The sequence below is a fragment of the Caldimonas caldifontis genome (genome assembly GCF_002930615.1).
Lineage (GTDB): Bacteria > Pseudomonadota > Gammaproteobacteria > Burkholderiales > Burkholderiaceae_C > Caldimonas > Caldimonas caldifontis.
On record NZ_PSNX01000005.1, the window covers coordinates 53390 to 108798 of the forward strand.

General features: G+C 69.5%; 52 protein-coding genes (2 of these 52 running past the window's edge). 32 read left to right on the forward strand and 20 right to left on the reverse strand.

Going from position 1 to position 55409, the window contains the following annotated elements:
- The 4 genes from C1704_RS07325 to C1704_RS07340 form a co-directional block, all read left to right on the forward strand.
- Positions 1-829: the final stretch of a helix-turn-helix domain-containing protein gene (locus C1704_RS07325; protein ID WP_104302082.1), read on the forward strand. 1175 nt of this gene lie to the left of the window's left edge; the window shows 829 of its 2004 coding nt (coding positions 1176-2004); the start codon falls outside the window, past its left edge; its stop codon occupies positions 827-829.
- Complete coding sequence (locus C1704_RS07330; RefSeq protein ID WP_104302083.1) at positions 826-1521, forward strand: AzlC family ABC transporter permease; 696 nt, start codon at positions 826-828, stop codon at positions 1519-1521. Before C1704_RS07325 ends, C1704_RS07330 begins: the two co-directional genes overlap by 4 nt.
- Positions 1514-1855 carry an AzlD domain-containing protein gene (locus C1704_RS07335; protein WP_104302084.1) on the forward strand — a complete coding sequence of 114 codons (342 nt, stop codon included), beginning with the start codon at positions 1514-1516 and terminating at the stop codon, positions 1853-1855. Before C1704_RS07330 ends, C1704_RS07335 begins: the two co-directional genes overlap by 8 nt.
- Positions 1856-2145: 290 nt before the next feature.
- Positions 2146-2676 (forward strand): hypothetical protein, encoded by a 531-nt coding sequence (locus tag C1704_RS07340; RefSeq protein ID WP_104302085.1) that lies wholly within the window; start codon positions 2146-2148, stop codon positions 2674-2676.
- A 34-nt stretch (positions 2677-2710) separates the two neighbouring features.
- On the opposite strand, the gene C1704_RS07345 is transcribed toward C1704_RS07340, so the two are convergent.
- Both C1704_RS07345 and alr read right to left on the reverse strand, forming a co-directional pair.
- Positions 2711-3145, reverse strand: a complete 435-nt coding sequence (locus C1704_RS07345) for a hypothetical protein (protein WP_146076048.1) — start codon at positions 3143-3145, stop codon at positions 2711-2713.
- Positions 3146-3160: 15 nt separating this feature from the next.
- The gene (gene alr, locus C1704_RS07350; protein WP_104302087.1) at positions 3161-4291 is read right to left on the reverse strand and encodes an alanine racemase; all 1131 of its coding nucleotides are present in this window, start codon (positions 4289-4291) and stop codon (positions 3161-3163) included.
- 246 nt (positions 4292-4537) lie between these two features.
- On the opposite strand from alr, the gene lplT reads away from it, so the two are divergent.
- On the forward strand, positions 4538-5818 hold the full coding sequence (lplT, locus tag C1704_RS07355) for a lysophospholipid transporter LplT (RefSeq protein WP_104302088.1): 1281 nt from the start codon (positions 4538-4540) through the stop codon (positions 5816-5818).
- Here lplT and C1704_RS07360 read toward each other — a convergent pair whose 3' ends face one another.
- The gene (locus tag C1704_RS07360) at positions 5819-6802 is read right to left on the reverse strand and encodes an ATP-binding protein (RefSeq protein WP_104302089.1); all 984 of its coding nucleotides are present in this window, start codon (positions 6800-6802) and stop codon (positions 5819-5821) included. It lies immediately after the preceding gene.
- Positions 6799-8679, reverse strand: a complete 1881-nt coding sequence (locus tag C1704_RS07365; RefSeq protein ID WP_104302090.1) for a cache domain-containing protein — start codon at positions 8677-8679, stop codon at positions 6799-6801. The genes C1704_RS07360 and C1704_RS07365 overlap by 4 nt, the downstream gene beginning before the upstream one ends.
- Before the next feature lie 66 nt (positions 8680-8745).
- On the opposite strand from C1704_RS07365, the gene C1704_RS07370 reads away from it, so the two are divergent.
- Positions 8746-9705: a DMT family transporter gene (locus C1704_RS07370; RefSeq protein WP_104302091.1), complete on the forward strand. Its 960-nt coding sequence runs from the start codon at positions 8746-8748 to the stop codon at positions 9703-9705.
- Here C1704_RS07370 and C1704_RS07375 read toward each other — a convergent pair.
- From C1704_RS07375 to C1704_RS07390, 4 genes are all read right to left on the reverse strand, one after another.
- Positions 9648-12500, reverse strand: coding sequence for a hybrid sensor histidine kinase/response regulator (locus tag C1704_RS07375; RefSeq protein WP_104302092.1), 2853 nt, complete (start codon positions 12498-12500; stop codon positions 9648-9650). The genes C1704_RS07370 and C1704_RS07375 overlap by 58 nt on opposite strands.
- Before the next feature lie 7 nt (positions 12501-12507).
- On the reverse strand, positions 12508-14922 hold the full coding sequence (locus C1704_RS07380; protein WP_104302093.1) for a methyl-accepting chemotaxis protein: 2415 nt from the start codon (positions 14920-14922) through the stop codon (positions 12508-12510).
- 40 nt (positions 14923-14962) lie between these two features.
- Positions 14963-15442, reverse strand: a complete 480-nt coding sequence (locus tag C1704_RS07385; RefSeq protein ID WP_170064646.1) for a chemotaxis protein CheW — start codon at positions 15440-15442, stop codon at positions 14963-14965.
- 92 nt (positions 15443-15534) lie between these two features.
- On the reverse strand, positions 15535-16431 hold the full coding sequence (locus C1704_RS07390; protein WP_104302095.1) for a response regulator: 897 nt from the start codon (positions 16429-16431) through the stop codon (positions 15535-15537).
- A 192-nt stretch (positions 16432-16623) separates the two neighbouring features.
- Here C1704_RS07390 and C1704_RS07395 point away from each other — a divergent pair, with 192 nt between their 5' ends.
- The 9 genes from C1704_RS07395 to C1704_RS07435 all read left to right on the forward strand — a co-directional run bounded on the left by C1704_RS07395 (position 16624) and on the right by C1704_RS07435 (position 26221).
- On the forward strand, positions 16624-17127 hold the full coding sequence (locus C1704_RS07395; protein ID WP_104302096.1) for a glutathione peroxidase: 504 nt from the start codon (positions 16624-16626) through the stop codon (positions 17125-17127).
- 50 nt (positions 17128-17177) lie between these two features.
- The gene (locus C1704_RS07400; protein WP_104302097.1) at positions 17178-18374 is read left to right on the forward strand and encodes an amino acid aminotransferase; all 1197 of its coding nucleotides are present in this window, start codon (positions 17178-17180) and stop codon (positions 18372-18374) included.
- Between the two features lie 10 nt (positions 18375-18384).
- Positions 18385-19347 (forward strand): ABC transporter permease, encoded by a 963-nt coding sequence (locus C1704_RS07405; RefSeq protein WP_104302098.1) that lies wholly within the window; start codon positions 18385-18387, stop codon positions 19345-19347.
- Positions 19344-20168, forward strand: a complete 825-nt coding sequence (locus tag C1704_RS07410) for an ABC transporter permease (protein ID WP_104302099.1) — start codon at positions 19344-19346, stop codon at positions 20166-20168. The genes C1704_RS07405 and C1704_RS07410 overlap by 4 nt, the downstream gene beginning before the upstream one ends.
- Entirely contained in the window at positions 20165-21139 is a 975-nt protein-coding gene (locus tag C1704_RS07415) for an ABC transporter ATP-binding protein (protein WP_104302100.1), read from the forward strand. Before C1704_RS07410 ends, C1704_RS07415 begins: the two co-directional genes overlap by 4 nt.
- 2 nt (positions 21140-21141) lie before the next feature.
- Positions 21142-21930: an ATP-binding cassette domain-containing protein gene (locus tag C1704_RS07420; protein ID WP_104302101.1), complete on the forward strand. Its 789-nt coding sequence runs from the start codon at positions 21142-21144 to the stop codon at positions 21928-21930.
- Positions 21931-22015: 85 nt separating this feature from the next.
- A complete protein-coding gene (locus tag C1704_RS07425) occupies positions 22016-23500 on the forward strand; it encodes an ABC transporter substrate-binding protein (RefSeq protein ID WP_104302102.1) in 1485 nt (494 codons plus the stop codon).
- On the forward strand, positions 23497-24900 hold the full coding sequence (locus tag C1704_RS07430; protein ID WP_104302103.1) for an amidase: 1404 nt from the start codon (positions 23497-23499) through the stop codon (positions 24898-24900). Before C1704_RS07425 ends, C1704_RS07430 begins: the two co-directional genes overlap by 4 nt.
- A 4-nt stretch (positions 24901-24904) precedes the next feature.
- Positions 24905-26221, forward strand: a complete 1317-nt coding sequence (locus C1704_RS07435; protein WP_104302104.1) for a tetratricopeptide repeat protein — start codon at positions 24905-24907, stop codon at positions 26219-26221.
- On the opposite strand, the gene C1704_RS17975 is transcribed toward C1704_RS07435, so the two are convergent.
- Entirely contained in the window at positions 26218-26439 is a 222-nt protein-coding gene (locus tag C1704_RS17975) for a glutathione S-transferase family protein (protein ID WP_419186787.1), read from the reverse strand. The two genes, C1704_RS07435 and C1704_RS17975, sit on opposite strands and share 4 nt — an antisense overlap.
- A gap of 98 nt (positions 26440-26537) precedes the next feature.
- On the opposite strand from C1704_RS17975, the gene C1704_RS07445 reads away from it, so the two are divergent.
- Entirely contained in the window at positions 26538-28100 is a 1563-nt protein-coding gene (locus C1704_RS07445; RefSeq protein WP_104302105.1) for a cryptochrome/deoxyribodipyrimidine photo-lyase family protein, read from the forward strand.
- A complete protein-coding gene (locus C1704_RS07450) occupies positions 28097-29317 on the forward strand; it encodes an FAD-binding domain-containing protein (RefSeq protein ID WP_104302106.1) in 1221 nt (406 codons plus the stop codon). Before C1704_RS07445 ends, C1704_RS07450 begins: the two co-directional genes overlap by 4 nt.
- Here C1704_RS07450 and C1704_RS07455 read toward each other — a convergent pair.
- Complete coding sequence (locus C1704_RS07455; RefSeq protein WP_104302107.1) at positions 29314-30024, reverse strand: helix-turn-helix transcriptional regulator; 711 nt, start codon at positions 30022-30024, stop codon at positions 29314-29316. The genes C1704_RS07450 and C1704_RS07455 overlap by 4 nt on opposite strands.
- A 165-nt stretch (positions 30025-30189) precedes the next feature.
- On the opposite strand from C1704_RS07455, the gene C1704_RS07460 reads away from it, so the two are divergent.
- Together C1704_RS07460 and C1704_RS07465 are read left to right on the forward strand one after the other, a co-directional pair.
- A complete protein-coding gene (locus C1704_RS07460) occupies positions 30190-30669 on the forward strand; it encodes a hypothetical protein (RefSeq protein ID WP_146076049.1) in 480 nt (159 codons plus the stop codon).
- Positions 30670-30796: 127 nt separating this feature from the next.
- Positions 30797-31360 (forward strand): GAF domain-containing protein, encoded by a 564-nt coding sequence (locus tag C1704_RS07465; protein WP_170064647.1) that lies wholly within the window; start codon positions 30797-30799, stop codon positions 31358-31360.
- A gap of 42 nt (positions 31361-31402) precedes the next feature.
- Here the strand turns inward: C1704_RS07465 and C1704_RS07470 are convergent, their stop codons facing one another.
- The 3 genes from C1704_RS07470 to C1704_RS07480 all read right to left on the reverse strand — a co-directional run bounded on the left by C1704_RS07470 (position 31403) and on the right by C1704_RS07480 (position 34392).
- Complete coding sequence (locus C1704_RS07470) at positions 31403-31915, reverse strand: hypothetical protein (RefSeq protein ID WP_146076050.1); 513 nt, start codon at positions 31913-31915, stop codon at positions 31403-31405.
- 111 nt (positions 31916-32026) lie between these two features.
- Positions 32027-33619: a glycerol kinase GlpK gene (gene glpK / locus C1704_RS07475; protein ID WP_104302111.1), complete on the reverse strand. Its 1593-nt coding sequence runs from the start codon at positions 33617-33619 to the stop codon at positions 32027-32029.
- Positions 33616-34392: a DeoR/GlpR family DNA-binding transcription regulator gene (locus tag C1704_RS07480; protein ID WP_104302165.1), complete on the reverse strand. Its 777-nt coding sequence runs from the start codon at positions 34390-34392 to the stop codon at positions 33616-33618. Before C1704_RS07480 ends, glpK begins: the two co-directional genes overlap by 4 nt.
- A gap of 196 nt (positions 34393-34588) precedes the next feature.
- Here C1704_RS07480 and glpD point away from each other — a divergent pair, with 196 nt between their 5' ends.
- The 7 genes from glpD (at position 34589) to C1704_RS07515 (ending at position 42259) form a co-directional block, all read left to right on the forward strand.
- Positions 34589-36193: a glycerol-3-phosphate dehydrogenase gene (gene glpD, locus C1704_RS07485; protein ID WP_419186788.1), complete on the forward strand. Its 1605-nt coding sequence runs from the start codon at positions 34589-34591 to the stop codon at positions 36191-36193.
- 69 nt (positions 36194-36262) lie between these two features.
- Complete coding sequence (locus C1704_RS07490; protein ID WP_104302113.1) at positions 36263-37342, forward strand: ABC transporter ATP-binding protein; 1080 nt, start codon at positions 36263-36265, stop codon at positions 37340-37342.
- Positions 37342-38427 carry an ABC transporter ATP-binding protein gene (locus C1704_RS07495; protein ID WP_104302114.1) on the forward strand — a complete coding sequence of 362 codons (1086 nt, stop codon included), beginning with the start codon at positions 37342-37344 and terminating at the stop codon, positions 38425-38427. Before C1704_RS07490 ends, C1704_RS07495 begins: the two co-directional genes overlap by 1 nt.
- Positions 38424-39314: a carbohydrate ABC transporter permease gene (locus C1704_RS07500; protein ID WP_104302115.1), complete on the forward strand. Its 891-nt coding sequence runs from the start codon at positions 38424-38426 to the stop codon at positions 39312-39314. Before C1704_RS07495 ends, C1704_RS07500 begins: the two co-directional genes overlap by 4 nt.
- Positions 39311-40126, forward strand: a complete 816-nt coding sequence (locus C1704_RS07505) for a carbohydrate ABC transporter permease (protein WP_104302116.1) — start codon at positions 39311-39313, stop codon at positions 40124-40126. The genes C1704_RS07500 and C1704_RS07505 overlap by 4 nt, the downstream gene beginning before the upstream one ends.
- A 1-nt stretch (position 40127) precedes the next feature.
- Positions 40128-40436, forward strand: a complete 309-nt coding sequence (locus C1704_RS07510) for a DUF2160 domain-containing protein (RefSeq protein WP_104302117.1) — start codon at positions 40128-40130, stop codon at positions 40434-40436.
- Positions 40437-40525: 89 nt separating this feature from the next.
- Entirely contained in the window at positions 40526-42259 is a 1734-nt protein-coding gene (locus C1704_RS07515) for an ABC transporter substrate-binding protein (protein ID WP_104302118.1), read from the forward strand.
- 68 nt (positions 42260-42327) lie between these two features.
- On the opposite strand, the gene glcF is transcribed toward C1704_RS07515, so the two are convergent.
- Genes glcF through C1704_RS07530 form a run of 3 tightly spaced genes read right to left on the reverse strand, consistent with a single transcriptional unit; the run spans position 42328 to position 46206 of the window.
- Entirely contained in the window at positions 42328-43575 is a 1248-nt protein-coding gene (glcF, locus tag C1704_RS07520; RefSeq protein WP_104302119.1) for a glycolate oxidase subunit GlcF, read from the reverse strand.
- A gap of 17 nt (positions 43576-43592) precedes the next feature.
- Positions 43593-44681, reverse strand: a complete 1089-nt coding sequence (glcE, locus tag C1704_RS07525; RefSeq protein WP_104302120.1) for a glycolate oxidase subunit GlcE — start codon at positions 44679-44681, stop codon at positions 43593-43595.
- A gap of 10 nt (positions 44682-44691) precedes the next feature.
- Positions 44692-46206: an FAD-linked oxidase C-terminal domain-containing protein gene (locus C1704_RS07530; protein ID WP_104302121.1), complete on the reverse strand. Its 1515-nt coding sequence runs from the start codon at positions 46204-46206 to the stop codon at positions 44692-44694.
- A gap of 138 nt (positions 46207-46344) precedes the next feature.
- On the opposite strand from C1704_RS07530, the gene C1704_RS07535 reads away from it, so the two are divergent.
- Entirely contained in the window at positions 46345-47010 is a 666-nt protein-coding gene (locus tag C1704_RS07535; RefSeq protein WP_146076051.1) for a hypothetical protein, read from the forward strand.
- Position 47011: 1 nt separating this feature from the next.
- On the opposite strand, the gene C1704_RS07540 is transcribed toward C1704_RS07535, so the two are convergent.
- Positions 47012-47770 (reverse strand): PhaM family polyhydroxyalkanoate granule multifunctional regulatory protein, encoded by a 759-nt coding sequence (locus C1704_RS07540; protein ID WP_104302123.1) that lies wholly within the window; start codon positions 47768-47770, stop codon positions 47012-47014.
- A gap of 145 nt (positions 47771-47915) precedes the next feature.
- Between C1704_RS07540 and C1704_RS07545 the strand changes: the two genes are divergently transcribed.
- Positions 47916-48806, forward strand: a complete 891-nt coding sequence (locus tag C1704_RS07545; protein ID WP_104302124.1) for a pirin family protein — start codon at positions 47916-47918, stop codon at positions 48804-48806.
- Here C1704_RS07545 and C1704_RS07550 read toward each other — a convergent pair.
- Positions 48797-49759: a fumarylacetoacetate hydrolase family protein gene (locus C1704_RS07550; RefSeq protein ID WP_104302125.1), complete on the reverse strand. Its 963-nt coding sequence runs from the start codon at positions 49757-49759 to the stop codon at positions 48797-48799. The genes C1704_RS07545 and C1704_RS07550 overlap by 10 nt on opposite strands.
- 98 nt (positions 49760-49857) lie before the next feature.
- Between C1704_RS07550 and C1704_RS07555 the strand changes: the two genes are divergently transcribed.
- From C1704_RS07555 to C1704_RS07565, 3 genes are all read left to right on the forward strand, one after another.
- Positions 49858-50550, forward strand: a complete 693-nt coding sequence (locus C1704_RS07555; protein ID WP_211286894.1) for a DUF3108 domain-containing protein — start codon at positions 49858-49860, stop codon at positions 50548-50550.
- A gap of 138 nt (positions 50551-50688) precedes the next feature.
- Positions 50689-50973, forward strand: a complete 285-nt coding sequence (locus C1704_RS07560; RefSeq protein WP_104302127.1) for a BTH_I0359 family protein — start codon at positions 50689-50691, stop codon at positions 50971-50973.
- Positions 50974-51081: 108 nt separating this feature from the next.
- Positions 51082-53388, forward strand: coding sequence for an ATP-binding protein (locus tag C1704_RS07565; protein ID WP_104302128.1), 2307 nt, complete (start codon positions 51082-51084; stop codon positions 53386-53388).
- A gap of 11 nt (positions 53389-53399) precedes the next feature.
- Here the strand turns inward: C1704_RS07565 and C1704_RS07570 are convergent, their stop codons facing one another.
- The gene (locus C1704_RS07570; protein ID WP_104302129.1) at positions 53400-53792 is read right to left on the reverse strand and encodes a rhodanese-like domain-containing protein; all 393 of its coding nucleotides are present in this window, start codon (positions 53790-53792) and stop codon (positions 53400-53402) included.
- Positions 53793-53867: 75 nt separating this feature from the next.
- On the opposite strand from C1704_RS07570, the gene C1704_RS07575 reads away from it, so the two are divergent.
- The gene (locus C1704_RS07575) at positions 53868-54923 is read left to right on the forward strand and encodes a homocysteine S-methyltransferase family protein (RefSeq protein ID WP_104302130.1); all 1056 of its coding nucleotides are present in this window, start codon (positions 53868-53870) and stop codon (positions 54921-54923) included.
- Between the two features lie 30 nt (positions 54924-54953).
- Here C1704_RS07575 and C1704_RS07580 read toward each other — a convergent pair whose 3' ends face one another.
- On the reverse strand, positions 54954-55409 hold the 3' portion of the coding sequence (locus C1704_RS07580) for an OmpA family protein (RefSeq protein WP_104302131.1). 150 nt of this gene lie beyond the right edge of the window; the window shows 456 of its 606 coding nt (coding positions 151-606); its start codon lies off the right edge, out of view; it ends in the stop codon at positions 54954-54956.

Genomic DNA, 55409 nt, shown 5'->3' on the forward strand with positions numbered 1-55409 from the left:
CATTGCCCGTTTCGCCGGGCCCCAGCCATCCCTGCAGGCCATCGACGTGGGCACGGGGCCGGGCCTGCCACTGCTGATGCTGCACGAACTGCACCCGGGCTGCCGCTTCCTGGCCGTGGAGCCCGACGAGGAGGCCTTTGCCTGCCTGCAGCGCAACGCCCAGGGGGTCGAAGGCATCGAACTGCATCACGGGGGTTTCCTCGAACTCGACCTGCCCAGCGGCGCGACCCCGCTGATCACCTCCTTCGGCGCCTCGCACCACTTCAACACCGCCTTCATGCTGCAAAAGGCGATGCGGCTGCTGCAGCCGGGGGGGCTGCTGGTGGTGGCCGACGAATTCCTGCCCGAGTTCGGCAGCGTGGACGAACGCAACCTGGCGCTGGTGCGGCACCACAGCGCCTACCTGCTGGCCAGCATGGCCTGGGTGGGTGAACCAACGGCATCCGATGGCGGGCTGGACCTGAAGCTCTACCGTGATTTCCGCCGCTCCATCACCATGGCGATGGTGGCCGCCACCGAGGGCAAGTCTACCCAGGCGGTGAGCCTGTGCCGCCACCTGTATGCGCGCCTGTGCGAGTCCGGCGTGCGTGAGCGCCCGGTCCATGAGATCGGGGCCTTCGTGCGCTTTTACTGGCTGGAGCTGCAGGCCATGGTGGCCGGTTTCGACTACGAGGTCGAGCGCAAGACCTTCCCCCGGCGCTTTGCCGGCCTGGCGGCGCTGGCCGGCCTGGAACTGCGCCGCCACCGTCGGGTGTTTGCCACCACGGGCAGCGACGACTGGGGCGGCGGCACCCATGTCTTCACCTTCAGCAAACCGGGCGGCGCATGAACTCTCTCGTGTGGCGTGGTCTGGGCGACAGCCTCGCCATTGCGGCGGGCTACGTGCCGGTGGCCTTCTCCTTCGGCCTGGCGGCCGTGCAGATGGGGCTGAACGCCGAATGGGCGGTGGCCATCTCGGCCATCGTCTTTGCCGGGGCGAGCCAGTTTGTGCTGGTGTCCCTGGTGGCGGCGGGGGGCGGGCCGCTGGCGGTGGTGCCCACCATCTGGCTGCTCAATGCCCGCCACCTGCTCTACGGCCGCGTGGTGGCCGAGCAGCTGGCGCAGGCCCGGCCAGCCCGGGTGCCCTCCACGCTGGCTTTCGGTCTGACCGATGAAGTGTTTGCCTGTGCGGCAGCGCGCCTGCCCAGCCTGGCTCCCGAGCAACGCGCGGGCTGGCTGGCGGGCCTGCAGGCCGGGGCCTATGGGGCCTGGATCGCCGGGACCTGGCTGGGGGCCGAGACGGGCGCGCAGCTGGTCGATCGGGTTCCCTTGCTGCGCGAGGCGCTGCAGTTCGTGCTGCCGGCGCTGTTCCTGTCGCTGCTGCTGCAGATGGGGGTGCGCGGCCGCGCTGCGGCCCTGTGGGGGGCGGCGGGGGTCACGCTGCTGGGGCTGGCGCTGGGGCCGGCCCACGTGGCCATTCCCGCGGGCATGCTGGCCGGCGCGGCCTTCCAGCTGCTGCAGGCGGGGGACGACCATGAGTGAGGCGGGCTGGACGCTGCTGCTGACCGTGCTGGCCTGTGGCCTGGGGACCTTCGCCCTGCGTGCCCTGCCGTTCTGGTGGGGACTGCGGCACAGCGCGCAGCGCTCCCAGTTCATTCGCCGCTGGTCCTCGGCCATCGGCCCGGCCGCCATCGCGGCCTTGCTGGTGGCCTCGCTCTTTCCCCTGCTGTGGCTGTCCACCGGCGCGACCCGGACCCTGCCCACCGCCGTGGCCCTGGCCGCCGTGATCCTTCTCCAGCGCCTGCGCGGCGGGCTGGCAGCGCCTACGCTGCTGGGCACGGCGGTGTATGCGCTGATGTTGTGGGTGAGCTCATGAGTCTGTGTTTCAACGGCTTACTGTCGTCTCAGCCACAACGGACAACGATCGGACAGGTTACCAACGAAGCAATCGATCAAGGAGGAAGCGCATGACATGTCAGACCGTCACAGGGGTCCGTTTCGGGCCCAAAAGCCAGGAAGCTCTCCACTCCATTCGCCAAAAATCGAGCGGGCCGTCATTCTGAGGATTGCACGAATGGCGGCCCTGGACACGCAGGGGCAGGAGTCGGCTTTCTGGCGGGAGTTTGCACGGGGTGTCGTGCAAGGCTGCCCCGTGGAGCCCTAGTCATGGCAGGAGCGACGATCCTTGCACTGGCGCGCCTCATCGTGGCGACGCTTCTGGGCTTGGCGGCGGCGCAGGCGCTCGCGAACTCTGCAGTGGAACTGGCGGCGCAACGTTTCGAGCAATCGTACCGAGCCCTGGAGGCGCGCACCGCACAATGCACCAGCATGCAGCGGCGCTCTGTTTCGGTGGAGGCGCTCCGGCGGTTTGAGTTGACCCCCGAAGAACTGGAAATCGCGTTGTATGTGCTGGCGGAACGGGCGGTGGAAGCATGCGAGGCGCCAGCCAAGGGACAACTCCTGATCGATTTGAACACCTACCGCGCCGTGGCGGCTCGCCAGGGGACCGCACTCCAGGATACGGCGATCAACATCGAAGCCCGGTTGTTCAGTGAGGCTTGGCGACGCATCGAGCGGGAGGCGACGGCGTATCGTCATCTGCCTGAGGGCGTGCGCAGGCGCCTGGAAGCCCTGCCGGAAGTTCAGACACCCTTTGATTTCTTCCAGGCGCTCGAGGAGATTCGGCGATCACGCTGACGAATTGCGGTCACTCTCAGAGAAGGTGTTGCCGTCAGATGGAGGCCAGCTGCATGACGCCGTAGACCGCGGCGCCCATGGCCATCAGGCCCCATCCCATCGCTTGAAGCCAAGCGATGGGCCATGGTCTGCTGCCGGTGAGATCGCCCAGGGTGTCGCGCAGGGCCTCAGGGCAGCACACCCAGACCATGCCCCACACCGGGCCCAGGATCAAGAAGCTTGTTGCCGGCAGGGCGCGCCACGCGGCGGATGAAGTGGCAGTGGCCTGCACGGCTTGAAGTGCCAGCTCGGGCGGCGCACGCCACAGGAGAATGACCCACAGCAGCAGGGCCAGAGCGGTGACCCGAGCCAGGGGACGAGGATGCCAGCGACCAGAGGCGTGGTCACGCCACTGGCGCCAAGGCAGGTAGAGCCAGCCCAGCCACAAAGGGCTCGTGAGCACGCCCAGCACCCATGCCATCGGGGTCATGCCAGAACGTGCCGACTATGGGGTCTGCGGCCACAGATCCCGCACGGCCACCGGCACACGGGGGGCCAGTGCGCACATCAGTTCGTAGGCCACGGTGTTGGCGGCCATCGCCACTTCGTCGATGGGCAGGAGGCTGCCGTGGGGGCCCTGCCCCCAGAGCGTGACGTCGGCGCCGATGCCGGCGTTGCGGCCGGCCTGTTCCACCGGGGTGAGGTCCACGGTGATCATGTCCATGGACACGCGGCCCACCAGCCGGGTGGGCACGCCGTCGACCAGCACGGGGGTGCCGGTGCCGCAGTGCCGGGGGTAGCCGTCAGCGTAGCCGCAGGCCACCACGCCGATGCGCATGGCGTGGGGGGCGGTGAAGGTGCTGCCGTAGCCCACCGTGTCGCCAGCCTCCAGGGACTGGGTGGCGATGATTTCGGAGCGCAGCGTCATGCCGGGCAGCAGGCCCCAGTGGCGCGGGGCGTGGGCCGGAAAGTCGGGCGCGGAGCCGTAGACCATGATGCCGGGGCGCACCCAGTCGGCGCGCACTTCGGGGTGGTCGCCGGCATGACGCAAGGTGGCGGCGCTGTTGCTGAGCGAGCGTTCGCCGGGCAGACCGTCGGTGGCTTCCTCGAAGGCGGCCAGCTGGTGAACGATGCCGCGGTCGCTGTCGGCGTCGGCGAAATGCGTCATCAGTGAGATCTCGTCCACCTGCGTGAGGCCGCTCAGGCGCATCCAGGCGGTGCGGAAGGCGTCGCGCTTGAAGCCCAGGCGGTTCATGCCGGAGTTGAACTTCAGGAAGACGCGGTGCGGCCAGGTGGTCTTGTGCGTGGCGAGCCAATCGATCTGCTGCTCGGTGTGCACCACATGCCACAGGTTCAGGCGCGAGCAGGCTTCCAGGTCGCGGGCTTCGAAGCAGCCCTCCAGCAGCAGGATGGGGCCGCGCCAGCCCAGGGCGCGCACGCGCTCGGCTTCGGCGATGTCCAGCAGCGCAAAGCCGTCGGCGCCTTGCAGCCCGGCATAGGCGCGTTCGATGCCGTGGCCGTAGGCATTGGCCTTCACAATGGCCCAGACCTTGGCGTCTGGGGCGGCTGCGCGGGCGCGTTGCAGGTTGCGGGCCAGGGCGTCGGGGTGGATGAGGGCTTGGATGGGACGGGGCATGGCCGCGGCAAGAGGACGGGAACACGTCGATTCTGCCAGCGCAGCCACCGCATCGGATGCGGGCCGACGGGCCCCCAGGCGAGGGTTGTTCGGTGGAACCCGCCGCAACGGGGTCAGGGCCGCATGCTATAAACCCGAGCGCTTCAGACCCGGGCCGGCCGCGCCGATATCCGGAGTCAGGTGCCTTTGCCTGGAGACAAGGATGTCACGCAGCCCGGAAGCCGGCGTGCAGCGAGCAGTCAGCGAATGAAAAAAGGCTTCTACACCATCATGTCGGCGCAGTTCTTCAGCTCGCTGGCCGACAACGCCTTGTTCGTCGCGGCGGTGGAACTGCTCATCCTGTCCGGCACGGAAGAGTGGCAGCGCGCCGCCCTGGTGCCGATGTTCGCGCTGTTCTACGTGGTGCTGGCACCTTTCGTCGGCGCGTTCGCCGACTTTCTTCCCAAGGGCAAGGTGATGTTCGTCTCGAACAGCATCAAGGTGGCGGGCTGCCTGATGATGCTGTTCGGCACGCACCCGCTGATGTCCTTTGCCATCGTGGGTCTGGGAGCGGCCGCCTATTCGCCGGCCAAGTACGGCATCCTCACCGAGTTGCTGCCGCCTTCGCAGCTGGTCAAGGCGAACGGCTGGATCGAAGGGCTGACGATCGGCTCCATCATCCTGGGCGTGCTGCTGGGCGGCCAGCTGGTCGGGCCGGTGCTGGGCCCGTGGCTGCTCTCCATCGACCTGCTGCCGGGGGTGGACACCGGCATCACCACTGCGCCCCAGGCGGCCATCGGCGCCATCATCTGGCTCTACGCCATCGCTGCGATCTTCAACCTTTTCATTCCGCGCACCAGCGCCACCTTGCAGCCCATGCCGGCTTCTCCGCTGGAGATGGTGCGCGATTTCCGCACTTGCAACCGGCGGCTCTGGCGTGACCGGCTGGGCCAGATCTCGCTGTCCACCACCACCTTGTTCTGGGGCGTCTCGGGCAATCTGCGCTACATCGTGCTGGCCTGGGCGGCGGCGGCCCTGGGCTACACCACCACCCAGGCGTCGTCCCTGGTGGGCGTGGTGGCCGTGGGCACGGCGGTGGGGGCTGTCGTGGCCTCGATCTACATGCGACTGGACCTGGCCACACGTGTCATTCCGCTGGGCATAGCGATGGGCGTGCTGGTGATCGGCATGAACTTCATCGACAACGTCTGGGTGGCTGCGCCCTTCCTCATCCTGCTGGGTGGCTTGGGCGGTTTTCTGGTGGTGCCGATGAACGCCTTGCTGCAGCACCGCGGGCACAACCTGATGGGAGCGGGCCGCTCCATCGCGGTGCAGAACTTCAACGAGCAGGCCTGCATCCTGGGGCTGGGGGGCTTCTACGCGGCCATGACCAAGCTGGGCCTGTCGGCGTTCGGGGCGATCACGGCCTTCGGTCTCGTGGTGGCTGGCACGATGTGGGTGATCGGGCGCTGGCATGCGCACAACCTGCGTCATCACGCCGAGGAGGTCGAGCACCTGCTCGAGATCGCGCGCAGCGACCGGCACTGATCAGCCGTCGAGCACCTCGCGCAGCTTGCGGCCGAGCTCGTCGATGCGGAAGGGCTTGCTCAGCAGGTGCACGCCCCGATCCAGGCGGCCATGGTGGACGATGGCGTTTTCGGTGTAGCCCGACATGAACAGGACCTTCAGGCCGGGCCGCAGCTGGGCGGCCGCAGCAGCCACCTCCTTGCCCGACACACCTCCGGCCAGGACGACGTCCGTGAGCAGCAGGTCGAAGTGGGGGCCGGCCCTGAGCTGCTCCAGGGCTTCCTGTCCGTTGCTGCAGACGGTGGCTCGATAACCGAGCTTTTCCAGGCTGGCCACCGCCACCAGGCGGACGAGGTCGTCGTCTTCGACCAGCAGCACGTGTTCGTGGCCCGGGGACAGCGGCGTGCGCTCCACGCGCCGGTAGTCGGCCTCCGTGGCGGCATCGGCGCGTGGCAGGTAGAGCTTGACCGTGGTGCCGTGGCCAGGCTCGCTGTAGATCTTCACATGGCCGCCCGACTGGCGGGCAAAACCGTAGACCATCGACAGCCCCAGGCCTGACCCCTGCCCGGCGGGCTTGGTCGTGAAGAAGGGGTCGAAAGCCCGCGCCACGACTTCGGGCGGCATGCCCGGTCCGGTGTCGGAGACGGCCACGAGCACGTACTGTCCCGGCTGGACACCGTGGACCTCGGCGTAGTCGCGCGCGATCGACATGTTGGCCGTCTCGATGGTCAGTCGCCCGCCATTCGTCATGGCGTCGCGGGCGTTGATGGCCAGATTCAGGATGGCGTTCTGCAACTCGTTGGGATCGACCAGGGCTTTCCACAGGCCGCTGCCGCGGACGAGCTCGATGTCGATGTGTTCGCCCAGGGTGCGCCGCAGCAGCGGCTCGAAGTCGGCCAGCAGCTCGTTGATCTGGGTCTGGCGCGGGTCGAGCGGTTGCTTGCGCGCAAAGGCCAGCAGCCGGTGTGTCAGCGCGGCGGCCCGCTCGCCCGCCTGGCGGATCATCTCGACCTGGGCGCGCCCCCCCCCGGTTGATCGCTCACCTGCTCGTCCAGGGCATCGGCGGCGCCCAGGATGGCGGTGAGGAGGTTGTTGAAGTCATGGGCCACACCGCCCGTGAGCTGGCCCAGGGCATCCATCTTCTGGGCCTGGCGCAACCGCGCTTCGGTTTCGACGCGCTGGGTGATGTCCTGGAAGTAGACGGTCAGGCCCTCGTCGTGGGGGAAGGCTCGCACGGAGAACCAGGTGTCCAGCGGGGGATAGAAGAACTCGAAGCTGACCACGACCTTGTGGGTGCGGGCACGCTGGTACTCGGCATAAAGAACGGTCTCGCGCGCCTCGGGAAAAGCCTCCCAGACATCCCGGCCGAGCAGTTCCGTGCGGCGGCGCTGCAGCAGGCGCTCGGCCTCGTCGTTCAGGTAGACGAAACGCCAGTCGGCATCGAGGGCATAGACTGCATCGGAGATGGACGACAGGATGGTCTCGATGCGCGCCTGCGTTGCCCGCGCCTGCGCCAGCGCGGCCTCGCGTGCTCGTGCTGAGAGCAGATTCTCCAGGGCGGCTCCGGCCACGCTGGCCAGTTGAAGAAGCTCGTGGCGGTCGTCGTCGGAAAACGGCCCGCTGTCCTTGTCGGCGAGATGGAGCTGGCCCAGGATGCGGCCTGAGCGGCAGATCAGCGGCACGTTCAGGCCATGACCGGACGCGAGGATGTCGGGGCTGGGGCTCTGCCCGGCGGGGCTGGACGCCGTGACCCGGAGGGCGGGATCGTCGTCGTCCTGGACGCTGGCCTGCGCTCGCCGCGCGCCGATGACGGTGCGCGCAGCGTCGGCGACTTGCTGCAGGAGTTGCTCGACCGTGGTGACCCGCACCAGGTGGGCGCAGGCCTCGGCGATCTGCTGCAGGCGGGCCGAGTGCTGCCGGGCCCAGGCGTCTCGCCGGGTGAAGTGGCCGTGCGCGAGGATCGAAGCCCCAAAGAAGAGGGACACGACCAGTGCGCCGATAGCCACCTGGAAGGCCAGCCGTTCCCGCCAGGGCTGCAACACCTCGTCGCGGCCCAGGCCGACGTACACGAGCGCCGTCGAGTCACCGACCCGGCGGAAGGCCGACAGGCGCTCCACGCCGTCGGTGACGTAGGCGCCTGACAGTCGCCCCTGGGCCTGACGCGACAGGTGTTCCCGGTACACGGGCTGATCGCTGAAGTCCCGGCCCAGAAAGCGCTCGACCCAGGGACTGCGCGCGATGAGCACACCCTCGGCGCTGAACAGACCCGCAACCCCCTGTTCGCCCAGCCTCAGCTTGTCGTAGAAGCGGCGAAGATGGTCCAGCGACACGACGGCGGCCACCACGCCGGCGAACTGTCCGTCGGGGGTCTCCATGCGCCGCGAGGCATTGACGATCCAGCGGCCTTGCGCATATCCAATGCGGCCCAGGCGTGGCGCACCGAGGTACAGACCGACGTCCTTGCGTTCGCGATGGACGCGGAACTCGGCCGTGTCCGACAGATCCGCCCGCTCGGGCTGCGGCGTGCGCGAACTCGCGACCAGCCGGCCCTGCGCGTCCAGCACGAAATAGGCATAGGTGCCGGCCGAACTGGACTGGCGGTCGGCCAGCACTTCGTGCAGGCGCGCACCGCTCGTGGCCTGCAGCAGGCCCATGGTCTCGACGGCGGAGGTCAGCCCGAGGTCCAGCGCGGCCAGGGTCTGGCGCGTATGTTCGGCCAGCGCGTCCGCGAGATTCTCGGCGTCGAGATAGGCCCGTTCGACCACCCGGGCCCGGTCAGTGCGGGCCTGCAGGGCAATGACAGCGCTCAGCAGGGCCAGCACGAGCAAATTGGCCAGGATGAGGACACGCCTCAGAGTCACCTCGGATTGGCGGAGGGCCATCGGACAACGCTCCCCGGAAGCTTCTGATGTGCAGCGATCATAGTCTGGCTCAGGGACAATCGTCGGATGTCTGCCTTGCGACTCTCCTTCGGCCCCGCCCTGGCCCTGTTGTTCAACGCTGCTGTGTGGGGGCTGTCCTGGTGGCCGATGCGCACCTTGCTCGACATGGGGCTGCACCCGCTGTGGGCCAACGTGGGACTGTTCCTCATCGGCTGCGCGCTCATCGTCCTGTGGCGGCCGCAGGCCCTGCGGCAGCTGCGGGAGATGCCGGTGCTGTGGACGATGGCGCTGGCCTCGGGTGTGGTGAACGCCTCCTTCAACTGGGGGGTGAGCATCGGCGAGGTGGTGCGCGTGGTGCTGCTGTTCTACCTGATGCCGGTGTGGACGGCGCTGCTGGCGCGGCTGTGGCTGGGTGAACGCCTCGGACCGGGCGTGCTGCTGCGTGTGGCGCTCGCCCTGGCGGGCGCGGCCATCGTGCTGCAGCCCGAGGGATGGGCCTGGCCCCTGCCGCGCAGCCTGGCCGACTGGCTGGGCGTGCTCGGCGGGTTTGCCTTTGCCTGCAACAGCGTGCTGGTGCGCCGGCTGGCCCCGGTCACCCGCGACGAGGGCCGGGCGCTGGCCATGCTGCTGGGCTGTGTGGGCGTGTCAGGCCTGCTGGCCCTGATGCTGGGGCCGCTGGGGGCCGGGGCCATGGTGCCGTGGCCGCCGGCACCGCGGGCCGACTGGCTGGCCGTGCTGGTGCTGGCAGCCAGCCTGTTCCTCGCGGGCAACCTGGCGTATCAGCATGGCGCATCGCGCCTGCCGGCCAATGTGACGGCGGTGATCATGCTCACCGAGGTGGTGTTTGCCGCCCTGTCGTCGGTGCTGATCGCGGGCGAGACGCTGGCGGCGCGCACGCTGCTCGGCGGCGCGCTGATCGTGACGGCGGCGTTGCTGGCGGCGCTGGGGCCCTCGCGCAGTGGCGGCGCTCAGTCTTCCCCGAAGGCCAGCCGGCGCACTTCGGCGAGCAATTCGCCGTCCTCGTAGGGCTTGGTGAGGAAGACGTCCACGCCGGCTTCCTCGGCGCTGCGCAGGTGCTTGTGGGTGGCGCGCGAGGTGAGCATCACCACGGGCAGCGTCTTCCACAGGCGCGACTCACGCAGACGGCGGGTGAGCTCCAGCCCGTTGAGGTTGGGCATCTCCAGGTCGGTGAGCACCACGTCGGCCTGGCGTCGGATCAGTGCGTCGAGCGCGTCGAAGCCGTCGCGGGCGGTGGTGACGTCGTAGCCCGCATCGCCCAGCAACTGGGCCAGCGTCTTGCGCACCGAGATGGCGTCATCCACCACCAGCACGTGCTTGCGCTCGACCTGCATGCGCCGGCGCAGCCGTTCGGCCGCGGCCAGGCGCACCGGCGAGGCATAGGCCTGCTCCAGCGCTTCGAGGTCGAGCAGGAAGAGCAGCTTGCCGTCGGCGCGAAAGGCGCCGCCCGCCACGCCGCGCACGCGGCGCAGGTAGCGGCCGATGTCCTGCAGGATGAGCTCGCGCGAGTCGAGGATGCGGTCCACCTCGAGTGCGATCTCACCGCTGCCCACGCGGGCCAGCACCACGGGTCGGGCTTCGCCGCCCGACTCGCCCGCGGGCAGGCCCAGCCAGGGGCCGAGCTTCTGGTAGCGGTAGCTCTGTCCGGCGTAGCGGAACACCAGGCCCTGCGGTGTCATGGCCAGCTGGCCCTGACCAGCGGCCAGCGCGAGCACGACGCCCTCGCTGGGCAGGGCGTAGGTGTGCCCCGCGACGTCCACCATCAGCGCATGTTGCAGTCCGGTGGTGGCTGGCACGGTCAAGGTGAAACGGCTGCCCTGGCCGGCCCGGCTGTCGATGTCGATGCGGCCCTTCATGGCGCGCAGGCGATCAGCCACCACATCCAGTCCAACCCCGCGGCCCGAGATCTCGGTGACTTCGGTGCGGGTGGAAAAACCGGGCAGCAGGATGAGGCGGGCCAGCTCGGCCTCGGTGATGGGGTCGTCCCGCTGCAGCAGCTCCAGCTCGATGGCGCGGGCATGGATGGTGGGCAGGTCCAGGCCCCGGCCATCGTCGGCACAGACCACGGTGACCGTGCGGCTGTCGCGCTCGAAGCTCAGGCGCACGGTGCCCTGTGGCGGCTTGCCGGCCCGTTGGCGTTCCTCGGGCGGCTCGATGCCGTGGTCCACCGCATTGCGCAGCAGGTGCAGCAGCGGCTCGGTGAGGCGGTCCAGCACATCGGTGTCGAGCAGCATCTGCTCGCCTTCGATGTGCAGGTCCACCTCCTTGTGCGTGGCGCGCGCGGTCTGGGCGACGTTGCGTTTCAGGCGTGAGATCACCTGGCGAGCCGGCACCAGCCGCGCACCGATTAGTTCGCGGTGCTGCTCGACGAGCTCGTGCCCTTGCTTGCGCAAGGCCTGCACGGCCGTCTGCACCTGAGCGCGCGCCGCCTTCGCGTGCTCGGCCTCGTCAGCGATCATCTCGGCGGTGAAGCGCACGAGCGATTGCAGTTCGTTGTAGCGGTCCAGCTCCAGGCTGTCGAAGAGCCCCCCTTCGGCCTGGGCGCGCGACTGCAGGTCGTGGCCCTGGCGGTCCACGGCCAGTTCCAGGTCGCGCAGGCGGTCCTGCAGGGCGCGGTTGGCCAGTTCGATCTGGCCGAGGCGGTCTTCCACCTGGCGCACCATCTCCTCGGCGCGGCCCTGATGGACCAGGGCCTGGCCGGCACGGCGCACCAGCCGGTCCAGCCGATCGACGGCGATGCGCAGCGTGGCGCGTGCGGGCTCTTCGGCCGAGCCCTCGGGCGCTTGCGATGGCGTGGCCGCCCGGGCCTCGGGTCGGGCCTCGGGCAGGGCACGCGGCGCCGGCTCGGCCGCCAGCGCTGCGGGGAGGGTGTCCACGGCCAGGGTCTCGGCGCGGCCCTCCCGGATGGCACGCACCCACTCGCCCAGGCGGGCCAGCCAGCCCGCGGCGTCGCGCGGCGGGTCTTCCTCGCCGCGCAGCGCATAGATCATCTGGTCCAGGCAGGCCACCGCCTGTTCGAGGTCGCGTGCCAGCGCCGCAGGGATGCGCCCCTCGCGCTCGACGGCGTGGTCGAGCACGTCCTCGATGCGGTGGGCCAGGCGGCCGATGCCTCGGATGCCGATGATGTTGCCGCTGCCCTTGAAGGTGTGCGCCACACGGCGCGCCTCGTGCAGGGTGCTGATGTCGATGCGCCCGGCGGCCAGCGCATGCACCGCCTCGGCCAGGGCCGCCACCTGGGCCGGGGCGTCGTCAAGAAAGACGTCGTACAGCGCGGCGTCCACGTCCTCGGGCACGTCCAGCGACACGTCGTCGCCGGGGTCCGTGGCCGGGACATCAATGGCTGCGGCCCGCGTGGTGCTGTCTTCGAGCAGATGCTCGGGCACGGCCGGCGGCTCGCGCAGCAGTTCACGCAGCAGGGCCAGCTGGTCGGGCGCCGGCGCAACCGGTCCGCTGGCCAGGAAGCCGATCAGCGCATCGGTGGCCGCTTCGTGGCTGGGTGCGTCGAAGTAGGCCTGCAGGGGCGGCTGCCACTGCGCCAGCCAGCCCAGCGCGTCCTGGCGGGCGGTGGGTTCGAGCGTGGCGAACACGCTGATGCCGTCGCGCAGCAGATCGAGCACGATCGCGGCCCCCTCCAGGCCCACCACGCGGCTGGCCTGGGCGAGGCGGTCGAAGAGGGTGGCCGCCTCGGCGGCCGGGCCCGGGTCGTCGGGGTTGCTGAGCCATTGCATCAGCGCCGCATCCACCTCGGGCGCGGCCAGCACGAACTCGTCGCGCAGCACCTGGAGCAGGGCGTCGGCGTTCATGGGCGGCTCAGTAGACATCCTCGGGCGGTGGCAGACGGAACTGGCCCACGGCTTCGGACAGGCGGCGGGCGTAATCGACCAGCGTCGCGGTCGATTCGGTCTGTTGCTCGATGGCCAGGATGGTCTGGGCCGAGCCGCGGTTGAGCTGGTCCACCGACAGGCGCAGTTCGTGCGCCAGGGTGCTCTGCGCCTGCGAGAAGGCAGCGATCTGCTGCACCAGGCTCACGAGCTGGGCCGTGGTGTCGCGCGTTTCCGCCATCTGAGCGCCGGCAAGGCGGGCCTGTTCGGACTGCTTGACCACCTGGGCGATGAGGCGGTTCATCGTGAGCAGGGTGTCGCCGGTTTCCACCTGGATGCTCTGCACGAGCTGGGCGATCTGGCCGGTGGCCTGACGGGCCGATTCCGACAGGCGCTGCACCTCCTCGGCCACCACCGCGAAGCTGCGCCCGGCCTCGCCGGCGTTGCTGGCCTGCATCGAGGCGTTGAGCGAGAGCACATGGGTGCGCTCGGCGATCGCGTTGATGAGGTTCACGACGGTGGAAATCTCCTGGCTGCGCTCGCCCAGGCGCTTGAAGCGCTTCTCGGTTTCGGCGATCGCCCCGCGCAGCGACTCCATGCCGCGCACGGTGGTGTCCACCGCCTGCAGGGCCGCGTCCGTGGCGGCACTGGCCAGTTCGGCCGCCTCGCTGGAATTGGTGGACAGCGCGGCCATCTGGGCGAGCTGGTAGGTGGCCTGGTTGAGGCTGGCCGCCATGCCTTCCAGCGCGGCGCGCTCCTCCTGCGCCGTCTCATCGACGCGCACGGCCTGCTCCCCCACGAACTCACAGGCGCTGCGCACCTGCTCGGCGATGTTCTGCACCTCGTGCAAGGTGCGGCTGGTCTCGTCGCCGAGCTGGTTGATCGACGACGACAGCGTGCCGATGATGTCCTCGGTGACCTCGGCGCGGGCGGTGAGGTCCTTGTTCGACATCTGGAAGACGGTCTGCAGCAAGGCCACCACCGAGCGGTTCAGGCTGTCGTTTTCTTGCGCGGCCTGCTGCAGGCGCCGCCCGCGTTCGTCGAGCACGCGGTCCAGGGCGGCACTCAGTTCTCCCCATTCGTCGGGCGTGTCGATGCGGCTGCGGGCCTGGGCATCGCCCTGGGCGGCGCGCACGAGCGTCTCGCGCAGTTGCGCCAGCGGCGCCTGCCAGCGCCGGCCCAGTCCGGCCAGGCCGGCGCCGGCCAGCACCATGGCCACGCCGGTGCCGGCCGCTGCCGGCCACCAGGCCAGGCGAGGCTCCGCGCGGCTGCCGGGGGCCTGAGCCTGGGGCTGCCAGACCAGCTGCCACACGGGGCCCTGGGCACCGAGCCGGACGGGCACGCCCGGCAAGGCGCCGGCGGATGGCGGCGGCAGCACGCCCACCGGGGTGTTGCGGTGCTGTGCCAGGGCGCGTTTGTCCTCGGCCACATCCGAGGCGGCGTCTGCGAAGGCCGCGGGGGCGGCGGACCAGGCCGCCGGGACCGAACGCAGCAGCCCGTCGGGGCCGACGAGCCAGGCCTGATCGGTGAGACCGGCCAGGGCGGCCGTGAGCGCCTGCAGCCGGACCCGCCCGGCCAGCACGCCCACCTGGCGGTCGCCGTCGAACACCGGCACCGCGGCAAAGACCTGCCACTCGGCAGGGGCCGGGAGGTAGCGGGCCGCGTCCGACAGGGCTGCGGCCGAAGCATCTGCCGCGCGACGCACGCGGGCATAGGTCTCGGCCAGGGCCGATGCCGCGCCCAGACCCTCCACCAGCGAGGTGGCGAAATCAGGATCCTTGGCCACGCTGTACACGATGGTGTCGGTGGCCGTGTCGATGAGGAGGAGGTCGTCCCAGCCCAGGATGCGGCGCGCCGTACGCCAGGCGGGATGCACCTGGGCGTGAAGCTCGGCATAGCGGCCGGTCAGATCGGCGCGGTCGAGGCTTTCGCGCTCCCCCCCGCCGTGCGGGTTGCGGACCACATAGGCCTGCTGCAGCGCGGCGCTGGCGCGGTCGCGCGACCGGACGGCCGGGCCCAGGTCGGGCAGGGGCTGCCGCTCGGCGCGGGCCCACTCCGGCGTGAGCCGGGTGGCCAGCCAGGCCAGCATCTCGTCATGGACGGCGGCATCGGCGGGCGCCGGTGCCGGTCCGGCCAGTTCAGCCATCGCCTGGGCCAGGCCCTGCACGTCACGCGCCGTGCCAGGCTGGGCGGCCAGGGCACGCAGGGCGGCCAGCCGCTGGTCGATGTCGGACTGCAGGGCGCGGGCGAGCTGGTCGCGCGAGCGGTCCTCGTGAGCCTGCCCGGCGGCGGCCCAGGTCGTGTCCGCGGGGGCGGGGGTCAGGACCAGCGCGGTCCAGGCCAGTGCGGCCCCCAGCACGGCGGCGCCGGCGCCCGCGAGCAGCAGCTTCTGGCTCAGGTTCATGCAGGGCTCCGGGTCGGGGGCATGGGCTTCGCGGTGGGGTTCAGGCCAGGCTGAGCTCGGCGGCCCAGGCTTCCAGCAAGGCGGGGGCGTCGATGACCGCCCAGGGGCGTCCGGTGGCGTCGATGGCGGCGCCCCGGGCGAATTCGGCCAGGGCGGGCGGCAGACTCGGCGGCACACCGGCCACCGTCTTCACCAGGGTGGGCAGGCCGCGGAAGATCAGGCCGGCCACGCGGTCGCCTTCGCCACCCACCAGGACATGGCTGCCGGGCCCCGCTTCGGTGCCTTGGGCCGGATCGAGCCAGCGCGCCAGATCGAAGACCGGGATGACCGCTCCGTCCACATTGGCGGCCCCCATCAGCCAGGCTGGCGCATGGGGCACGTCGGAGAGCTCGATGTCCTCGATCAGGTTGCGCGCCCAGCTGAAAGGAAAGGCCAGCGCCCAGGGGCCGCACAGCACGCCCTGGGCCTGCTCGGCTGTCGGAGCGGACGGGGGTGGGGCGGAGAAGACGTTGGAACTCACGAAAGCGATGCTGCAGCCAGGGTTGCCTGGCGCAGTGTAGAGGCTCCGGACCGCTCAAGGAAACGCCGGGCGCAGCCTGGCCCTGGGGACGCTCAGTTGGCGGCCGTGTTCTCGAAGCTGCGCTGGAAGGCGGCGTCGTGTTCGCTGATCACCCGCACCAGTTCGTCCTCGGACAGCGGCTTGGTGAGGTAGGCGTCGCAGCCGGCCAGGGTGCCACGGATGCGATCGACGGGGCCGGCGCGGCTGGTGAGCATCACCACCACCGGCACCTGGCGCCCCGGCGGCGGCATGCGGCGCTTGATGACCTTGCAGGTCTGGTAGCCGTCCATGCCTTCCATCATCACGTCGAGAAACACGAACTCGAACTGCTGGCGTTCGATGCGCTCCAGCGCCTCCTCGCCGCTGCGGGCCAGATGCACCTTGAAGCCGAAGCGCTTCAGGCGGGTCTGCATGAAGCGCAGGGCGATGTCGGAGTCGTCCACCACCAGGATGTGGTCGAACTTGTCGTCGCCTGCGACCATCACCGAATTGGAGAACCCGCTGCTGCCGCTGAAATCGGTGGTGCCGGCCGGGCCGGCGGGGCGGCCGGAAGTGGCCGCAGGCATGGCCTCGACGGAGAGGCTGGGGGGCGCCGGGGTGGGGGAGGCGGGCGGGGTCGGGGCGGGCCGCGCCGGCGTGGCGCCCGGCTGCACCATCTCGTCGAGCAGGCGCAGGATGTTCATCAGGTTGATCGGCCGGGGCAGTCGGGCGATGCCGGGGCCGACGTCGTTGGCGCCGATGAACAGGGCGCGCTGCAGCTTGCCCGCGCTGCGCACGGCGCTGATGGCCGCCACCTGATCGGCATCGGCGATGGCCAGGTCGCACAGGCGCAGGTCTTCGACCAGGTCGTACGCCGGCTGCCGGCGCGCCGCCAGGCGGAAGAAGGACTGGAAGGTCGAGCGCTCGAAGGGGCTGAAACCCTGGACGGCCACCCGGTAACGCATGCTCATGAGACAGGGGCTCCTGGCCGCAGCCGCGCGCTGACCGTCGGTGCGCCGGCTCCGGCAAAGCGGATGCTGCAATGTTCAGCCCCGCCGCGTCCGGGCGTCAAGCCCGAAAACGAGGGGCGAAGCCTCGTCCTTTCGGGGGATGCCCGGCTCGGCGTACCATGCCTGCTTCGAGTTGCCAGGCTGGTTCGCGCCATGAAATCCACCGACTCCCGCACCGTCTATGACTTCGACGCCCAGGCCATCGACGGCCGGCCCGTGAAGCTGGCCGACTACCGCGGCAAGGTCCTGCTCATCGTCAACACCGCCAGCCAGTGCGGCTTCACGCCGCAGTTCGCCGGGCTGGAAAAGCTCTGGGCGGCCCATGCGGCCCAGGGCCTGGTGGTGCTGGGCTTCCCCAGCAACGAGTTTGGGGGCCAGGACCCGGGCAGCAACGAGGAAATCGCCAGCTTCTGCCAGGTGAACTATGGCGTGAGCTTCCCGATGATGAGCAAGATCAAGGTCAACGGCCCCGACGCCCATCCGCTCTACCAGTGGCTCACCGCCCAGGCGCCGGGCCTGCTGGGCACCAAGGCCATCAAGTGGAACTTCACCAAGTTCCTCGTCGACCGCCACGGTCAGGTGCTCAAGCGCTACGCCCCCACCGACAAACCCGAGGCCATCGAGCGCGACATCGAGGCGGCGCTCGCGGCCGATTGATGGACAGCCGCCCCCGATAATTGAAGTGCCCCGTTTCTGAAGGAGACCCCATGTTCCAGCATGTCGACCCCTATGCCGGCGACCCCATCCTGACCCTGAACGAGAACTTCCAGAAGGACCCCCGGCCGGGCAAGATCAACCTGAGCATCGGGATCTACTTCGATGACGCCGGCCGCCTGCCGGTGATGAGCGCAGTGCGCGAGGCCGAATCGGCGATGCTGCAATCCATCGGTGCGCGGCCCTACCAGCCGATGGAAGGCGCGGCCAACTACCGCCAGGCCGTGCAGCACCTGATCTTCGGTGCCGAGCATGACGCGGTGAAGAGCGGGCGTATCGCCACCATCCAGACCCTGGGCGGCTCCGGTGGCCTCAAGGTGGGCGGCGACTTCCTCAAGCGCTATTTCCCGCAGTCCGAGGTGTGGGTGAGTGACCCCACCTGGGACAACCACCGGGCGATGTTCGAGGGCGCGGGCTTCACCGTCCACACCTACCCCTACTACGACGCGGCCACCGGCGGCCTGCGCTTCGAGGCCATGCTCGCGGCCTTGCGCGACATGCCCGAGCGCAGCATCGTGCTGCTGCATGCCTGCTGCCACAATCCCACCGGCGTGGACCTCACGCGCGAACAGTGGGCGCAGCTCATCCCGGTGATCCAGTCGCGCCGGCTCATCCCGTATGTGGACATCGCCTACCAGGGCTTCGGTGACGGCATCGAGGAAGATGCCTTTGCGATCCGCGCGCTGGCCGATGCGGGGGTGAGCTTCTTCTGCGCCAGTTCGTTCTCGAAGAGCTTCTCGCTCTATGGCGAGCGCTGCGGCGCACTCAGCGTGGTCTGTCCCACGGCCGACGAGGCCGCACTGGTGCTGGGCCAGCTCAAGGCGACCATCCGGCGCAACTACTCCAGCCCGCCCACGCATGGCGGCCAGATCGTCGCGCGCGTGCTGCAGACCCCGGCCCTGCGACAGGCCTGGGCCGACGAGCTCGACGCCATGCGCGCACGCATCCAGGAGATGCGAAAGCGCCTGCATGCCGTGCTGTCGGCCAAGCTGCCGGGACGCAATGTGGACTACTTCATCACCCAGCGCGGCATGTTCAGCTACACGGGCCTGAGCCCCGAGCAGGTGGACCGGCTCAAGGACGAGCATGGCGTCTACCTCGTGCGCACGGGCCGCATGTGCGTGGCGGGGCTGAACCAGCACAACGTCGAAGCCGTGGCCAACGCGATGGCGGCCGTGCTGGCCCAGTGACGCGGCGGCCTTGAGCCTCTTCCTGCTCAAGCGCTTTGTCAGTTTCGTCGCCACCTTGCTGGCGGCGTCGGTGGTGGTGTTCGCCGTGCTGGAGATCCTCCCCGGCAACGCCGCCGAGGTGCGCCTGGGGCCCACGGCCACGCCCGAACAGGTGGCGGCGCTGTCGGCCCAGCTGGGGCTGGATCGCCCCGCCTTCGCCCGTTATGTCGAGTGGGTGGGCGGCTACCTGCGCGGCGACCTCGGGGTGAGCGTCGCCTACGACACGCCGGTGTGGAGCCTCATTGCCGAGCGCCTGCGTGTGAGCCTGCCGCTGGCGCTGCTGGCCATGGGCCTGACGGTGGCGGTGGCGCTGAGCCTGGGCGTGTATGCCGCGGCGCGCCACAACCGCCTGGGCGATGTGGGCGTGATGACGCTCAGCCAGCTGGGCCTGGCCATCCCGAACTTCTGGCTGGCCATCGTGCTGATCCTGGTCTTTGCGGTGCACCTGCAGTGGTTCCCGGCGGGCGGCTTTCCGGGCTGGACAGACGACGAGGGCGGCAGTCTGTGGGACGGCCTGCAGGCGCTGATGCTGCCGGCCGTGGCGCTGGCGGCCGTGCAGGCGGCCATCCTCGCGCGCTTCACGCGTTCGGCCGTGCTCGACACCCTGCGCGAGGACTACGTGCGAACTGCCCGCGCCAAGGGCCTGAGCCGGCGCGCCACGCTGTGGCGCCATGTGCTGCGCAACGCGATGATCCCGGTCATCACCATCATGGGCCTGCAGTTCGGCAACCTGCTCACCAGCGCCATCGTGGTGGAAAACGTCTTCGTGCTGCCGGGCATCGGCCGCCTGGTGTTCCAGGCCATCGCCAACCGCGACCTTGCCGTGGTGCGTGACGTCATCATGCTGCTGGCCGGCGCGGTCATCCTCATCAACTTCATCGTGGACCTGCTGTATGCCTGGATCGATCCGCGGCTGAAAGGGGGCGATGCATGAGGGCGGCCTTGACGCATCGCAGCTTCATGCTGGGCGCCGTGCTCGCGCTGGCCCTGCTGCTCGCCGCCGGGCTGTCGCTGGTGTGGACGCCCTACCCACCCCACGCCATCGACGTGCCCAACCGCTTCCAGCCGCCCTCGGCCGCGCACTGGCTGGGCACCGACAGCCTGGGCCGCGACATCGCCACGTTGCTGCTGGTGGGCGCGCAGAACTCCATCCTCGTGGGGGTGGTGGCGGTGGGCATGGGCCTGGTGCTCGGCGTGGGCCTGGGGCTGCTGGCCTCGGCGCGTCGCGGGGGGGCGGAAGAGTTCGTGATGCGCCTGTCCGATTTCACCTTCGCCTTCCCCGCGCTGCTCACGGCCATCATGCTCACGGCGGTCTATGGCCCCGGGCTCTTCACCTCCATCATCGCGATCGGCATCTTCAACATCCCGGTCTTTGCGCGGCTCACGCGCGCCTCGGCCAACGCCGTGTGGGCGCGCGACTTCATCCTGGCGGCCCGCGCCTGCGGCAAAGGGGCGGTGCGCATCACGCTGGAGCACGTGCTGCCCAACATCGCCTCGGTGATCATCGTGCAGGCCACCATCCAGTTCGCCACGGCCATCCTGGCCGAGGCCGCGCTGTCCTACCTGGGCCTGGGGACCCAGCCGCCCCAGCCCTCATGGGGGCGCATGCTGAACGAGGCCCAGACGCAGATGTTCCAGGCGCCGCAACTGGCGCTCTATCCGGGCGTCGCCATCGCGCTGTCGGTGCTGGGGCTGAACCTGCTGGGCGATGGGCTGCGCGACCTGCTCGACCCCCGTCTTGCGAGGCAGCGATGAGCACCCGGCTGCTGGAGGTGCGCGATCTGCGCGTGACGCTCAACACCTCACGCGGGCCGGCCGATGCCTTGCGGGGCCTGAACTTTGCGCTCGACCGCGGCGAAACGCTGGGGGTGGTCGGTGAGTCGGGCTGCGGCAAGAGCATGCTGGCGCTCACGCTGATGGGTCTCCTGCCCGAGGGGGCGCGGGTGTCGGGCTCGCTGCGCTTCGAAGGCCGCGAGCTGCTGGCGCAGGACGAAGCCGCCTGGTGCCGCCTGCGCGGCGACCGCATCGCGATGGTCTTCCAGGAGCCCATGACGGCGCTCAACCCCCTGCACACGATCGGCCGCCAGGTGGCCGAGCCGCTGCGCCTGCACCGCGGCCTGGACGCCGCCGCGGCCCGTACCGAGGCGCTGCACCTGCTGGAGCAGGTGCGATTGCCCCAGGCGGCGCACCGGCTCGACGCCTACCCCCACCAGCTTTCGGGGGGTCAACGCCAGCGCGTGGTGATCGCGATGGCCCTGGCCTGCCAGCCCGACCTGCTGATCGCCGACGAACCCACCACCGCACTGGACGTGACGCTGCAGCGCGAGATCCTGCAACTCATCGCCGACCTCGTGGCCGAGCGCCACATGGCCCTGATGCTGATCTCGCACGACCTGGCCGTGATCGCCCGCAACGTGCGCCGCGTGATGGTGATGTACGGCGGCCTGGGCGTGGAGCTGGGCCCGGTGGGCGAGGTGCTGCACCGGCCCATGCACCCCTACACCCGCGGCCTGCTCGCCGCCCGCCCCCGGCTGGGCGCGGCGCGCGGCGAACGCCTGCAAACCATCCCCGGCCGCGTGCCGGAGCTGGTGGACCTGCCGCGCGGCTGCCCGTTTGCGGACCGGTGTACGCATCGGGCCCCGGTCTGCGAGGCATCCCCTGTGTCCCACACCGTGGCGCAGGGCCACGAGGTGGCCTGCGTGCGTTGGACCGACCTGAGCCCGTGAGGATGCCCATGCCCCTGCTCGATGTGGCCCACCTCAGCCAACGCTACCGCCTGCCGCGCCAGTCGCTGTGGCGGCCGGCCGAGGAGGTGCGGGCGCTGGATGACGTGAGCCTGCGCATCGAGGCCGGTCGCAGCCTGGGCGTGGTGGGCGAGTCGGGCTCGGGCAAGTCCACGCTGGCGCGGCTGGTGATGGCGCTGGAGCGGCCCACGGCGGGCACGGTGACCCTGCTGGGCCGGGACCTGCACCGCCTGGCCCCTGCCGAGTTGCGCCGGGCGCGGCGCGACATCCAGATGGTGTTTCAGGACCCTTACGGCTCGCTCGACCCGCGCCAGACGGTGGGCCGCATCGTGGCCGAGCCGCTGTCGGTGATGGACGAGGTGGGCGCCGACGAGCGCCGCGCACGGGTGGCGCAGTCGTTGGAGGCCGTGGGCCTGCGCGCAGGCGACATGGCCAAGTACCCGCACGAGTTCTCGGGCGGCCAGCGCCAGCGCATCGCCATTGCCCGCGCCCTGGTGACGCGGCCCCAGCTCATCGTGGCCGACGAGCCGGTCAGCGCGCTGGACGTGTCGGTGCAGGCCCAGGTGCTCAACCTGATGCGCGACCTGCAGCGCGACTTCGGCGTGACCTACCTCTTCATCAGCCACGACCTGGCGGTCGTGGAGTACCTCTGCGACGAGGTGGTGGTGATGCAGCACGGCCGCATCGTGGAGCGGGGCGACACGGCCGCCGTCTTCCATGCGCCGCAGGCGGCCTACACCCGCACGCTGCTGGCGGCGGTGCCGACGCTGTGAGGTGCGCTGGCGATTGCCCGGCCGCACCATTCATGGTGGAATGGCAGCGCTGGCTTTCCTTCCCGTTCGTTCGAGGAGTGTCTCCATGAAGTGGCATCTTCGCCTCGTGGCCGCCCTGGCCCTGAGTGCCCTGGCGCTGGGCGCCTCCGCGCAGTCGCGCAAGGACAGCGTCGTGATCGGCATGACGCTGGAACCGCCGGGGCTGGACCCCACGACCGCGCCGGCGGCGGCCATCGGCGAGATCGTCCACTACAACATCCTCGAAGGCCTCACCAAGGTGCGCATGGACGGCAGCGTGGGCCCGCTGCTGGCCGAGAGCTGGACGATCTCGCCCGACGGGCGCAGCTATGTCTTCAAGCTGCGGCGCGGCGTGAAGTTCCACGATGGCGAGGACTTCGACGCCTCGGACGTGAAATTCAGCTTCGAGCGCGCCAAGGCCGAGGGCAGCACCAACAAGGCCAAGAAGGCGGTGTTCGACAACATCACGCGCATCGACACCCCCGATGCCCACACCGTCATCCTCACGCTGGACAAGGCCGATGGCACGATGCTTTTCCGTCTGGGCGAGAACACCGCGGTGATCCTCGACCCCAAGAGCGCAGCCACCACCAGCACCCGCCCCATCGGCACCGGCCCCTTCAAGTTCGACACCTGGGCCAAGGGCTCGGCCGTCACGATGAGCAGGTGGCCGGGCTACCGCGATGCGGCCACTGTTCGCCTGAACCGCGTGACCTTCCGTTTCATCAACGACCCCGCTGCCCAGGTGGCCGCGCTGCTGGCCGGCGATGTGGATGCCATCCCGCGCTTCCAGGCCACGCAGAGTGTCGGCCAGTTCCGCAACGACAAGCGCTTCAATGTGGAGGTGGGCGGCACCGAGGGCAAGACCATCCTGAGCATCAACAACCGCCGCAAGCCCTTCGACGACGTGCGTGTGCGCCGCGCCGTGGCCCATGCCATCGACCGCAAGGCGCTGATCACCGGCGCGATGGACGGTTTCGGCACGCCGATCGGCAGCCACATGGTGCCCAGCGATGCCGGCTATGTGGACCTCACCGGCATGTACCCCTACAACCCCGAGCGCGCGCGTGCGCTGCTCAAGGAAGCCGGCGTGACAGGGCCGATCAACGTCACGCTCACGCTGCCTCCGCCGGCCTATGCGCGGCGCGGCGGCGAGATCATCGCGGCCCAGCTCGCCCAGGTGGGCATCAACGCCAAGATCGAGAACGTCGAGTGGGCGCAGTGGCTCTCGGGCGCCTTCAAGGGCAACTTCGACCTCACCATCATCAGCCACGTCGAGCCGCTGGACATCGCCATCTACGCCAACCCCGAGTACTACTTCGGCTACGACTCCAAGGCCTTCCGCAGCCTGCTCGCCAAGTTCAACGAAACCGTCAGCGAGGCCGGCCGCCTGGCCGTGCTGGGCGAGATGCAGCGCCTGCTGGCCACTGATGCGGTGAACGCCTTCCTCTTCCAGTTGCCCCACATCGCGGTGAGCCGCCGCGGCCTGCAGGGCATCTGGAGCAGTTCGCCCATCTTCGCCAACGACATGGGAGCGGTGCGCTGGCAATGAAGTCCGACACCCCTACGGTCCTGCACGAGCTTTCGGCCACCGAGCTGCTGGCCCAGTATGCCCGCGGCACGCTCTCGCCCGTCGAAGTGACCCGCGCCGTCATCGCCCACATCGAGCGCTGGGAGCCGCACCTGAAGGCCACCTACGCCTTCGATCCCGAAGGGGCGCTCGCAATGGCGCGCGCCTCGGAGGCGCGCTGGCGCCGGGGCGAGGCCCTGGCGCTCGACGGTGTGCCGGTGATGATCAAGGAGAACATCGCCACGCGCGGCGTGCCCACGCCCCTGGGCACGGCGGCCACCGAGCTGGTGCCGGCCGAAGAGGACAGCCCACCCGCCGCGCGGCTGCGCGAGGCCGGGGCCGTCTTCCTGGGCAAGACCACCATGCCCGACTACGGCATGCTGTCCTCGGGGCTGTCGAGCTTCCACCCGCTCACCCGCAACCCCTGGGACCTGCGCAAGAACCCTGGCGGCTCCAGTGCCGGCGCGGGGGCTGGTGTGGCCGCCGGGTACGGCCCGCTGCACCTGGGCACCGACATCGGCGGCTCGGTGCGCCTGCCCGCGAGCTGGTGCGGCATCGTCACGCTCAAGCCCAGCCTGGGGCGCATCCCCATCGATCCACCCTATCCCGCACGTGTGGCCGGGCCCATGACCCGCACCGTGGCCGATGCAGCGCTGATGATGGGCCCGCTGAGCCGCCCCGATGCGCGCGACCACATGAGCCTGCCCTGGCAGGACATCGCCTGGCACGACCTGGACTGTGACGTGAAGGGCCTGCGCATCGGTCTGCACCTCGACGCTGGCTGGGGCACGCCGGTGGCCTGCGAGGTGCGCGAAGCCGTCTTGGCGGCGGCCCGGGCCTTCGAGGCCGCCGGGGCCGTCGTCGAGCCGCTGGCTCCCTGGTGCGACCGCAGCATGATCGAAGGGGTGGACCGCTTCTGGCGCACGCGCTTCTGGATCGAGCTGCGCAAGATCAGTGTCGAACGCCGCGAACGCATCCTGCCTTTCATCCGCGCCTGGGCCGAGGGCGGGGCCGGCTGGAGCGGCGAAGACCTCTTCGAGGCCTACAGCCAGACCCTGGCCATCCGCAAGGCCACGGTGGACGCCACCCAGCCCTACGACTACGTGCTCTCGCCCACGGCGCCCATGGTGGCCTTCGACGCCGAGCTGCCCTGTCCGACGAACGACGTCACGCGGCCCTTCGACCACATTGCCTTCACGCTGGCCTACAACATGAGCGAACAGCCGGCCGCCTCGATCAATGCCGGCTACACCGCCGAAGGCCTGCCCATCGGCCTGCAGATCGCCGGACGGCGCTTCGACGATCTGGGCGTGCTCCAGATGGCGCGGGCCTGGGAACGCCTGCGCCCGGCCCAGCGGCCCTGGCCCATGCCGCCGGCTTGACGCCATGCAAGACCGCCGCGGCTGCCCGGTGAGCACCGCCAGCAAGGCGGCGCTGGATCACGTCGAGCAGGCCCTGTGGCGCCTGTCGTCCTTCTACGGCGACCCGCTGGGCGACCTGGACGCCGCCAGCGCCGCCGACCCCGGCTGGATGCTGCCGCATGTGATGCGTGCGGGCTTCCTGCTTTCGCTCACCGAACGCCATCTGCTGGCGCCAGCACGCGAGGCCCTCGACGAGGCGGCACGCTGCCACGGCAACGAACGCGAGCAGGCCCACCTGGGTGCCGCGCAGCGGGCCCTGGCCGGCGACTGGCAGGGCGCCTGCGAGCTGTGGGAGCGTGTGCTGCTGGACCACCCCTGCGATCCCCTCGCCCTGCAGCTGGCCCATCTCTTCGACTTCTATCGCGGTGATGCCCGTGAACTGCGGCTGCGTGTGGCCCGCGTGTTGCCGCAGTGGTCGCGCGACGATGCGCTCTATCCCTATGTGCTGGGGATGTACGCCTTCGGCCTGGAGGAGAACCATCTCTACCCGCAGGCCGAGGCCGTGGGCCGCGAGGCCCTGGACGGTGGGGCCCGCGTGCCCTGGGCCGTGCATGCCGTGACCCACGTGATGGAGATGCAGGGACGCCATGACGACGGCCGCGCCTGGCTGCAGTCGCAGCGCCGCAACTGGTCGGAAGACGACAACGGCCTGCGTGGCCACAACGCCTGGCACCTTGCACTGTTCCACCTGGAAGCGATGGACCTGGACGGCGCCCAGCGGGTCTACGACGGCGAAGTGGCCCCGCTGATCGAGGGCGGCCTCACGCTGCAACGCCTGGACGCGGCGGCCCTGTTGTGGCGTCTGCACCTCCTGGGTGCTGACGTGGGCTCACGATGGCAAGCGCTTGCGGCACGATGGGCGCGGGACACCGATGCCATCGGACACTATGCCTTCAACGACGCGCATGCCCTCATGGCCCGCCTGGGCGCCGGGGACGTGAGCGGTGCCGAAGCCCTGCTGGCGCAAGTGATCGACCAGGCCCAGACCCAGCCCGGGCTCAACCGCGCCATGGCCCAGGAGGTGGGCCTGCCGCTGATGCGCGGGCTCATCGCCTTCGCCCGACAGGACTGGGACACGGCCGTGACACATCTCGCCCCGCTGCGCGCCGTGGCGCATCGCTTTGGCGGCAGCCATGCGCAGCGCGATCTCATCGACCTCACGCTGATGAGCGCTTGCGCACGCGGCGCCCACCGCTCGCTCGGCCGTGCGCTGCTCAACGAACGGGTGCTGGCCAAGGGCCCCACGCCGCAGGTGGTGCACTGGCGGTCCCGTCTGGGCTAGACCACCGCACCCGGTGTGCTGGCCCAGCGTTTGGGGTAGAAGTGAATGATGAGCGTGACCTGCAGCGTGTTGGTGAGCCACATCAGCCACTTGTCGAAGTGCGCCCGCTCGGGGGCACCATCGCGGCGGTGCTGGGGTAGTAATGCAGTTGCAGCATGGGCTGGCCCCTCTCGAAAGCGTCGTGCGCATTGTGAGGCGAACGCGCCGCAAGCGTTCATCGAGAACCCTGCTGTCGTACGACGCTTGCCCCCGCAAGGCCTGGGTGCATCGCCCGCCGCAGAGCCGGCTCCACAGGCAGGTTTCCCACAATGCGCGCATGACCACCCTCGTCTGGTTCAAGCGCGACCTGCGCATGCACGACCACGCGCCGCTAGCCGCCGCGGCGCAGGCCGGGCCGGCCGTGGGGCTCTACGTCATCGAGCCCGCGTGGTTGGCCAGCCCGGAATGCGATGCCCGCCATGTGGCCTTCGTGCTGGGTGGGCTGGCGCTGCTGCGTGCGCGGTTGGCCGCCAAGGGCTTGCCGCTGCTGGTGGAGCACGGCCCGATGACCGAAGTGCTGGAGCGCCTGCGGCAGCGTCTGGGTGTGGTGCGGCTGTTCAGCCACGAGGAAACCGGCCCGGGGTGGACCTACGACCGGGACCGTGCCGTGGCCACCTGGTGCCGTGCGCAGGGCGTGATGTGGCAGGAGTGGCCGCAGACCGGCGTGGTGCGGCGCCTGCGCTCGCGCACCGGCTGGGCGGCGCGCTGGGCCGCACGCATGAACGCGGCGGAGTGCGCCGAGCCGCGAGGCTTCACCGCCCCCCGGCTGGACCTGCCCGAGCTGCCCATGCTGGCGCACCTGGGGCTTGCGCCCACCCGCGTGCCGCTGCCCGAGTCCGGTGAGGATGCGGCACTCGCCACGCTCGACGACTTCCTGCAGCGCCGAGGCGGGCGCTACCGGCGTGAGCTCTCCAGCCCACTGGGTGCGGCCACCGGGTGCAGCCGTCTGAGCGCCCATCTCGCCTTTGGCATGGTGTCGATGCGCCGGGTGCACCAGGCCACCGAGGCGCGCATCGCGGCCCTGCAGGCCGAGGGCGACGACGCCTCGCGGCGCTTTGCGCATGCGCTGCGCGGCTTCGCCGGCCGCCTGCGCTGGCACTGCCACTTCATGCAGAAGCTCGAAGACGAGCCCGAGATCGAGTGGCGCAACTTCTCGCGCGCCTGCGACGGTCTGCGCGAACCGGTCTTTGACCGCATGCGCTTCGACGCCTGGTGCCAAGGCCAGACGGGCTACCCCATGGTGGATGCCTGCATGCGCTCGCTCGTGGCCACCGGCTGGCTGAACTTCCGCATGCGCGCCATGCTGGTGAGCTTTGCGGCCTACCACCTGTGGCTGCACTGGCGCCAGCCGGGCCTGCATCTGGCGCGCCAGTTCCTCGACTTCGAGGCCGGCATCCACTGGAGCCAGATGCAGATGCAGTCGGGCACCACCGGCATCAACACCCTGCGCATCTACTCACCCACCAAGCAGGCGCGCGACCACGACCCGCAAGGGGTGTTCATTCGCCGCTGGGTGCCCGAACTCGCCCGCCTGCCGCTGCCCTTTCTGGCCGAGCCCTGGACGGCACCCCCCGAGGTGCAGCGCGCGGCGGCTTGCGTGATCGGCCGCGACTACCCGGCGCCCATCGTGGATGCCACGCAAGCCGTGGCCCAGGCGAAAGACCGCCTCTACGGACTGCGCCGCCAGCCCGAGGCCCGTGCCGAGGCCGATGCCATCCAGTCGCGCCATGGCTCGCGCAAGAGCGGCCTGCCTCCCACGACGAAGCGCGCCCGCACGCGCCGGGCCCGCTCACCAGGCGATCTGCAGCGCGACCTGTTTGCCGACGAAGCCCTCTCATGAGCGCTGACCTGCCCGACACGTGCGATACGTGGCCATCCACGCTGCAGGCCGCCCGCATGCGCCTGGCGGCCGTGCGCCCGGCCGAGTACGCCCGCAGCCGCAACCACCTCGACGGTGCGGTGACCCGGCTGTCGCCCTATGTCACGCACGGCTTCCTGCACCTGCCCGAGGTGCTCGCGGCCGTCGTCGCACGCCATCGGCTCGACCTGAACCACAAGTTCGTCCAGGAACTCGGCTGGCGAGCCTACTTTCACCACGTGTGGCACCACGAAGGCGAACGCATCTTCGTCAGCCTGCATGACGGGGTGCTGCCCGATGACGCCTATGCGCGCGCGTTGCCGCGCGACCTCCGCGAGGGCGCCACCGGCGTGCCTGTCATCGACACGGCGGTGCGCACGCTCTATGCCACCGGCTGGCTGCACAACCACGTGCGGATGTGGCTGGCGTCCTATGTGGTGCACCTGCGCAAGGTGCACTGGCGCGCCGGGGCCGACTGGCTGTTCGCCCACCTGATCGACGGCGACCTCGCCAGCAACCACCTGAGCTGGCAATGGGTGGCTGGCACCGGCAGCCACAAGCCCTACCTCTTCAACGCCGACAACGTGGCCCGCTACGCACCGCCGGGCTCGCCCTGGCTCAGCCCCGGCAGCGTCATCGACACGAGCTACGAGACGCTGGACCAGCTGGCCCGTCAGGGGGCGCCGGTGCCCGGGCCCGGTGGCGAAGGCATCGCGGAGCCGAGCTGGCGGAAGCGCCCACCGGACGATCTGTTCGACCCCCTCGACCCAGCGTGCGTGGAGGGGCGAACCGTGTGGCTGATGCACCCCTGGGCTCTGGGGCCGGTGCCGGACGACCTGCCGCCGGACACGCTCTGTCTGGGCTGGTGGCCCGCTCCGTTCCACAGTCGCTGGCCCTGGAGCGAGCGGCGCTGGCGCTTCGTCGGCGACCGCCTGCGCGCGGTCTGCGAGGCCGTGTGGTGGGTGGATGCCCAGGGCCTGGCCGTGGCGCTGGCCCGCGCGCGCCGCGTGGACGGCTGGGCCGACCCCCATCTGGGCCCCGTGCCCTGGCCGTTGCGGGCGCCGCCCTCGCTCTTCGGCGAGCCGGGGCGGCGTTGCCGCTCCTTCTCGCAGTTCTGGCAGCAGGTCACGCGCGGGCTGGACGGCCTCGACGAGTTGCCCGGACTCATCGACGCGCGGCGCCAGGCCGAGCTGTTCTAGGCGTCCACTGCGGCGCTGCGCTCCGTCATCTCGGTCTCGATGCGTCGCAACAGGTCGGCCAGGGTCTTGCCGGGCTCGTCGCGGAAGCGCTCGTTCAAGGGCTCCAGGTGCTCGATGCGGTCCACGCGGAAGGTGCGGAAGTCGTCGCGCGACTCGCACCAGGCCGTGAGCGTCCACAGCCGGCCCCAATAGGTGCAGGCCAGCGGACGGACCACACGCTCGCTCGTCTGGTCCTTCAGGTCGCGATAACGGATGTGCAGCTTGTGGCGCTGCTCGGCGGCATGCTGGGCCGATTCGAGGTGCGCGCGCGTGGTGGCGTCGATGGCCACCTCGGGGGCATACAGCGGCACGCTTTCCGCGGCGGCCCGTTCCAGCCCAGGCAGCACCGCCAGGATCTTGCTCAGGGCCCCCTCGGCGCCGCGCGCCAGCTGCGGCCCCATCCAGCCCTGGGCCATGCGCACGGACGCCACCAGGGCCTGAGCCTCGGTGGCGGTGAACATCAGCGGGGGCAGGTCGAAGCCCGCGCCCAGGCGGTAGCCCACGCCAGCCTCGCCCTCGATGGGCACACCCTGGGCCTGCAGGTCGGCCACGTCGCGGTAGATGGTGCGCTCGGACACCTCCAGCCGCTGCGCCAGCCACGCCGCCGTGGACAGGCGGCGCCCGCGGATCAATTGCACCAGTTCAAACAGACGGTCAGCGCGTCGCATCGAGTCATCCTACGCCGGCGAGGCCCGGCCTGTGTGAGGCGAGCATGCTGCGCCCAGGCTCCTGACAACGTGGTGGCAGCAGGGGCGAGGGCCGCACAAGTCCCCGCTCGAAAGATTCGCTTACGAATCCACACGTCTCAGCGTCTAGAGTGAAGGGCTATGCCGATGTTTCCTCTCTCTTCGCTTTCGCACCGCTGGCTGGCGCCGCTGGCCCTGGCCACCGTGCTGGCCGGCTGCGCCACGCCCGACATCCGCGGCGTCTCCAGCTTCCGTGTCCCGCCCGGCAACGTGCCGCCGGTGGGGCAGTGCGCCATCTGGTACCCGGGCCTGCCGGCCAGCCACCAGCCGCCGGCCATGTCATGCAACAAGGCCCATGCCGATGCCGAGACCTGGGGCGGTGTGGTGATCTGGGCCGAATCGGCCGCGGCGCGCCGCAGCGGCGAGGTGGCCTATGTGCGCTACGGCCCCCATGGCCTCAACGGCATCCCGCCCGGTCAGTTGCCCCCGCCGGGTCGGTGCCGCCTGTGGCTGCCCGACCGACCTGATGGGCAGCAACCGCCACCGGCGGATTGCCGCCGTGTCGAGGCCCAGCAGCGCACCAGCGGTGGGCGGGTGCTCTACATGCCGGGCAGCGATCTGCGCTGAGCGAGCGCCCACATCAACTTCTTCTGTCGTGCTGATGCTGCACTGCGGGTTGCCCCCGACTTGAGCCGCGCGCACCCTGTGCCGAAATAGCACAGGTGTGTTCAGGCAGAACGGGAGGAGCAGCATCGTGCAGACCGCCGCCGCCGACAGCCTTTTGCGGGGCTGGCGCGACGACCTATTGAGCGGCCGCCTCAGCCTGGCCGGTTTCCGCCAGGTGGTCACCGCCCACGTGCTCAGCCAGATCCGCTGCAGCGAGGTCAGCATCTGGCACTTCACCGGCCCCGTGGGCCAGCGCCGTCTCGTCTGTGTGGCCGCCAACGATCAGGTCGGCGGCTGGCACGAGCGGCCCTACGACGACCTGCTCGAGTCCCAGTTCGGCGAATACTTCGACGAACTGTCCCGCACCCGCATCGTGCGCTCCGACGATGCCTGGGCCGATCCGCGCCTGGCCGGTTTCCGTGACACCCTCGTCGAGCGCGATGTGCGCGCCCTGCTCGACGTGAGCTTTGCCGTCAACGGCCACATCTACGGCGTGATCTGCTGCGAACAGACCGGCCACACCCGCAACTGGACCCCCGCCGAAACCCAATGGCTGCGCCGCTTCGCCACGGCGCTCAGCACCCAGATCGCCCGCGCCCGCGGGGCCGACCAGTGGGAGAAGCCGTTGCCGGCGGCGGTGATGGTGCGGTGAGAGCGGCGCGCACGCAGGGCTGAAGCCGCCGGCCCTCCATGCTCACGGTTTGGGGGCGCTTTGCCGGGACATCCTCTGGCTCCGGCGATTGACAGATCGGCTCTCGCGCTCCAGCCAGGCGAACCAGAGCAGCCCCAGGCTGACAGTGGCGACGATCAGAAGCTGGAGGATGCGCTCCGTGCGCACCTTGGACAGGCGCTGCGCTGCATCAGCGGCATCCACCAAGACCCTGTTCGGGTTTCGCGCCGACACCGCGAAGTGATCGCCAAAGACCGAGAGGCGAACGACCTCCAACTGAAGGTCGCTCGACCCGGAGCGCACGCTCTCGCAGAGTGGCCCCGACACGTTGCACGGCAGGGACAGGCGTTGCCCCTCTGGTGTTCTCACCGTGACGGAACGCTCTCCCTTCCCAAAGGCCACCGCTTGGGCCACCACGGGCCTGGCGAGCACGTGAAGTGTTTGGGAGGACGGCAGGCGTGTCAGGTCGACGACCAAGATCACGCAGAAGCCGAGGGCCAGGAATGCGCCAAAGGTGCGGAGGTTGAGCTTCAACATGGCGTAGACCCGTTGTTGGGAAGTGGACAAGACCGACAAGTCTAGGCAGCGACCGCGCGTGCAAGCCTCCCTCGGAAGAGGGTGTTGCGCGAAGCCCAACGACGACGGTGACTACTCCAACGTCGCCTGCCTCACCGCATGCTCCCAGCGCGCCATGAGTTCCTCAGCGCGGCTGCGCGGCATGGTTGGGAGGAAGCGGCGGTCCACCTGCCAGAGGGCGGCGAGTTCGTCGAGGTTCTTGTACACGCCGCATTGCAGGCCAGCCAGGTAGGCCGCGCCCAGGGCGGTGGTTTCGATGACCTTGGGGCGCACGACGGGGATGCCCAGCAGGTCGGCCTGGAACTGCATCAGCAGGTTGTTGACGCAGGCGCCGCCGTCCACGCGCAACTCGGTGACTTGCGAGAGGCTGGCCGTTGGCGCAGCGGGCCGAGCGCCCGGCCGCTCCGAAGCCGGCCCGCGCCCCCCCGGGGGACCGTCCGGCGTACCCGCCGGACGAGGGGCAGACAGGTCGCGGCTCATGGCTTGCAGCAGGGCAGCACTCTGGAAGGCGATCGATTCCAATGCGGCGCGGGCAATGTGGGCGGCGGTGCTGCCGCGGGTGAGGCCCACGATGGCGCCGGTGGCCTTGGGTTTCCAGTAGGGGGCGCCCAGGCCGGTGAAGGCGGGCACGAACATCACGCCGCCGGAGTCGGGCACGGTGTCGGCCAGGCTTTCCACCTCGCCCGAGGCCTTGATGGCGCGGATGCCGTCGCGCAGCCACTGCACCACGGCGCCGCCGATGAAGACGCTGCCTTCCAGCGCGTATTCGGGCGTGGCCGAGGGCTGTGCGGCGCTGGTGGTCACCAGGCCGTTCTGTGAAAGCTGGAAGCGCTCGCCGGTGTGCATCAGCATGAAGCAGCCGGTGCCGTAGGTGTTCTTCGCCAGCCCTGCCTTGAAGCAGGCCTGGCCGAAGAGGGCCGCCTGCTGGTCGCCCGCGATGCCGGCAATCGCCAGGTGCTTCGGGCCCTGTGCGTCGAGCAGGCCGGGGATGACCTCGCCGTAGCGGTGGCTGGAGGGATGGACGTCGGGCAGCAGCGAGGCGGGGATGTCGAGCGCGCGCAGCAGCTCCTCGTCCCAGCGGTTCTCGCGCACGTTGAAGAGCATGGTGCGCGAGGCGTTGCTCACGTCGGTGGCATGCACGCGCCCACCGGTGAGCTGCCATACCAGCCAGCTGTCCACGGTGCCGAAGGCGAGTTCGCCGCGTTGCGCCCTGGCGCGCGCGCCGCTCACGTGGTCGAGGATCCACTTGAGTTTGGTGCCCGAGAAATAGGCATCGATGCGCAGGCCGGTCTTGGCCTGCACCACCGGTTCCAGGCCGGCGGCGCGCAGGGCTTCGCAGGTGGGCTCGGCGCGGCGATCCTGCCAGACGATGGCGTTGTAGACGGGCTCGCCGGTGGCGCGGTCCCACACCACGGTGGTCTCGCGCTGGTTGGTGATGCCCAGGGCGGCAATGGCCTGGGCGCGCGCGCCCACCTGGGCCAGCACCTCGCGCGCGGTGGCGAGCTGGCTGTCCCAGATCTCGCGCGGGTCGTGTTCGACCCAGCCGGGTTGGGGGTAGAGCTGGCGGAACTCGCGCTGGGTCATCGCGACGATCTGGCCGTCGCGGTCGAAGACGATGCTGCGCGAGCTGGAGGTGCCTTGGTCCAGCGCAAGGATGTAGCTCATGGCGTGTCCTCAGGGGCGATGATGCATTGCACGTCGGCCTCGGCCAGCAGGGCCGGGAAGGGCTCGGGGGGCGGTGCGTCGGTGAAGAGGCGGTCGAGTTCGCTGATGTGTCCGAGCTCGACCATCGCGGGGCGGTTGAACTTGCTGTGGTCGGCGGCGAGCCAGATCTCGCGCGAGTGTTCGACGATGGCGCGCGAGACCTTCACCTCGCGGTAGTCGTAGTCGCGCAACGTGCCGTCGGCCTCGATGCCCGAGATGCCGATCAGGCCGATGTCCACGCGGAACTGGCGGATGAAGTCGACCGTGGCCTCGCCGATGATGCCGCGGTCGCGCGAGCGCACCACACCACCGGCGACGATGACCTCGCAGTCGGGGTTGTCGCTGAGGATGGCCGCCACGTTGAGGTTGTTGGTGATCACGCGCAGGCCGCGGTGGCGCAGCAGCGCGTGGGCCACCGCTTCGGTGGTGGTGCCGATGTTCAGGATCAGCGAGCAGCCTTCGGGCACGGCCTGCGCCACCGCGCGCGCGATGCGGCGCTTGGCCTCGGCGTTCAGGCTCTGGCGCTGGCGGTAGGCGATGTTCTCCACCGTCGAGCTGGGCACGCGCACGCCGCCGTGGAAGCGCGCGATCAGGCCGGCTTCGCTGAGCATCTTCACGTCGCGCCGCACGGTCTGCAGGGTCACGCCGAAGCGCTCGGCCAGGGCCTCGACCGAGACCGAACCGAGGCGGCGCACTTCGTCCAGCAACTGGGATTGGCGGGGGTTGGGGGTCATCAGGGGCAGGCTCGACATGCTGCGCATTGTCCCGCGCGTCCGGGGACAGTGGCGCCGCGAACCTTAAGCGAACAAAAACGAAAAGACATGCGGGTTTACCAGGCCTTGATCTGTGCGGTCTTTCCGCATAAAACGAAAAAAGAGGAGCAAAAACGAACATAATCGAACTTTTCCTCAGGAGCCCACCTTGGACCGCGTGCCCCACGCCAGCATCGACCGACCCGACACCGCCGCGCCGACAGAGGCGCCGGGCGAGCCCCTGCGCTGCGACGTGCTCGTCGTGGGCGGCGGCATCAATGGAGTGGGCATTGCACGCGATCTCGCCGGGCGTGGCCTGAAGGTCGTGCTGTGCGAAAAGGACGACCTGGCCTCGCACACCTCGTCGTCGTCGACCAAGCTGATCCATGGCGGGCTGCGCTACCTCGAGTACTACGAGTTTTCGCTCGTGCGCAAGGCGCTGCAGGAGCGCGAGGTGCTGCTGAAGAGCGCGCCGCACATCATGTGGCCGTTGCGCTTCGTGATGCCGCACGACCCCGCCATGCGCCCGGTGTGGATGATTCGCGCCGGGCTTTTCCTCTACGACCATCTGGCGCGCCGCGAGGTGCTGCCGGGTTCGGAAACCGTGGACCTGCGCCGCCATGCCGCCGGCGCACCGCTCAAGGGGCTCTACACCAAGGGCTTCGTGTATTCCGACGGTTGGGTGGACGACGCGCGGCTGGTGGTGCTCAACGCGCTCGATGCCCAGGCCCATGGGGCCACCATCCTCACGCGCACGCGCTGCACCGAGGCACGCCGCAGCGCGCAGGGCTGGGAGGCCACACTGAAGACGGCGCACGGGGCCGTGGTGCATGTCCAGGCACGGGCGCTCGTGAACGCCGCCGGCCCCTGGACCGAGGAGTTCCTGCGCCGCGACGCCGGCCAGAAGAACACCAAGTCGCTGCGCCTGGTGAAGGGCAGCCACATCGTCGTGAAGAAGATGTTCGACCACCCCATGGCCTACATCTTCCAGAACCCCGACAAGCGCATCATCTTTGCCATCCCCTACGAGGACGACTACACGCTGATCGGCACCACCGACGTCGAGCACCACGGCGCCATCGGCACCGCCCAGATCGACGAGAGCGAGATCGCCTACCTGTGCGAGCAGGCCAGCCGCTACTTCCGCAAGCCGGTCACGCGCGCGGACGTGGTGTGGACCTACGCCGGCGTGCGTCCGCTGCTGGACGACGCCTCGGGCGACCCGTCTGCCGTCACGCGCGACTACCTGCTGGAGCTCGACACCGCCCAGGCGCCGCTGCTGTCGGTGTGGGGCGGCAAGATCACTACTTTCCGCAAGCTCGCCGAAGAAGCGGCCGACCTGCTGTGCCCGCCGCTGGCGCACACGCCCTCGGGCTGGACCGAGGGTCGATTCCTGCCCGGCGGGGACCTGAGCGCGTTCATCGGCGCACCTCAGCGCCCGGACACCGACTTCGAACGCTTCGACCAGGCCCTGGCGCAGCGCCACCCTTGGCTGCCAGCCCGCGTGCGCCGCCGCCTTGCCCGGGCCTATGGGTCCCGTGTCGGCCTGGTGCTGGGTGCGGCGGCCGGCCTGGCGGACCTGGGCGGCGAAGTGGCGCCCGGGCTCTATGAGGCCGAGCTGCACTACTTGTGTGCTCATGAGTGGGCCACCTGCGCCGACGACGTGCTGTGGCGTCGCAGCAAGCTGGGCCTGCATTACACCGAGGCCCAGCGTGATGCCGTGGTGCAGTGGTTTGCCACCCATGCCGTGGGCGCGGCCCGGGAGCCGGCCGTGGCGAGCTAGCGGTCGGGCGAGCAGCCGCCCGCCAGCGCTGCAACACAAGAAGACCCAGAGAACATCGATGGAGACGACATGCAGTTGATGCTTGAAGGCATCGAAAAGCAGGTGGGGGGACAGACCCACCTCTACCCCCTGGACCTGACCCTGGTGCCTGGGGCGGTGACCGTGCTGCTGGGCGCCACCCAGGCCGGCAAGACCTCGCTGATGCGCCTGATGGCCGGGCTCGACGTCCCCACGCGCGGGCGCGTGAGGGTGGACGGGGCCGACGTGACGGGCGTGGGCGTGCGCCAGCGCAACGTGGCGATGGTCTACCAGCAGTTCATCAACTACCCGTCGATGACGGTGCGCGACAACATCGCTTCGCCGCTGAAGCTGCGGGGCGAAAAGGACATCGAGTCGCGCGTGCAGGCGCTGGCGGCCAAGCTGCACATCGAGCCCTTCCTGCAGCGATTGCCGGCCGAACTCTCGGGCGGCCAGCAGCAGCGCGTGGCCCTGGCTCGTGCACTGGCCAAGCAGGCGCCCTTGATGCTGCTCGATGAACCCCTGGTGAACCTCGACTACAAACTGCGCGAAGAGTTGCGCGAGGAACTCACCCAGCTGTTTGCCACCGGCGACTCGACGGTGGTGTATGCCACCACCGAACCCACCGAGGCCCTGCTGCTGGGCGGCTACACGGCCGTGATGGATGCGGGCGAGCTGTTGCAGTACGGGCCGACGGCCGAGGTCTTCCATCGCCCGCAGTCGATCCGCGTGGCCCGCGCCTTCAGCGACCCGCCGATGAACCTGCTGCCGGGCGAGGCCGCCACCCTGGGTGTTCAGCTCCCAGGCAACGTCCAGGTGGCCGTGCCGCTGCCGTCGAACGGTTCGCGCAGCGTGACCCTGGGCGTGCGCGCCAGCGCCCTGCGCGTGCAGCGCCGCGAGGGCGACGTGGCCCTGCCCGGCACGGTGGAACTGGCCGAGATTTCGGGGAGCGACACCTTCGTGCACGTCGACACGCCCGTGGGCGAGGTGGTGGCCCAGCTCACCGGCGTGCACTACTTCGACCTGGGCGCGCCGATCACGCTCTACCTGCACCCTTCACAGGTCTACGTCTTCAACGAGGCGGGTGCCCTGCTCGTGGCGCCCGAACGCCTGACCCGGAGGGATGCCTGATGGCCCGCATCGATCTCGACCTGGCCCACGCCTACAAGCCCCACCCGACGCAGGACAGCGACTACGCCCTGCTGCCGCTGAAGATGAGCTTCCGCGACGGCGGCGCCTATGCCTTGCTGGGCCCTTCGGGCTGCGGCAAGACGACCATGCTCAACATCATCTCGGGACTGGTCACGCCCTCGCAGGGCACGGTGACCTTCGACGGACGGGATGTCACCCGCATGAGCCCGCAGGAGCGCAACATCGCCCAGGTGTTCCAGTTCCCGGTCATCTACGACACCATGACCGTGGCCGAGAACCTGGCCTTCCCGCTGCGCAACCGCAAGGTGCCGGCCGAGCGCATCAGGCAGCGCGTGGGCGCCATCGCCGAGATGCTGGAGATGAGCGGCCAGCTCAACCAGCGCGCGGCCGGCCTGAGTGCGGACGCCAAGCAGAAGATCTCGCTGGGCCGCGGCCTGGTGCGCGAAGACGTGTCGGCCGTGCTCTTCGACGAGCCGCTCACGGTGATCGACCCGCACCTGAAGTGGCAGCTGCGGCGCAAGCTCAAGCAGATCCACCACGAGCTCAAGCTCACGCTGATCTACGTCACCCACGATCAGGTCGAAGCACTCACCTTCGCTGACGAAGTGGTGGTGATGACGCGCGGCCGCGCGGTGCAGGTGGGCACGGCCGACCAGCTCTTCGAGCGCCCGCAACACACCTTCGTGGGTCATTTCATCGGCTCGCCGGGCATGAACTTTTTGCAAGCCCGCTACGACGATGGACAGCTGGTGGTCGGGGACTGCCGACTGGCGGCTCCCCACGACAAGGCCGAGGCCCTGCGTCGGGCCGGCGAGTTCGTCCTGGGCGTGCGCCCGGAATACGTGGAGCCCGCCCCCGAGGGCCACCCCGAGGCCGCGGCGGTGCGCATCGAGCAGGTGCAAGACATCGGCACCTACTGGATGCTCACGAGCCGGGTGGGCCAGGCTGTCCTGAAGGCGCGTCTGAGCCCTGAAGCCCGGGTGCCTGCTGCCGGGGAGACGATGTGGCTGCGCCTGGTGGGTCCGCACACCTGCTACTACAAGAACGAGGAGCTGCTGGCATGAACGACGAGCTCAAGCCGGTGAACCAGAAGGCGTGGCTGCTGGTCTTGCCGGTCTTCATCTGCGTGGCCTTCTCGGCCATCCTGCCTCTGATGACCGTGGTGAACTACTCGGTGCAGGACATCATCTCGCCCGAGCGTCGCGTCTTCGTGGGCACTGAGTGGTTCGCGATGGTGATGCGCGACGAGGAACTGCACGGTGCGCTGCTGCGCCAGCTCGGCTTCTCGCTGGCCGTGCTGGCGGTGGAGATTCCGCTGGGCATCCTGCTGGCGCTGTCCATGCCGGCTCAGGGCTGGAAGGCTTCGGCCGTGCTGGTCATCGTCGCGCTGTCGCTGCTCATCCCCTGGAACGTGGTGGGCACGATCTGGCAGATCTACGGCCGCACCGACATCGGCCTGCTGGGCGCCGCTTTGCAGTGGATGGGCTTTGACTACAACTACACGGGCGACGCCACCGATGCCTGGCTGACCGTGCTGGTGATGGACGTGTGGCACTGGACGCCACTGGTGGCGCTGCTGTGCTACGCCGGCCTGCGCAGCATCCCGGACGCCTACTACCAGGCCGCGCGCATCGACGGGGCGAGCAAGTTCGCCGTCTTCCGCTACATCCAGCTCCCCAAGCTGCGTGGTGTGCTGATGATCGCTGTGCTGCTGCGTTTCATGGACAGCTTCATGATCTACACCGAGCCCTTCGTGCTCACCGGCGGCGGCCCGGGCAACGCCACCACCTTCCTGTCGCAGTACCTCACCCAGAAGGCCGTGGGCCAGTTCGACCTCGGCCCGGCGGCGGCCTTCTCGCTGATCTACTTCCTCATCATCCTGCTGCTGTGCTTCATCCTCTACAACTGGATGCAGCGCGTGGGCACCACGCCGAAGGAGGGCGGGCAATGAACCCGACCGGACGCTTCCAGAAGCGCACGCTCTTCCTGATCGCCTACCTGGTCTTTGCCATCCTGCCCATCTACTGGATGGTCAACATGAGCTTCAAGACCAACAACGAGATCCTGTCGAGCTTCACCTTCTGGCCGCAGGATTTCACCTGGGACAACTACCGCACGATCTTCACCGATCCGTCGTGGTATTCGGGCTACATCAACAGCCTCATCTACGTGGCGATCAACACGGTGATCTCGGTCACCGTGGCGTTGCCGGCGGCCTATGCCTTCTCGCGCTACCGCTTCCTCGGCGACAAGCACGTCTTTTTCTGGCTGTTGACCAACCGGATGACGCCGCCGGCAGTGTTTCTGCTGCCCTTCTTTCAGCTCTACACGACGCTGGGCCTGATGGACACCCACTGGGCGGTGGCGCTGGCACACCTGGTGTTCAACGTGCCGTTGGCCGTGTGGATCCTGGAGGGTTTCATGAGCGGGGTGCCGCGCGAGATCGACGAGACGGCGTACATCGACGGCTACAGCTTCCCGCGCTTTTTCCTCACCATCTTCCTGCCGCTCATCAAGGCGGGCGTGGGCGTGGCCGCCTTCTTCTGTTTCATGTTCAGCTGGGTGGAACTGCTGCTGGCGCGCACGCTGACCAGCGTGAACGCCAAACCCATCGTGGCGACGATGACGCGCACCGTCAGCGCCTCGGGCATGGACTGGGCCGTACTGGCCGCTGCCGGGGTGCTCACCATCGTGCCCGGTGCCATCGTGATCTGGTTCGTGCGGCACTACATCGCCAAGGGCTTCGCGATGGGGAGGGTCTGAGATGTTTGACTGGATGGTCTGGACCACCCCGGTGGCCGTGTTCTTCATCTGCATCGTGCTGATGCTGGTGGGCATGACGATCTGGGAGATCAAGTCGCCCACGGTCATGCGCAAGGGCTTCCTGCCGATCCCCACCACACGCGGTGACCGGCTGTTCATCGGCCTGCTGTGCGCGGCCTATGTGAACCTCGCCTGGGTGGGGCTGGGGGAGAGCTTCGTCGAATGGTTCTCGCTCGAGGATCCTCCCTCCGTGTGGATCAGCTTCGTGCTCTCGATGGGCCTGCTTGGGCTGATCATGCGCAAGGGCTGAGACGACACCTGATTCAACGGATCCGGCCCGCCTCGCCCCCCGGGCCGGAACCCAGACGAACGAGGGGCGCGCTCATGAGGAGACCCGTGATGAAAGTGCAATTGAAGGCGATCGCATTCGCCGCGGTGGCCTTGGCGATCGGCCAGGCCGCCTGGGCCGGCGAGCCGGAGGCCAAACGCTGGATCGACACCGAGTTCCAGCCGTCCACGCTGACCAAGGATCAGCAGATGGCTGAGATGAAGTGGTTCATCGAAGCGGCCAAGAAGCTGCAGGCCAAGGGGGTGAAGGAGATCTCGGTGGTGTCCGAGACGATCACCACCCATGAATACGAATCCAAGACGCTCGCCAAGGCCTTCGAGGAGATCACCGGTATCAAGGTCAAGCACGATCTCATCCAGGAAGGGGACGTCGTCGAGAAGCTCCAGACCTCGATGCAGTCGGGCAAGTCGATCTACGACGGCTGGATCTCCGACTCCGACCTGATCGGCACGCATTGGCGCTACGGCCAGATCATGAACCTGACCGACTACATGGCCGGTGCGGGTAAGGAATGGACCAACCCGGGTCTGGACCTCAAGGACTTCATTGGCCTGAGTTTCACCACCGCCCCGGACGGCAAGGTCTATCAGCTGCCCGACCAGCAGTTCGCCAACCTGTACTGGTTCCGTGCTGATCTCTTCGAGCGCAAGGATCTGAAGGACCGCTTCAAGGCCAAATATGGCTACGACCTGGGCGTGCCGCTGAACTGGAGCGCCTACGAGGACATCGCCGAGTTCTTCACCAACGACGTGAAGACCATCGACGGCAAGCCCATCTACGGCCACATGGATTACGGCAAGAAGGATCCCTCGCTGGGCTGGCGCTTCACCGATGCCTGGCTGTCCATGGCCGGCACTGCCGACATCGGCATCCCCAACGGGAAGCCGGTGGACGAATGGGGCATCCGCACCACGCCCGATGGCTGCCACCCGGTGGGTGCCTCGGTGGCGCGCGGCGGGGCCACCAACTCGCCCGCCGCTGTCTACGCACTCACCAAGTACGTGGACTGGATGAAGAAGTACGCGCCCAAGGAAGCCACGGGCATGACCTTCAGCGAGGCCGGCCCGGTGCCGGCCCAGGGCCAGATCGCGCAGCAGATCTTCTGGTACACAGCCTTCACGGCCGACATGACCAAGCCGGGCCTGCCGGTGGTCAACGCCGACGGCACGCCGAAGTGGCGCATGGCGCCCGGCCCCAACGGCCCGTACTGGAAGCAAGGCATGCAGAACGGCTACCAGGACGTGGGTTCCTGGACCTTCTTCGCCAAGCATGACGCGAACCGCACCGCTGCTGCCTGGCTGTATGCTCAGTTCGTGACCTCCAAGACCGTGTCGCTGAAGAAGACCATCGTGGGTCTCACGCCGATCCGCGAGAGCGACATCCAGTCGAAGGCCATGACCGACCTCGCCCCCAAGCTGGGCGGCCTGGTGGAGTTCTATCGCAGCCCGGCTCGCGTGGCCTGGACGCCCACCGGCACCAACGTGCCCGACTACCCCAAGCTGGCCCAGCTGTGGTGGAAGAACGTGGCCGTGGCCGTGACGGGCGAGAAGACCCCGCAGCAGGCCATGGACAACCTGGCCGACGAGATGGACCAGGTGCTGGCCCGCCTGGAGCGGGCCGGCATGGCCCGCTGTGCGCCCAAGCTCAACAAGAAGGAGGACCCGAAGAAGTGGCTGAGCGACAAGGGCGCTCCGTGGGCCAAGCTGGCCAACGAGAAACCCAAGGGTGAGACCATCGAGTACGAGAAGCTGCTCGCCGCCTGGCGCGCCGGCCGCGTGCGCTGAGCTCCCGGGAAGGGGTCGCAAGGTCCCTTCGATTCACGGCCCTGCGGTGTCTCCCCGCAGGGCCTTTTTCATGGGTTGCCGTGCAGCGCGTCATCGATGAGCTCGACCCAATGCCGCACCGGCGTCATCGTGCCCGTCTGCAGATGCTGGATGCAGCCGATGTTGGCCGAAACGATGGCCTCGGCCTGCAGAGGCAGCAGGTGCGAGAGCTTGCGGTCGCGCAGCTGGTAGGCCAGCTCGGGCTGCAGCACCGAGTAGGTGCCGGCCGAGCCGCAGCACAGGTGGGACTCGCTGGCTGCCAGCTGCACCTCGAAGCCCAGCTCGCGCAGGACCTGCTCGACGCCGCCGCGCAGCTGCTGGCCATGCTGCAGCGTGCAAGGCGGGTGAAAAGCCAGCGTGCGCCCACCGATGGGCCGATGCAGGCGCGACTTCAAGGCCGGCACCAGCGCGGGCAGCAGCTCGCTCAGGTCGCGCGTGAGCTCGCTGATGCGCCGGGCGCGCTCGGCATAGTCGGGGTCGTGCTGGAGGGCGTGGCCGTACTCCTTCACCGTCACGCCGCAGCCCGAGGCGTTCATCACCACGGCCTCGACCTCGCCGCGGCTGACCAGCGGCCACCAGGCGTCGATGTTGCGTCGCATGTCGGCCAGCCCCCCACTGTGGTCGTTGAGGTGGGTGCGGATGGCGCCGCAGCAGCCCGCGCCGTCGGCCACCAGGGTCTGGATGCCGGCGGCGTCCAGCACGCGGGCGGTGGCGCTGTTGATGTTGGGCATCATGGCCGGCTGCACGCAGCCGGTGAGCATGAGCACCTTGCGCGCGTGCGTGCGCGTGGGCCACTGGTGGGCACGCGCACGGGTGTCGCGCGGCGGCACCTTGTGCTTCAGTGCGCCGGGCAGCAGCGGGCGCACCATCTGGCCGAGCTTCATCGCCGGGCCGAACATCTTCGACGTCAGGCCCTCGCGCAGCGCGGCGCGCACGAGCTTTTCACTGGCGGGGCGCTCGACGCGTTCTTCCACGATCTTGCGGCCGATGTCCACCAGGTGGCCGTACTGCACGCCCGACGGGCAGGTCGACTCGCAGTTGCGGCAGGTCAGGCAGCGGTCCAGGTGCATCTGCGTCTTGCGTGTGACCGGCTGGCCTTCGAGCACCTGCTTCATCAGGTAGATGCGCCCGCGCGGGCCGTCGAGCTCGTCACCGAGCAGCTGGTAGGTGGGGCAGGTGGCGGTGCAGAAGCCGCAGTGCACGCATTTGCGCAGGATGGCCTCGGCCTCCTGGCCCTCGGGGGTGTTGCGGAACTCGGGGGCGAGATGGGTTTGCATGCGCGAGGGCCGTGCGGTCAGAGGCCGCTCATCAGGCGGCCGGGGTTGAAGAGGCCTTGCGGATCGAAGGCGGCCTTGAGCGCGCGGTGGATGCGTTGCTGCACCGGCGACAGCGGCGTGAAGACAGGGCCGTCGGCCGGGCCGTGGAAGCGCGTGGCATGGCCGCCGGCCAGCCGGGCTGCTTCGCGCACGGCAGCAGCCGGCGTCGGCGTGCACCACCAGCGTTGCCCACCCCCCCATTCGATGAGCTGCTCGCCGGCAAGCTTCAGGGGTGGGGTGGTCTGCGGCACCGACACCCGCCACAGGCTGGCGCCGGTCTGCACCGCCGCGCGGGCCTTGGCGAAGAATTCGTCGCGCTGGTCGCGCAGGCCCTCCCAGAAGGGATCGGCCTGATGCGTCGGGATGATCTCGCCGCCCAGCCGCCGGCAGGCCGCCGACACCGCCGCCTGGGCGCCACGCAGGCGCAGCAGCAGGATGCCGTCCCACCACGCGCTGGCATTCAGTGGCAGCGGCTGGGCGGCCCATTCATTGAGCTGCTGAATGGCGCAGCCTTCGTCCAGCTCGAAACGCAGGGTGGCCGTGGCCGGGGCCACGGGCAGGACCTTGAGCGAGACCTCGAGGATCACGCCCAGGCTGCCCATCGAGCCGGCCAGCAGGCGCGAGACATCGTAGCCGGCCACGTTCTTCATCACCTGCCCGCCAAAGCTCAGCACCTCGGCGCGGCCGTTGAGCATCGTGGCGCCCAGCACATAGTCGCGCACAGCACCCACCGCGGCCCGGGAAGGGCCCGAGAGGCCGGCGGCCACCATGCCGCCCACGGTGCCACCGGGCGCAAAGCGTGGCGGCTCGAAGGGCAGGCACTGGCCTTTCTCGGCCAGCGCGGCTTCCAGGTCGGCCAGTGGTGTGCCGGCGCGCGCGGTGACCACGAGCTCGGTGGGCTCGTAGCTGGAGATGCCGGTCAGCGGCCGCAGGTCCAGGGGCTCGCCTTGCAAGGGTTCGCCGTAGAAGGCCTTGGTCTGTCCGCCATGGATGGCCAGCGCGCGCTGGTCGGCCATCGCGGCACGCACCTGGTCGAGCAGCCGCTCGAGGATGGGGTCGGGGGTCATGCGGGACGGGTCAGAAACGTTCCAGCTCGGGGAAGGGCAGCAGCCCCTTGCGCACGTGCATCTTGCCGTACTCGGCACAGCGGTTGAGCGTGGGCACGAGCTTGCCGGGGTTGAGGCCCTCGGCCGGGTCGAAGGCGCGCTTGAGTGCGCGCATCTGCTCCAGCTCTTCGGGCGCAAACTGCACGCACATCGAGCTGAGCTTCTCGACGCCCACGCCGTGCTCGCCCGTCACCGTGCCACCCAGGGCCACGCTGGTTTCCAGGATGTCGGCGCCGAAGAGCTCGCAGCGATGCAGCTGGTCGGGGTCGTTGGCATCGAAGAGGATGAGCGGGTGCAGGTTGCCGTCACCGGCATGGAAGACATTGGCGCAGCGCAGGCCGTACTTCTTTTCCATCTCCTGAATCGCCAGCAGGATGTCGGCCAGGCGCTTGCGCGGGATGGTGGAATCCATGCACATGTAGTCGGGGCTGATGCGTCCGCTGGCGGGGAAGGCATTCTTGCGCCCGCTCCAGAACTTCAGCCGCTGCGCCTCGTCCTTGCTCACTTCCACGCGCGTGGCACCCGAGGCGACGAGCACGTCCATCATGCGCGCGATCTCCTCGGCCACTTCCTCGGGCGTGCCGTCGCTCTCGCACAGCAGGATGGCCTGCGCGTTCAGGTCGTAGCCGGCGTGCACGAAGTCCTCCACGGCCGCGGTCATGGGCTTGTCCATCATCTCCAGCCCGGCGGGGATGATGCCGGCGGCGATCACGTTGGCCACCGCGTCGCCGGCCTTGCGGATGTCGTCGAAGCTGGCCATGATGCAGCGCGCCAGTTGCGGCTTGGGCACCAGTCTCACGGTCACTTCCGTCACCACGCCCAGCAGGCCCTCGCTGCCGATGAAGACGGCCAGCAGGTCCAGGCCCGGGGCATCCAGCGCCTCGCTGCCGAGTTCCAGCGGCTCGCCCTCCACGGTGTAGCCGCGCACCTTGAGCACGTTGTGCACCGTCAGGCCGTACTTCAGGCAGTGCACGCCACCGGAGTTCTCGGCCACGTTGCCGCCGATGGTGCAGGCGATCTGGCTGCTCGGGTCGGGCGCATAGTACAGCCCGAAGGGCGCAGCCGCTTCGCTGATGGCCAGGTTGCGCACGCCCGACTGCACCACGGCGGTCCGCGCGTGGGGGTCGATGCGCACGATGCGGTTGAACTTGGCCAGGCTCAGCGTCACGCCCAGGCGGTGGGGCAGGGCGCCCCCCGACAGGCCGGTGCCGGCGCCGCGGGCCACCACCGGCACCTGCAGGCGATGGCAGGTACGCAGCACGGCGGCCACCTGATCCTCGGTTTCCGGCAGGGCCACGGCCAGGGGCTGCTCGCGGTAGGCGGTCAGTCCGTCACATTCGTAAGGCGTGGTGTCTTCCCGGTGCCAGAGCAGGGCGTGGGCGGGCAGCACCTCGGAGAGCGCCGCCACCACCTCGGCCTGGCGGCGGGAGCGGTCGGGAGCATCAGCCGCTTCGGCCAGGGCCTGGGCGGGCAGCGGAGCGTTCATCGGGGGTCTCCTCGTTTGCCGCCACTGTAACGTCCCCGGGCCGGGCATGGGCCGGATCGCCGCCTGCGCAGGCATCATTTCGGTTTTGCGCCGGACGCAAGAATGCAAGGCTTTGCGCGGCGTCAGACAATGCTGTCCATGAACAGAACGGCTCTCTCCCTGTCCACCCGCGCGGTCGCCGCCCCCCTGGTGGCGCTGGCCTTCCTGGTGCTTGCCCATGTGATCTGGCTGGCCCTGCCTGCGCAGGCCACGATGGCGCTGATGAGCGAGCACGGGCCGGTCGAAGGCCTGAACGTGGCCCTTTACGTTGCCGTGGCCGCCCTGGTGGTGCTGTGGCGGCGGCCGGAAGACGACTGGCGGCTGTGGACCTCGCTGGCCATCGTCATGCTGGCGTTCGCGGCGCGCGAGATGGATTGGCACAAGGCCTTCACCGGCACGAGTGTGCTCAAGTTCAGTTTCTTCCTGCGCGATGGCCAGCCGCTGCATCGCGTGGTGGCCGCGGCGGTGCTCTTGCCGGTGGCCCTGGCCAGCGCCTATCTCGTCCTGCGGCAGGGGCCGGTCCTGCTGGGCGGTCTGCGACGGCTCGATCCGGTGGCCGTCACGGTGGTGGTGTTCGCCCTCACCCTGGTGGTGGGCAAGGTCGCCGACCGGGCCCCCGCCATCCTGGCCGAGGAGCACGGCATCGTGCTGAGTGCGAACGTGCGGGCCTGGCAGACCTCGATGGAGGAAGTGATGGAACTCGCCCTGGCCTTCCTGGTGGCCCTGGGGGCCTGGCAGCACCGTCAGCGCGATCCGATGCCTTGAATCAGCCCGGGCGCGCCTTGGCCGCGCGTCGCGTCCGGGCCCCCGGCGCGGCTTTCTCCTTCCTCTTGGGTGTTGCGGCCTGCACGGCCACCTGGCCAGCGGCCTTGCCGGCCCGGGCGGCCAGCCCCGCGGCCCCGGCGGCCCCGGCCTTGACCTGGCCCGCCGCCTTGCCGGCCGTGGCCATGCCCTTGCGCAGGGTTTCCTCAGCGGCGGTGAACGACTGCCTGACCAGGCTGCCGGCCAGGTTGCGGGCCGATTCGCTGGCGGCATCCTTCATGGCCGTGGCGGCCAGGCTGGTGAACTGCCGCGACAGCGCCCCCCACCACTGCATGGGATCGACCGGCGGAACCGTCCCCTCGGGGGCTTTGGATGCGGCCTTGGCGGCCGGGCGCCGACGGGAGCGCGGCTTGTCGGCCGCGGGCGCCACAGGGGGGCTCGCTTCGGCTGGCGCGGCCGGCATGCGCAGGGTCAGCGACTCGCGCAGTGCCTCCACTGGCACGTTCATCGTCTTGAGCGTGGACAGCGTCATGCGCTGCACTTCCAGGGCCTGGATGGTGGCGCCCAGCATGCGGGCGTTCTGCTCCAGCCAGAACTGCACGGTGCGCAGTTCCTCGATGCGCTTCTCGAGTTCCTCGGGGTTGAGGGTGGGCGCCACCCACTGGCCGAAGTTCGGCAGCGCCGAGCCCGCGTTCTTCACCAGGCCTTGCAGGAAGTCAAAGCCGGGCACCAGTTTGCCGATGCCTTGCAGGGGGTCGCTCATCGAGGGCACTCCGTGGTCGGGACGTTGCCGGGCATTGTGCGCCCGGGCGGGCGGCCCGGCCAAGTGCGGCCGACCCCAAGAACCCGCAGGCTGGAAGCAAGCCGGCGTCTGTGGCAGGCTTGCGGGGTCACCCCAAGGAAAACGCATGGCCTCCATCCGACTGGCTTCCCACACCAAGGACCTGGGCGACGGCTTCATGGTCCGGCGGCTGCTGCCGGCCCTGGCGGCGCGCGCCGTCGGCCCCTTCGTCTTCTTCGACCACATGGGTCCCACCGAGTTTGCGCCGGGACTGGGCCTGGACGTGCGGCCCCACCCGCACATCGGCCTGGCCACGGTCACCTATCTCTTCGAGGGGGCCATCACCCATCGCGACAGCCTGGGCACGGTGCGCGACATCCGCCCCGGCGACGTGAACTGGATGGTGGCCGGCCGCGGCATCGTGCACTCGGAACGCTCGCCCCAGGCGGAGCGCGCCGCCGGACACCGCCTGCACGGCATCCAGACCTGGCTGGCCCTGCCCCTGGCCGATGAGGACACCCTGCCCGACTTCGTGCACGTGCCGGCCGAAAGCCTGCCCGAGATCCGTGCCACCGGGGTGCACCTGCGCGTGATCGCCGGGGATGCCTTCGGCCAGACCTCCCCGGTGCCGGTGTGCACCCGCACGCTCTATGTGGCGGGTGAGATCGACACGGCCGCGCACATGGAAGTGCCGCTCGAGCACGAGGAGAGGGCGGTGTACGTGGTGTCGGGCTCGCTCACGGCCGACGGGGAGCCGCTGAACCCGGGCGACATGCTGGTGCTGCCGCCGCGCCCGGTACGGCTGCGTGCGCTCGAGGCGACACGCTTCATGCTGGTGGGTGGTGATGCGCTCGACCTGGGCCCGGAAAACACCGCCGATCACCCGCGCCACATGCGCTGGAATTTCGTGTCCTCGCGCCAGGAACGCATCGAGGAGGCCGTGCAGGCCTGGTCACGTCAGGACGCGGCGGCCTTCCCGCCGGTGCCGGGCGAGACCGAGTTCATCCCTTACCCCTGAGCGAGCACCTCGGCATCGATCGCGCCCATCAGGGGCGCGCCGTCGTCGGCCTGCAGCTCGATGTGGACACGGTCGCCACCCAACAGCCAGGCGCTGCGGGGCTCGCCGTGGGCGCGGCTTTCCTGGGCGCGCTTTTCGGCCAGGCAGGCCATGCCGTCGCCGGCGCTCAGCCCCAGGGGGCCGCTGTGCACCACGGTACCTGCCGGCAAGCTGCGCGTGCGGGCCGCCTGTGCCAGCCAGCGGCCCACATGCCAGCCCATCGCGGGGGCGGCATCGAAACGGCCCAGCCGCCGACCCTGGGCCTGCACGAGCAGGGGGAGGTGCACCCGCCCGCGCTGCCAGGCCTCGCCCAGCTCATCGGGCGTGAGGGCCACCGGTCCGTAGCTCGTGGCCGGGCGGGCATGCAGCAGGCCCCACGCGCGCTCACGCTCGGCCCTCAGCACCTCCGGCAGCGTCCAGGTGTTGGCCAGCGTCAGCAGGCGCACGCTCTCCAGGGCCTCGCTGGGGCTGCAGCCGGCGCTCAGGTCACCGGTCATCACGGCCAGCCCCGCCCCCAGATCCAGGGCCTCGCCTGCCAGCGGCGGCACCAGCGGGTCGGTGGGGCCGAGGTTCGCGCCGGCAACCGTTGTCACGATCGGGCCCTCGGCCTTGGGCGGCACGGGCAGGCCCAGGCGTTCCAGGTGCCCCGGGCTGGCCCAGGCATCGTAGGCCTGCACCGGACGGGGTAGCGGGGCCATGCACATCGCCGGATCGAAGGGGAAGGCGTGACGCGCGCGGCCCTGGTTGAGCGTCACGTACAGATCCTGCAACTGCGGTGACAGGAAGTTCCAGTCATCCAGCACCTGCTGCAATCGGGTCGCGATGCTGGTCGCATAATGGGCCGTCGTGAGGTCGCGCGAGACCACGACGAGCTGTCCATCGCGCGAACCGTCCTTGTACGTGGCAAGTTTCATGATTCCTGTCTGTATCGCAACCGCTTGGCATTGTAGGCAGCGGGCATGGGCCCGCCTCCCGTATGCTGAATGAACCGACGGGGTGGCGTCGGCGCGCCTTGTTGGGAGCGGCCCTGGCCGCGCCTTGGTGGGTGCGGGCCGAAGGGAGCGCTGCATCCTCGACGTGGCCCAAGGCCGTCACGCTCGACTACCACATGCGCCGCGGATTGCTCTCGGGCACGGGCCGGCTGGCCTGGCAGCCCCAGGGAGAGCGCTATGTGCTGCGCCTGGAAGCCCGCTTGCCGCTGCTGGGCGTCTTGCTCACCCAGACCAGCGTCGGCCGCCTGGGCCCGCAGGGCCTGATGCCCGAGCGGTTCACCGACGAGCGTCTGCGCCGCCCGGTGCGCACGGCCGATTTCCAGCGTCCCGACGGTCCCATCCGGTTTACCGGGCGCAGCGAGACGGCCCCTCTGCAGCCCGGCATGCAGGATCGCCTGAGCTGGATGCTCCAACTGGCCTGGCGGGTCCAGACGGAGGCCCGTCTGCGCGAGCCGGGGCGGGAACTGGAGATGCCGGTGGTGGGGGCCCGGGGAGACGTCGACCTGTGGTCCTTCCGGCTCCAGGGGGAGCAGACGCTGAGCCTGGCAGGGGGGCGCACTGCGAAGACCCTGCGCTATGAGAGGCTGGCCCGGGATCCGGGCGACCACCGCGCCGAAGTCTGGCTGGATCCGGTCCTGCAGCACCTCCCGGCGCGTGCTCGCCTGAGCGACGGCAAGGACGACCCGCTGGATCTGGTCCTCGTGGCACCTTGAACGCCTTGCCCTCAAGCCGGCAGTGGCTATGCCGAAACATGGCAAAGGGGTCGAGCTTGAAACTTGCCAGCCCATCCCCATGTCTCACCCAAGGACAACCCCATCGTCCTGGTGGGGGGTCCACGCAAGGAGTGCCAGATGCAAATGCTCTACAACTCGGACAACTTCGCTGTCGTGGCCTTCGAGGTGCCCGCCCGCGAGGCGGCGCCCGTGGCCGCCGAGGCGGAGGGAGCACTCACACGCGGGGGCTATGAGATCGTGGACAAATTCTCCCGCAAGGAAATCTACCTGGAAGGCGCGATGGCCGAAAGCTTCAAGGCCGGCGTCGAGGCCCTGATCCAGACTTCGCCCAGCGTCGAAGAGATCGACGCCTACATCGAACGCTTCGCCTCGTTGATGCACCAGCCCTTGGTGCTGCACTGACGTCCCCGCCCGCCCTGGGGAGGGCGGGCTTCCCATGCTGCGCGGCCTGCGCTATCGTGACCGCACGGCCGCCCCAGGCGGTGCCGCCCTGGCAACAAGGAGGTGCCCATGGTTCGACGCTTGGCAGATGCACGTGCATGGCCTTCCCCGGGCCTGCGGGATGCGCCCGTGCTCGATCGCATGTGCTCGCATTTCGTGCTCACGCTGACCTTGCGTCATCCGGGGCGGTTCAATGTGCGGCGCGACTGGAATTCCATGCTCTCGCTCACCGGCCGCCACCTCGTGTGGCCCGGTCCTGTGCTGCAGCGGGTGCGTGATTACCTCGGGCGCCGTTGCCTGGGCAACGCGCTGTGGCGGGGCCACGAAAGGCTCGACGACGAGACCTTCCTCGCCCGCCATGGCGCCTGGCGCGGCCCCTACGAAGAAGGCACGCTGTTCTTCTATCTCGACGAATACATCAAGGATGCCCCCAAGGACCTGATGTCCGTGCTGGGGGCCACGCGCGACTGGCTGGAGCGCGACCTGCAGCGTGAATCCACCCTGGTGCAGCAGAACATCGAGGCCCTGGGCGGGCTGCTTCAACTCAACCCGGCCGAGCGCGCGCTGCTGCTGTATGGCACCCTGGCGCGCTATCAGCGCGAGTTGCGGGGCCTGCTGGTGGAGTTCAAGGTGGCCAACGCCCACGAGGCCTATGCCCTGCTGGCCGAAGTGGCCCAGGTCGATGAACGCGAGGTGGCCGAGGCCTTGCGCGCAGGTTCGCGCCTGGAGCGCATCGGCATGGTCGAGAACCTCATCTCCGAGCACAACATCACCGACCTGGCCGACCTGATGAAGGTGTCCGAACAGCTGCCGCCGGTGCTGATGCGCGAGTACCGCGACCCCAACGACCTGATGGCCGTCTTCACGCGGCCGGCAGCGGCCAGCGGCCTGGCGATCGATGACTTCCACTACGTGGCCGATGACGCCCGCGTGATGGTGGCTTTGCTGCGCAATGCCGTGGCACGCCGCGAGGCCGGCGTCAACATCCTCGTCTACGGGCCGCCGGGCACCGGCAAGACCGAGCTGGCCAAGGTGGTGGCCCGGTCGGCCGGGCTGGAGCTCTATGAGGTGGAGTACGCCGATCGCGATGGCAACTCCCTCTCGGGGCGTGACCGCTACCGCTCGCTGCAGATCAGTCAGGTCTTCCTCAAGGGCAGCCCCAATGTGGCCCTGCTCTTCGACGAAGTCGAGGATGTCTTCCCGCCGCTGTCCACCGACACGGCGCAGTGGATGGCCCGGCTCGACGCCGGCGACGGCCCCCCCAACGGCTCGGTCAGCGGCAAGGCCTGGGTCAACCAGGTGCTCGAAAGCAACCCCGTGCCGGTGATCTGGGTCACCAACCGCATCGAGCAGATCGACCCGGCTTTCCGTCGCCGATTCCAGTACCACCTCGAGCTGCGCTCACCCCCGCCCGGCGCCCGCGAAGGCCTGGTGCGCAAGGCGCTGGCGGATGCACCGGTGGGCGAGGACTTCGTGGCCCGCCTGGCCGCACGCAAGGGCCTGACGCCCGCGCAGATCCGCACCGCGGTGCGCTTTGCACATCTGGCGCGCGAGGGCGAGGACGACGCGCGCCTGGAGCCGCTGATCGAACGCCAGCTCGCCAATGCCGACCGGGCTTTGGGCATGGGGGGCCGCGAGCGTGGCGCGCGCGTGAGCGTCACCCACTATGACCTGGGCTTGCTGAACACCGAGTCACGCTTCCCGGTGCCGCGCATCGTCGAGGCGCTGCGCCGCCGCCAGGTGGGCACGCTGTGCTTCCATGGTCCGCCCGGCAGCGGCAAGACGGCGCTGGCCGAGCACATCGCCGCCGAGCTGCAGCAACCCCTGCTGGTGCGCCAGGCCTCCGACCTGGTGAGCAAGTACGTCGGCGAGACCGAGCAGAACATGGCGCGCATGTTCGACGAGGCCCAGGCCGAGGGTGCGGTGCTGCTGCTCGACGAGGCCGACAGCTTCCTGCGCAGCCGCCGCATGGCCGAACGTCACTACGAGGTCAGCGAGGTGAACGAGATGCTCCAGGGCATGGAGCGCTTCGCCGGCATCTTCATCTGCACGACCAACCTCTTCGAGGACCTCGACGAGGCCGCCCTGCGCCGCTTCACCTTCAAGATCCGCTTCCATGCGCTCACGCCGGCCCAGCGCGAACGCATGTTTGCCACCGAGGCCCTGGGCGACCCGCAGGCCAGCCTGGGTCCCGAGCAGCGCGAACGCCTGGCGCGGCTCGACCAGCTCACGCCGGGGGACTTCGCCGCCGTGTGCCGGCAGGTGGACATCCTGGGTACGGCCTTCTCGCCCGACGAGTTCCTGGCCCAGCTGGAGGCCGAACATCGCACGAAACCGGACGTGCGTACGCGGCGCAACATCGGCTTCATGCACTGAGCCTCCCGGCCCTACATCTGCTCCCAGGGCAGCCCGTCGTGGCGCCAGCCGTTGAGCCGGCCGCGGTGGAAGTGTTCGTCGATGTCGCCTTCGAAGCCATGCAGCACATGCGCGACCTGGGTGAAGCCGGCCGCCTCCAGGGCCAGCCCGGCCTCGACGGTGCGCTTGCCCGAGCGGCACAGCAGCACCACCGGGCGCTGTGGGCTGCCCGCCTCGCGCAGCACCTGCTGGACGAAGCGGGCCTCGTCAACGACCATGTCGGGGTATTCGTACCAGGGGATGTGCACGACGCCCGGGGGGTGACCCACGTAGAGATACTCGATCTCCATGCGCACATCCACGAAAAGTGCGTCGGGATGCGCCTGCAGGTAGTCCCAGGCCTGGCGGGGGGTGAATTCTTTCATCGCGGTGTTCCTGTGCGCATTGTTGCGCAGCCCGGCACCGGGTGAGCCCTTGACGCTCTGCCTACAATCGGCGTCATGGACACCCGACCCTACACCCGAGCCGCCGCCTTGCCGGCCCTGATGCGCGAGCGCATCGTCATCCTCGATGGGGCCATGGGAACCATGATCCAGCGCTACAAGCTGGGCGAAGCCGACTATCGCGGCACGCGTTTCACCGATCACCCCAAGGACCTCAAGGGCAACAACGAGCTGCTGCAGTTCACGCGGCCCGACGTGATCTCCGAAATCCATGAGGCCTACCTGGCGGCGGGCGCCGACATCCTCGAGACCAACACCTTCGGGGCCACCTCGGTGGCCCAGGAGGACTACGGACTGGCTCCCCTGGCGCGCGAGATGAACGTCGCAGCGGCCCGCCTGGCGCGCGCGGCCTGCGACAAGTACAGCACGCCGGACAAGCCGCGCTTCGTGGCCGGCGCCTTCGGCCCCACCCCCCGCACGGCCAGCATCAGCCCGGACGTGAACGACCCGGGCGCGCGCAACGTCGATTTCGACACCCTGCGCGCGGCCTACTACGAGCAGGCCGAGGGGTTGCTTGAAGGGGGAGTCGACATTTTCCTGGTCGAGACCATCTTCGACACCCTCAACGCCAAAGCGGCCATCTTTGCCATCGACGAACTCTTCGAAGCCACTGGCGAGCGATTGCCCGTGATCATCTCGGGCACCGTCACCGACGCGTCCGGGCGCATCCTCTCGGGGCAGACGGTCAGCGCCTTCTGGCATTCGGTGCGTCACGCCCAGCCCATCGCCGTGGGCCTGAACTGCGCGCTGGGTGCGGCATTGATGCGCCCCTACCTGGAAGAACTGGCCAAGGCCGCCGGCGACACCTTCATCTCCTGCTACCCCAATGCGGGCTTGCCCAACCCGATGAGCGAGACCGGCTTCGACGAGACACCGGAGGTCACCGGGGGGCTGATGGAAGAGTTTGCCCGCGCAGGGCTGCTCAACATCGCCGGCGGCTGCTGTGGCACCACGCCGGAACACATTGCGGCCATTGCCCAGCGTGTGGGCCGTTACCAGCCGCGTTGCCAGGCCCAGGGCCTGTTCAGCGGCCTGGTGCCCCAGGCCGCCTGAGGGCGCGCGGAGCCTCAGAGGCCGGCGCCCTCAGGGCGCCGGGGCGCTGATCAGCAGATCCACCCGACGGTTCAGTGCCCGGCCCTCGGGCGTGGCATTGTCGGCCACCGGTTCGGCTTTGCCGCGGCCTTCGGCACGCAGCCGCTCGAAGGCGATGCCCCGCGCAATGAGGTAGTCGCGCGTCGATTCGGCCCGTTCCTTCGACAGGCGGTTGTTCAGCGCATCCGACCCCCGGCTGTCGGTGTGGCCGACGATCTGCACCCGGGTGTCGGGCGCCTCGGTCAGGGCGGAGGCCACCAGATCCAGCGTCTGGCGAAAGCCTGCCGTGACGGCGGTGCGGCCGCTTTCAAAGGCGCTGTCGCCCGTGGCACGTACCAGCAGCCGGTTGTCTTCGGTGCGCTGCACGGTCACCTGACCGGCACGTGCCACGCCGAGCAGGCGCTGGGCCAGGGCCTCCATGCCGGCGGTCCAGGCATGGCCGTCGAT

Excerpts from the sequence above, each read along its gene's own strand:
- C1704_RS07530 (WP_104302121.1), bottom strand. The coding sequence starts at position 46,206 with ATGAACGCTCCGCTGCCCGCCCAGGCCCTGGCCGAAGCGGCTGATGCT.
- C1704_RS07565 (WP_104302128.1), top strand. The coding sequence starts at position 51,082 with ATGGTTCGACGCTTGGCAGATGCACGTGCATGGCCTTCCCCGGGCCTG.
- C1704_RS07500 (WP_104302115.1), top strand. The coding sequence starts at position 38,424 with ATGAACGACGAGCTCAAGCCGGTGAACCAGAAGGCGTGGCTGCTGGTC.
- C1704_RS07450 (WP_104302106.1), top strand. The coding sequence starts at position 28,097 with ATGAGCGCTGACCTGCCCGACACGTGCGATACGTGGCCATCCACGCTG.
- C1704_RS07540 (WP_104302123.1), bottom strand. The coding sequence starts at position 47,770 with ATGAGCGACCCCCTGCAAGGCATCGGCAAACTGGTGCCCGGCTTTGAC.
- lplT (WP_104302088.1), top strand. The coding sequence starts at position 4,538 with ATGAAAAAAGGCTTCTACACCATCATGTCGGCGCAGTTCTTCAGCTCG.
- glcF (WP_104302119.1), bottom strand. The coding sequence starts at position 43,575 with ATGCAAACCCATCTCGCCCCCGAGTTCCGCAACACCCCCGAGGGCCAG.
- C1704_RS07515 (WP_104302118.1), top strand. The coding sequence starts at position 40,526 with ATGAAAGTGCAATTGAAGGCGATCGCATTCGCCGCGGTGGCCTTGGCG.
- C1704_RS07375 (WP_104302092.1), bottom strand. The coding sequence starts at position 12,500 with ATGAACGCCGACGCCCTGCTCCAGGTGCTGCGCGACGAGTTCGTGCTG.
- C1704_RS07415 (WP_104302100.1), top strand. The coding sequence starts at position 20,165 with ATGAGCACCCGGCTGCTGGAGGTGCGCGATCTGCGCGTGACGCTCAAC.
- C1704_RS07545 (WP_104302124.1), top strand. The coding sequence starts at position 47,916 with ATGGCCTCCATCCGACTGGCTTCCCACACCAAGGACCTGGGCGACGGC.
- C1704_RS07510 (WP_104302117.1), top strand. The coding sequence starts at position 40,128 with ATGTTTGACTGGATGGTCTGGACCACCCCGGTGGCCGTGTTCTTCATC.
- C1704_RS07455 (WP_104302107.1), bottom strand. The coding sequence starts at position 30,024 with ATGCGACGCGCTGACCGTCTGTTTGAACTGGTGCAATTGATCCGCGGG.
- C1704_RS07570 (WP_104302129.1), bottom strand. The coding sequence starts at position 53,792 with ATGAAAGAATTCACCCCCCGCCAGGCCTGGGACTACCTGCAGGCGCAT.
- glcE (WP_104302120.1), bottom strand. The coding sequence starts at position 44,681 with ATGACCCCCGACCCCATCCTCGAGCGGCTGCTCGACCAGGTGCGTGCC.
- C1704_RS07550 (WP_104302125.1), bottom strand. The coding sequence starts at position 49,759 with ATGAAACTTGCCACGTACAAGGACGGTTCGCGCGATGGACAGCTCGTC.
- C1704_RS07370 (WP_104302091.1), top strand. The coding sequence starts at position 8,746 with ATGTCTGCCTTGCGACTCTCCTTCGGCCCCGCCCTGGCCCTGTTGTTC.
- C1704_RS07435 (WP_104302104.1), top strand. The coding sequence starts at position 24,905 with ATGCAAGACCGCCGCGGCTGCCCGGTGAGCACCGCCAGCAAGGCGGCG.
- C1704_RS07330 (WP_104302083.1), top strand. The coding sequence starts at position 826 with ATGAACTCTCTCGTGTGGCGTGGTCTGGGCGACAGCCTCGCCATTGCG.
- C1704_RS07480 (WP_104302165.1), bottom strand. The coding sequence starts at position 34,392 with ATGACCCCCAACCCCCGCCAATCCCAGTTGCTGGACGAAGTGCGCCGC.
- C1704_RS07495 (WP_104302114.1), top strand. The coding sequence starts at position 37,342 with ATGGCCCGCATCGATCTCGACCTGGCCCACGCCTACAAGCCCCACCCG.
- C1704_RS07390 (WP_104302095.1), bottom strand. The coding sequence starts at position 16,431 with ATGAGCATGCGTTACCGGGTGGCCGTCCAGGGTTTCAGCCCCTTCGAG.
- C1704_RS07410 (WP_104302099.1), top strand. The coding sequence starts at position 19,344 with ATGAGGGCGGCCTTGACGCATCGCAGCTTCATGCTGGGCGCCGTGCTC.
- C1704_RS07360 (WP_104302089.1), bottom strand. The coding sequence starts at position 6,802 with ATGATCCGCCAGGCGGGCGAGCGGGCCGCCGCGCTGACACACCGGCTG.
- C1704_RS17975 (WP_419186787.1), bottom strand. The coding sequence starts at position 26,439 with ATGAACGCTTGCGGCGCGTTCGCCTCACAATGCGCACGACGCTTTCGA.
- C1704_RS07345 (WP_146076048.1), bottom strand. The coding sequence starts at position 3,145 with ATGACCCCGATGGCATGGGTGCTGGGCGTGCTCACGAGCCCTTTGTGG.
- C1704_RS07575 (WP_104302130.1), top strand. The coding sequence starts at position 53,868 with ATGGACACCCGACCCTACACCCGAGCCGCCGCCTTGCCGGCCCTGATG.
- C1704_RS07380 (WP_104302093.1), bottom strand. The coding sequence starts at position 14,922 with ATGAACCTGAGCCAGAAGCTGCTGCTCGCGGGCGCCGGCGCCGCCGTG.
- C1704_RS07505 (WP_104302116.1), top strand. The coding sequence starts at position 39,311 with ATGAACCCGACCGGACGCTTCCAGAAGCGCACGCTCTTCCTGATCGCC.
- C1704_RS07460 (WP_146076049.1), top strand. The coding sequence starts at position 30,190 with ATGTTTCCTCTCTCTTCGCTTTCGCACCGCTGGCTGGCGCCGCTGGCC.
- C1704_RS07445 (WP_104302105.1), top strand. The coding sequence starts at position 26,538 with ATGACCACCCTCGTCTGGTTCAAGCGCGACCTGCGCATGCACGACCAC.
- C1704_RS07535 (WP_146076051.1), top strand. The coding sequence starts at position 46,345 with ATGAACAGAACGGCTCTCTCCCTGTCCACCCGCGCGGTCGCCGCCCCC.
- alr (WP_104302087.1), bottom strand. The coding sequence starts at position 4,291 with ATGCCCCGTCCCATCCAAGCCCTCATCCACCCCGACGCCCTGGCCCGC.
- C1704_RS07490 (WP_104302113.1), top strand. The coding sequence starts at position 36,263 with ATGCAGTTGATGCTTGAAGGCATCGAAAAGCAGGTGGGGGGACAGACC.
- C1704_RS07340 (WP_104302085.1), top strand. The coding sequence starts at position 2,146 with ATGGCAGGAGCGACGATCCTTGCACTGGCGCGCCTCATCGTGGCGACG.
- C1704_RS07400 (WP_104302097.1), top strand. The coding sequence starts at position 17,178 with ATGTTCCAGCATGTCGACCCCTATGCCGGCGACCCCATCCTGACCCTG.
- C1704_RS07335 (WP_104302084.1), top strand. The coding sequence starts at position 1,514 with ATGAGTGAGGCGGGCTGGACGCTGCTGCTGACCGTGCTGGCCTGTGGC.
- C1704_RS07560 (WP_104302127.1), top strand. The coding sequence starts at position 50,689 with ATGCAAATGCTCTACAACTCGGACAACTTCGCTGTCGTGGCCTTCGAG.
- glpK (WP_104302111.1), bottom strand. The coding sequence starts at position 33,619 with ATGAGCTACATCCTTGCGCTGGACCAAGGCACCTCCAGCTCGCGCAGC.
- C1704_RS07365 (WP_104302090.1), bottom strand. The coding sequence starts at position 8,679 with ATGGCCCTCCGCCAATCCGAGGTGACTCTGAGGCGTGTCCTCATCCTG.
- C1704_RS07425 (WP_104302102.1), top strand. The coding sequence starts at position 22,016 with ATGAAGTGGCATCTTCGCCTCGTGGCCGCCCTGGCCCTGAGTGCCCTG.
- C1704_RS07420 (WP_104302101.1), top strand. The coding sequence starts at position 21,142 with ATGCCCATGCCCCTGCTCGATGTGGCCCACCTCAGCCAACGCTACCGC.
- C1704_RS07395 (WP_104302096.1), top strand. The coding sequence starts at position 16,624 with ATGAAATCCACCGACTCCCGCACCGTCTATGACTTCGACGCCCAGGCC.
- C1704_RS07430 (WP_104302103.1), top strand. The coding sequence starts at position 23,497 with ATGAAGTCCGACACCCCTACGGTCCTGCACGAGCTTTCGGCCACCGAG.
- C1704_RS07470 (WP_146076050.1), bottom strand. The coding sequence starts at position 31,915 with ATGTTGAAGCTCAACCTCCGCACCTTTGGCGCATTCCTGGCCCTCGGC.